Origin of the sequence: New Jersey aster yellows phytoplasma (assembly GCF_002554195.1) — a bacterium.
Classification (GTDB): Bacteria; Bacillota_I; Bacilli_A; order Acholeplasmatales; family Acholeplasmataceae; genus Phytoplasma.
On record NZ_MAPF01000054.1, the window covers coordinates 1 to 57671 of the forward strand.

Here is a 57671-nt window from a genome sequence, read left to right on the forward strand (position 1 = left end):
ATAAAAGGTGTTTTTTATTATATAAACTTGAAAATTTTATTCTGTAATCAATTCATTGTAATTTACAACTTTAACAGAAACATTTTCATCAGCGCTAATTAAACGAGAAATAGGGCATCGTTTATGAGTTGCATTTGCAATTATTTCAGTTTGTTCCAACGTCATATCTTGGATTCCTAAAATAGCAGTAGGTTTGAAATAAAAACCTTTATCATCTTTTTGCATTTCTAAAGTTACTTTTACTTTTAAATCTTTATTTGTGTAATCTTGTTCTGCTAAAATCTTTTTGGAAGTTTTATAAAAACAAATTGCCCAACAAAGACAAAATAAATCAACAGGCCCTGATTGTTTGTTGCTTGGTTCTAAAGCTGAAACTAGTTTTTTAGTGATTCCTTCTTTTTCTTCAAAAAAACATAAATCATCTAAATGGGGATTAAAATAAGCAATTGTTTTAAAAATAATCATATTATAAACCTTTCTTTATTAAAAAAATATTTCTTTTTTATGCATTTCTTTAAGCATCTATTTTATTATAACACCAAAATAAGTTAAAATATAATTATTTTAATTAAAACTAGAGTTAATAATATTTTGCACATCAATAGCTAATTGATGCATATTTGTATTGCAATAATTATCGTATTTTAAAGGAGGGTGAATAATTATTTCCACTACTTTTTTTTGCCAAAAGCGCTTATTTTTGATTTGACTGGCTCCTTTGATAGTTAAAGGCAAAATGGAAGCTTGACTTTTGCAAGCAATTTTGAAAGCCCCTCCTAAAAGTGGCATTGCTTGTTCATTATTTCTATCTTTAATACCTCCCTCAGGAAAAACTACCATCACCATACCATTTTTAACTTTGGGAACTGCATTTATTAAATTTTGGGCAGTTTTTCTGATTTCATCCCTTGAAATTACCATACAATCCAAAGACAAAAAAGCTAATTTTAAAAACCATGCAGTTCCAAAAAAACAATTAAAATTTTGTTTGGGAGAAAACGACAAAGTTCTCGGAATAACACTTGCAATAACAAAAGGATCAGTGTACGACTTGTGATTGGCATAAATAACAACGTTTTCTTTTGAAGGAATCAAATGGGGATTTTGAACTACTACTTTAATTCTTAAAAAACGGTTAACAAAACGCGACAAATTAAGAGAAACAAACCCTTTAAAATAATGGTTAGGAGGTAAAAAGGTCATCAAAACGAGACAAAAAACCAAAATTATAAACGTTATAAAAAAAGACAACAACAAACCAAAAATTAAATTAACTGGCAGTTTGTAGCAAAAAGAAAAATCAACTGGCATAGTTTTGGGAATTTGAAAAAAAACAAATGTAAACCAAATGGCAAAAAAAATAAAAGTCAACATTTGGGCGTATCTAATTTCTTTTGATAAATGGCAAAAATTAATTGTGGATGAATTTCTTTTTGGATTAATTGGTATTGTGATAAATCAATTTTGGGGAAAAAAACGTTTCCTTGATGTCTTTGTAAAATGTGTGTGATGTATAAAGTTGTTACCCAAGGTAAGGTTTGTTGATAGATTTTTCCTCCACCAATAATAAAAATTTCTTGGGCAACATCACTTTCCAAAAAAGATTGCAAATCAGAAACTACAGTAAAATTAGGCAATTCTAAATCATGCTTTAAAGAAGCTACATAAGTGTTTTTAAAATTAAAAGGCTTGTTTTTGAAATAACTTTTTAAAGATTTATAAGTTTCATACCCCATTAAAACATTTTTATTGAGGGTAATTTTTTTAAAATATTGTAAATCTTGGGGATAATGCCAAGGTAATTTGTTGTATTTGCCAATCAAATAATTGCCATCAAAGGCAGTAATTAAATTAATCATACAGCAATATCACCTTTCAAAATGCCATCACATTGATAATTTTTTAAAATAAAATCAATAAATTTAAAATCATCAATATTTTTAATGTCAGGATTTAAAATCATTTGAGGTAGTTTTTTAGGGGTTCTTTGAATTTGGGTCTGAACTTGTGTTATGTGATTGGAATAAATGTGGGCATCTCCTAAAGTGTGGATAAATTCGTAAGGTTGTAAGTTAGTTACTTGTGCTACCATCATAAGCAATAAAGAATAAGAAGCAATATTAAAAGGTATTCCCAAAAAAACATCTCCACTACGTTGATATAGTTGCAAGGAGAGTTTGCCTTGGTGAACGTAGAATTGAATTAAGACATGACAAGGCGGCAATGCCATTTGATTTAATAAGGAGGGATTCCAAGAATTAAGAATCAAACGCCTCGAATTGGGATTGGCTTTGATTTCAGAAATTAAAAATTTAATTTGATCAACGCCATTAAAATCGCGCCATTGTTTACCATAAACAGGACCTAAATTACCGTGTTTGGTGGCAAAAAGGGGATCATTTTTGATTTTTTTCACAAATTCTTTCAATGTTTCATTTTGAAAAAAATCTGATTGTTGATATTTTTGATAAGGCCATTCATTCCAAATATTAACATTATTTTGTACCAAATAAAAAATATTAGTATCCCCTTTTAAAAACCATAAAAGTTCGTGGATAATTGATCTAAGATTCATTTTTTTAGTAGTTAACAAAGGAAAACCTTCTTCAAGATTAAAACGCATTTGGTAACCAAAAACACTTTTGGTACCTGTATTAGTGCGGTCTTTTCTGAAACTGCCTTTTTGAAAAATAAAACGACATAAATCTAAATAAGTATTCATAATTTAAAACTCCTTGTTTTTTAATTGAACAAATGTTTGTTGTTTACAGGGACAAAAGATATAAAGCTTCTGTGTAAATGGCAGTTAAAGCAATTAATTGGTCAATTGAAATAGATTCATTTTTTTGATGAATTAAGGAAACTTCATCGACAAAAGTGGGTCCAAAAGGTACTAAATTAGGAGCACATTTAGCAAAAGAACCACCACCAACACACATAGGTTTGGAAAATAAATCATTAGTGTGTTTTTGATAAACTTTCAATAACGTTTGCATCAATTCACTTTTAGGATCAATATACATAATGGGATGATGAAGAGTAGTTTTGAGGCAAAAATGTTGATTATTGGCTGCTTTTCCTAATTGAAAAAGGATTTTTTCAAATGTAATTCCTTTAGGATATCTTAAATTAAGAGTGAAGAAGGTTTGATTATTTTCTAATTTTAAAACTCCAGAAAAACAAACTAAATTATAAGTTTCTTCATCAAAGTGATTAATGCCTAATTTTTTTCCATCCAGACTATCTAACAAATATTGGTCAAAAAAATCAACCAAATTATTTTTAATTCCCAATGATTTAAGGACTTTCATCAAATCATAAAGGGCATTTTCCCCTGTTTCAGGAGTCGAACCATGAGCAGAAATGCCATGCACTTCGATTTTTAACAAATCTCCTTGGGTTTCTAATGTGGCTTTGATATTTGTAGTTTGAACAAAATTATGGAATAAATCTAGGTAATTAGGATCAAATTTTAGAACTGCTTGTGCCAAATCAGGAACTACATTAGAGGCTTGTCCGCTTTGAATGCTTACAATTCTATTATCTAAAACTTCACCTTCAAAAGTCAAATCCCCAATTCCTTTTTCGCAATAAATAGCAGGAAAATGGCTGTCCGGAACAAAACCAGATACAGGTAATTCAGGAATTTGTTTAAAATAGTGTTTCATACAACGAAATCCAGTTTCTTCATCGACACGCAAAATTAATTTAATTCTTTTGGAAAGCGGTAAATTTAGTTCGTGCAATATTTTCAAAGCCCAGAAAGCTGCCATTGTAGGACCTTTATCGTCTTGTGTTCCTCTGCCATAAAGTGTGCCATCAACAATTAAAGCCTCATAAGGCGGATAGTACCAGCCGGTTCCTGCAGGAACAACATCCAAATGACCAATCATACCAACCCATTCTTTTTGGTCTCCGTATTCAATATGACCAGCGTATCCTTCCAAATTAAGGGTTTTAAAGCCGCTTTGGGATCCCAAATCAAGCATAAAATTAAGGGCTTGTTGGTTGCCTTTTCCAAAAGGAGCGCCTGTTCTATTAGGGTCAAAAGTAGTAAGTTCGGTGTTAATTTTTAATAATGTTTGCAAAGCCTCAATTAAGGCGTCTTTTCTTTTTAAAACCTCTTTTTTAAAATCAATCATTTTATAACCTCTTTTTTATTATTTTATTTTTTTGGTAATTTTGTTAATTTTAATTTTTTGTTCGTTTTTTGTGTTGTTTTTTTGTTTGTATATTTTATTGGAGGCACTTGCAAAATATAAAAACCAAAAATGTAAGCATAGATAAAGACATTTTTTATTAATAATTCTTTCATAACATCAATAATTTATCCACATAATAATCATATTTTTGCACGAAAATAAGGGAAAAAGGCATAAAGCAGAAAAACAAAAAATATTAATTCTACATTTATTTTTATATTTTATCTACACCCTAATACTTAAATTTTAACATTATTTTTAGCATTTAAAAAAAAGAAAAATATTTTTTTATAAAAAAAAAGTGTTTCTTTTTCGTTTTGATTAAGTTATAATATTAGTGGATTTTAAAGGAATTCAAGAAATTTTAAAAAACCGCTAGTAATAAATTCGTTTAAAATTCTTTAGTTCATCTTAAAATTTTTGCATTTTACAAATTTGTGTATTTTGCAAAGATTAAGATATTAGAAAGAAAAATATAAAATCATTGAAAAATATTTACCAAAAACAACCTTGTTTAAAACAAAGGTTTATTTATTGTTTAAGTGCATTATTACTTTTGATCTTATTTGTAATAAGTTTTAATTGCACTTTAAAGCTATTACAACAGAACCAATAGATATCAATACTATTGAAAAACATATAGGATCTTTTGAAAATACACCAAATGAAAAAAAATAATTGAAAAATTTGCAAAAAATTACAAAAATAAAAGTGGTATTTCTATTGGAGAAGATTTAGAAGTTATTTCGATAATCAATAACAAAGCAATTATCAAAGCACAAGAAAATTCTAAAAAAATTAAAGGTCAAGTGGAAGTTATTTTTAATGTCAAAGAAGACCTAAATGATTTAATTAAAAATAAAGCTTTAGGGGAAATAGAATTAAGTAAAATGCACAGTGAGGCATTAGTTTCTAATGAGGATTTATTAAATGCAATCAAAGATAAAAATGATGGTTTAATAATTACAAAAGAAGATATTGATTTCCCTAAAAAAGATCGCGTAAAAGGTGTTATAACCATTCAAGCATTGGAAAAATCTCCTAAATATAAAGGAAAAGCTAAATTAAGTTATCAAATTAAAAAAATAAATAAAGAAGAGTTCATTGAAGAAATTAAAAAAAGTTATAATATTCCAATTGATTCATCCATAACAAAAAGTCAATTAGATGAAACAATTGAAAATGTAATTGCAGAAGAAATAGGAAGCCCAGATTCAACTAAAGAATTAGTTGTAAAAAGAGTTAAAGAAGCAGTAACGCTTTTATTAAGTGATAGCAATACTTTATCTGAAAAAATAACAACTTCTATGTCAAATGAAGAAGAGTTGCCAAATAACTCACAAACAATATTAACTCCTAAAATAACAAACGAAAAAACAGATAATAACGAAAATAAAAATTATGGATTTTATATTGTTATTGCTTCCATTATATTCATTTCAATCACTTTTTTAAGTTTGCTTTTTGTTATTTTTAAAAAAAGAAATATTCAATCATAATTAAAAAATATCAAAGAGGTTTATAACCTCTTTTTTATTTTATATTTATAAAAATATAAAAAATAAAATAGAAATGTTGGAAAAAAAGATAAGTGAAAATACCATCTTTTAAAAAAAACATAATTATTGCAATAATAATCTTTTCTATACTTTTAATAATGTTTGGTTGGTTAGGATGGCAAAATAACTTTTTTGCTTTAGAAGCTTCACAAAATTCTAATAAAAATACTTCTTTATCCTCCAAAAATTTTAATTATAATGATTTACAAGTTTTACCAAAAAAACAAAATGAAAAAATTGAAGAACAAGTTCCAGAAGCCAAAGAAAACAATTTAGATAATCCCAATCAAAAATCCCCAAAAACATTGTATCCACAAATAAAAGAAATTGAAGAAATAAAAGAACCACACAAATACAGACCAAAATCAACTCCCAAACCAAACCAAAACAACAGATCACAAACTATCAAAAAAAATCCTCATTTACAAAAAGCCAAAAATAAAAGAAAAATGATGCAAAAAAAACTAGTTTACCAAAATCAAAAAATTATAGATTTAAAAGAAAAAATCTTAATTTTGGAAAATGAAAAAAACAAACCCAAGGAACTAGAAAAACAATTTAGTGAACAAATTAAACCTCAATTAGAATCTCAAATCCAAGGAATGAATATTTATAATGTATATTTAGGAAAAAAAAGCGATAAAGATATGGCGTTAGGATGGTTACGAAAAAACTTTTCTAATCAACATTATCAAATTAACTTTTCTTATGGTTTGTATAATTCTCAAATTATCCAATCCACAGTTTTTTTTGATTCTCGCATCAAAGAACCACCACCCAAAAACCTTTTATTAGTTTATTTTGATGGAGGCACAAGAGATAAAGCTAATAATTGCTATTCTTTGGAGGCATTAAAAACTTTAGGTAATGGCGCTCAAAATATGTATATTCTTTGGCAAGATGAAAACCCTTTTAATGACAAAAACTTTATTCAAAACAACTTTTGCACTGACCTTATTTATGAAAAAGGCTCTTTTTTAGGTGGACCTTCTTATTTGAATGTCAAACATATTTCTTTAAAAAAAATTAATACTAATGAAATTATTGCCACTTTTCCTGTTGAATGTCAAATTGAAGTACCTTGTTCACTTGATGGACTAAATTTAGAGTTAAAATTTCCTTTTTATAATTACAAAACAGAAGGTTTGTTTTCGAATACTCATATCAAAAGTCTTAGAAAAATTAATGTATATTCTAAACACACAGGACAATCAAAAACACTTTATTACAAAATTTAAAAAAACCAGTAGATTGTAAATTCAATCTACTGTTTTTTAATATTTATTTAATTTGTTATTATTTAAAATAAATCTTCCCATCTTTAATAACAATACAATTACTAATTTGCTTTTGGGTAAGTTCTTCCAATTTGGTTTGTAATTTATTTTCAGAAACAAAAGGAAAAACACCAAAATTTAATAATAAACGACGAGCTTCTTGTTCAGTTTTAACTAAAGCCAAAACAGGGACGGATGGATGAAATTTAGAAACATTATAAGCATCTTCTAAATCATAAACAACAATTGCTTTAACAAAAGTGCGAAAAGCCAATTCAACAGCACTTAATAAAAGATTTTCTTTGAAGTTTTTAGGTTGATATACTTGTGATAAAGCTTGATAATTAACTACTTTTTCAGCTTGATAGTTAATTTTTTTCATATAAGTTACAGCTTCTACAGGATATTCACCTGAAGCACTTTCGCCTGATAACATAGTAAAGGTTGTACCTTCTTTAACTGCATTAAAAACATCAGAAGTTTCGGCTTTGGTTGGGCGTGGGTTTCTTTGCATGGATTCTAACATTTGAGTAGCTACTACAACTGGTTTACCGTATTCTAAACATTTATTAATAATACGCGTTTGGTAAAGCGGTACTAATTCACCATCAACTTCTATTCCTAAATCACCTCTTGCAACCATAATGCCGTCTGATTCTTGAATGATTTCTTCTAAATTATCAACACCTTCTTGATTTTCTATTTTAGAAATAATTTGGATGTTTGAATTTCCTTGTTCTTGTAAAATTTTTCTAATATCTTGGACATCTTGAGACTTTCTAACAAATGAAGCAGCAATATAATCAAAATCTTGTTGGGCAGCAAAAACAATATCTTGATAATCTTTAGGAGAAATAAAGTCCATTTCTAAATTAACTTTAGGAACATTTACACCTCTGCGAGATTTGATGGAGTGAGTATTTTTGGCTTTAGTAACTAATTGTTGTTTGGATTCATCTTTGCCTACAACTTCCAAAGATAAATATCCATCATCAATATTAATCATATCGCCAACTTTTAATTCATTGTATAAATTAGTATAACTAACTGAAAAAAGTTTAGCATTACCTAAAACTTCTGTCATAGATATTCTTACTTCAGAATCTTTTTGAATTGTTACTAAACCATCCAATTTGTGAGTTCTAATTTCAGGCCCTTTGGTATCTAACATAAGTCCTGTATGTTTGTCTAATTTATCGCTAATAGTTTTAATAGTTTTCATTAAAAGTTTAGTTTGTTCGTATTGAGCGTGAGAAAAATTAAATCTTGCTACATTCAAACCTGTTTGAATTAAAGCTTGTAAAATGTTTTTTTCATAAGAAGCAGGTCCTAAGGTACAAATTATTTTAGTTTTGTTCATGAATAGCTACATCCTTTTTTGGTTTTAAAAATATATAAAAATAATTGTCAAAATTAGTTAAATTAAAACATTATGACATATAAAAAAACTTAAATAAGAAATAAGCCAAAGTATAAATAATAGGTCCAATAATTCTAGTAGCAATCATAATGAAAGGTAATAAATTGTCTCTTTTACTTATTGACATTATTCCTAAATGTCCGGTTCCTCCTACACTTAAAGCACCTAAACCAGCTGTAAGAGATGTTTCAAAAGGATAAAAACCAAAAGCTTTAGAAAGAACAAAGGATATTAAAACAACTACCAATAAAGCAGTTAAAACCATAGTTAAAACAGGTATTTGTTTTATTCCTCCCATTAATTGTTGCCATTTAACTGTCATCCCTAAACCTGCTAAAATAGGAGTAGTGAAATTTTTAGATATTACTTGTCCTGCTTGAGAAATATGACTTTGATTTTCTTGTGATAATAAATTAAAAATTCTAATCAAAATTAAGAAAAGAATAAAATAAACTAACGATTCTAAATAAGCCCATAATAATTTATTTAAAAGACCACTTAAACTAAATAATACAAAAATCATTGTTAAACCCATGCCGATATTTTTATATTCTAAAGGAATTTTTTTCTCTGTTGGTTTGGGTGTAAGTTTATTATTTTTATATTCTAATTTTCCTTTGCCACTAAATTTAGTTTTATCAAAAACAACATACATTAAGCCAGCAAATAAAATACTTAAACATCTAGCCATAATTAAAGGCACTATAATTGCTGTTCTAATAGTTTTTTGATCTAATTGAGGAAAAGCTTCTTTATAAATGCCATTTGCAAAACCATTAATACCTAAATTGGTTCCCCCATTTGTTAACGGAACAGCTACATAAAAAATAGAGTCTAAAAACGAACCTTGAGTGCTAAATCCTTCTGGTTTTTGATAATTAAATAAATACCCCACAAAACCAACATTTAAAATAGCTATTAAACAAATGATTAATGTTAAAGGAAGAAACTTAGAAAGTGATCTTTTTAATAAATTTCTATCAACACTTAAAATACTTCCAGCAATAACACAAGTTATAAAAAAGTTAGCAAAATCAGATCCTAAATGATTATTTGGTGTTTTGGTACTGAAAAAATTTTCATTACATTTATCTGCTAAATCTTTCGGTATCCACCCTCTATAAACCAAATAAGAAGGAACAAAAATACAAAGCAAAAATCCTAATCCTATTTTATTTAAATAAGGGACACTATCACCAATAAAGTTAAGCCCGTATCCTAAGATAAAAATAATAAATAAAGGGGTTAAAAGAGGGTGATATAATTTTTTTATTCCCCATTCTTTAACTGCAAAAAGATGTAAAGCATAAACAACTACAAAAAAAGAAACATTAAAGGGTGAAAACCAAAAATCTTTATTTGCTTGTCTTTTTTCATTATAAATTACTCCGATTCTTCACAAAAAATAAAATAACTAATAAATTCATAAATATGATGTAATATAAATAATTAATTTTATAAATGATTGATAAATTATTTTTTGTGATTTTTTTATTTTCAAAATTATTACCTAAATAATTAATTATGCATTCTTAAATAATAAAGTTAACAATCAAACTAGTTTTTTAATTAAACTATTTCCTGTCATTTCTTGAGGTTTTTTAATTTCCAATAAATCTAGCATTGTGGGCGCAACATCACATAAAGACCCTGGTTTTAAGACAACATTTTTATCTGTAACAATGAAAGGAACTAAATTAGTAGTATGAGCTGTGTGTGGATTCCCTTGGTTATCTTTCATTTTTTCGGCATTTCCATGATCTGCTACAATACAAGCTTTGCCTTTAACTGCAAAAATAGCGTTTAGAACTTCTTTAAGACAACTGTCTACTGTTTGAACCGCTTTAATAGTAGCATCTAAAAAACCAGTATGTCCTACCATATCAGGATTTGCAAAATTAAGAATTAAAGTATCGTATTTACGAGAAAAAATAGCAGTTTTAGCAGCGTTGGTAATTTCTAAAGCACTCATTTCGGGTTTAAGATCATAAGTTTTTACTTTGGGAGAAGGAATTAAGATTCTATCTGCATTTTTTAATTGTAGTTCCTTGCCACCATCAAAGAAAAAAGTTACATGAGGATATTTTTCAGTTTCCGAAATTCTTAGTTGGTGCATTCCTAAATTGGCAATTACTTCACCATAAATATTTTTTAAAGTTTTTTTTCAAAAGCAACTACACTTTTAACTTGAACGTTGTATTGAGTCATTGTTACCAAAAAAAGATTATTTACTAATTTATTACCGCAAAAATTGGTTTTGCCCTCAGAACAAAAAGCATTAGTGGCACAAGGATTAGATAGAGCAGTTGCAAGACGCATAGCGCGGTCAGGACGAAAATTAACAAAAATAACTGCATCATTATCATCAATTAAACCATTTGGATCAGTAATGAAAGGAGTAATAAATTCATCTGTAATTCCTTGATTATAAAAATTTTGCATAGTTTTTTCTAATGACAAGGTAATAACAGGGGCTTGTTTGGATGTAAGCATATTATAGACTAAATTGATGCGGTCCCAATTATTATCACGGTCAAGAGCATAATATCTACCAGCAACAGAAGCAATATTAAAGCCGTAATCAAGAAGGTTTTTAATGTAATTAATGCCTGAATGAGTGCCTGTGTCTCTTCCATCAGTAAAAGCGTGTAAAAAGGTGTTGTTTGCTAAGTTATTTTCTTTTAATAAATCAAATAAAGCTTTAAAATGATCTAAATGAGAATGAATTCCTCCATCAGAGATAAGCCCTAAAAGATGAATTTTACTGTTATTTTTTTTAACATGTTCGATGGCTTGGAGAAATTGTTTGTTAGTAAAAAAAGTTTTATCACGAATAGCTTTATTAATTTGAGTAAGTGATTGATAAACAACTCTTCCTGCTCCTAAATTAAGGTGTCCTACTTCACTATTTCCCATTTGACCCTGGGGAAGGCCCACTTCTTCACCTGAGGCTTTAAGAGTGGTGTTGGGAAAGTTTTTTAAAAGATAATCTAGATAGGGAGTTTTTGCCAAATGAAAAGCGTTATTTTCTTTTTGGTCGGTTAAGCCTAAGCCATCTAAAATAATTAATCCTACAAATTTTTTAGTCATATTCCCAAACTCCTTACATCAAAAGACCATCTTAAACGATGGTCTTGTCAACAATAATGTTATTTTGTTTTTAGTTGGGATTTATTTTTTCAAATTATAAAAAGTTTTTAATCCTAAAAAGGGAGCTTCTACTAATTGGTCTTCAATTCTTAATAATTGATTGTATTTTGCAATACGATCAGTACGCGAACAAGAACCAGTTTTAATTTGACCCGAATTAGTAGCAACAGCTAAATCAGCAATAGTTGTGTCTTCAGTTTCGCCACTACGGTGAGAAATAACAGCGGTGTAAGAAGCTTTTTTTGCCATTTCAATTGTTTCTAGGGTTTCTGTTAGAGTTCCTATTTGATTTAATTTAATTAAAATAGAGTTTCCTATTTTGTTTTCAATTCCTTTAGCTAATTTTTGGGTGTTAGTAACAAATAGGTCGTCTCCTACTAATTGAATTTGGTTACCTAATTTTTGGGTTAAGTATTTCCATCCATCCCAATCATTTTCATCAAGTCCGTCTTCGATTGAAATAATTGGATATTTAGCAACTAAAGTTTCGTAATAATGAACTAATTCTTTGCTACTAAAAGATTTATTATTTTCAGATGCAAGAACGTATTTTTGAATTTTTTTATCATAAAACTCGGAAGCTGCAACGTCCATTCCTAAAAAAATATCTTTTCCTGGCTCGTATCCTGCACTTTTGATAGCTTCCAAAATGATTTGTAAGGCTTCTTCGTTAGAATTAAGGTCAGGTGCATATCCACCTTCGTCTCCTACTGTAGTTGGAAGCCCTTTTTGTTTTAAGATTTTTCCTAAATGGTGAAAAACTTCAGCCCCGTAACGTAAAGCTTCTTTAAAAGATGGTGCTCCAATTGGTAAAATCATAAACTCTTGAAAATCAACACTGTTAGAAGCGTGAGCTCCGCCGTTGATAACATTCATCATAGGAACTGGCATTTGTTTAGGCCAAACGCCTCCTACATATTGATAAAACTCAAGATTTAAGTAGTTAGCTGCAGCTTTAGCACAAGCCAAAGAAACACCTAAAATAGCGTTAGCACCTAAATTAGATTTGTTGGGAGTTCCGTCAACTTTAATTAATAATTTATCAATTAAAGTTTGTTCTAAGACAGAATAACCTTCTAATTCTGGTTGAATAACTTCAGTAACGTTTTTAACAGCTTGCAAAACACCTTTACCTAAAAATCTTTTGGCATCACAGTCTCTTAGTTCAACTGATTCGTGTTGTCCGGTAGAAGCTCCTGAAGGAACAATAGCTTTTCCAAACGCTCCTGATTCTGTATAAACTTCCACTTCTACTGTAGGGTTTCCTCTTGAATCTAGCACTTCGCGTGCTAAAATGCTTTCAATATATGGCATAATTAATACTCCTTTTTTAAATTAGTTTTTAATTATAAAATGAAAAATAAAATAAATTTTGTTTGTGGGACAAATATTTAAATTTACTAACCATAAATATTATAATGGTTTTTTGCTAAAAAATGTATTTTAATGTGTAATAAATGAATATTTTTGTAATAATTGCAATTATGGTTTTAATAAAGCAAACATTTTTTGTTTGTATATTTCTACTCCGTGTTGATTAAAAGGGTTAATTCCTAACAACAAACCTGACATTGCACAAGCTTTTTGGAAAAAATACGCTAAATATCCAAAATGATAGGCATCCAAAGTAGGAATGACAATTTCTAAATTAGGAACTTTTCCTTCAATGTGGGCTTGTCTAGTGGCTTGAAGAATTTTTTGATTAATTTGAGAATAAGTTTTTCCAGCTACATAATTAAGATTGTCAAGTTCATTTAGAATATGAGGAACAACACAATCATCTTTTATTGATGAAACATTTAAAACTGTTTCAAAAAGCATTTTGGTGCCTTCTTGGATAAATTGCCCTAAGGAATGCAGATCAGTAGAATTATTGGTGGCTCCTACAAAAAGCCCTTTTTCTTCTTTGCCCTCAGATTCAGCAAATAATTGTTTCCACCATTCAGAAAAAGAAAGGAGATTTGGTTCGTAACTTACCAATATTTCCATTTTTTTGTTTTGTTGGGTATGGAATAAATACCTTGCTAAAGCGTACTTATAGGCTTGATTTTGCAAAAGGTCTTCTTGAAAAGTATCGTGATAAGATTGCAAAGCACCTTTCATCATTGAGGCAACATCTAAATTAGCAAAAACAAAAGGAAGGATGCCTACGCTTGTAAAAACACTAAATCTTCCGCCCACAGAATCAGGAATAACAAATGTTTGATAACCTTCTTTAAGAGCTAAATTTAACAAAACGCCTTTTTGGCTGTCGGTAGTTACAAAAATACGATTTTTGGCAAGTTGTTTGCCATATTTTTCTTCTATTTCTTTTTTCAAGATTCTAAAAGCAAGTGCTGGTTCCAAAGTGGTGCCTGATTTTGAAATAACATTAATTGCCCAATTTTTGTTTTTAAGAAAATGGAGCAAATTAGTTAAGTAATTGCCTGATACTTGATGACCTGCAAAAAGAATTTCTGGCTTAGTTTTTTTAAAGGGTGTTTGCAAAAATTCAATTCCTGCTTTAGCTCCTAAATAAGAACCTCCAATTCCAATTACTACTAAAACATCTAAATTGGGGTGGAAATTTTTTAGTTGTTTCATTTTTTCAATTTCTTTAAAATCAAAATGTAAAGGTAGTTCTAACCAACCCAAATATTTTTCTTTTAGTTGTTTGTCTTGATGTAATTTTTGGTGTATGGACTTAATTTGAGGGGCATAAGTTTGGGTATGTTTGCGCCAATCTAAAAAATTATAAATCCCTTCAAGGTTTAATTTCAACATTGTGTAATTTTACTCCTTTTATTTTTTTATTTGGTGCTTTATTCTATTTTTATTAAATATTTTATTCTCATTTTATTTAAATATTTTAACATTTTTTAATATTGTATTAGTTTTTAATTAATAGTTTTGGTTTGTAAAGCATTATTTTTATTTTTCTTAAAACGTGGGATTTGGTTGGTTTTGTTTTGGCGCAAAAAAGAGTAAAATAAATAAGTGGTTGTAAAAAAGACAATAATATTGCTTCCAAAAGTACTTAAACCACATTGAGTAGCATCAGAAATTGAAACATCTAAATTTAATTGGGGTAATATATCATGCAAAAACCATAAAATAGTTATCCTTAAAACAACTCTTAAAAGATTAATTACAAAAATAAGATTAGCATTTTTTTTATAAGATACGACATAACCCATCATTAAAGAAGTCCATACAGAAAAAAACAAAGAAGTTTGTTCCCAATTGAGGATTTCTTTAAAGGATGTTATTTCTTTTTTGGTAAAATCTTTTTCGGGTTTTAAGACGCGCAATAATTGTTCACCACAAAATTGATTTATAAATACTCCAATAATTCCTATAATAAAAGTAATTACAACAATATTTTTAAAGATTTTAAAAGTTTTGCTATTACTTTGAAAAGTAACACTTTGAGATACTATAGCAGATTGACTATCTTCAAAAGAATTAGAAATAGCATAAAAAATACCATTAACCGCCATAACAAATCCAAAAATATCTACTAAGTTTTCTTGAGCTTTGGTAAAATAATTGTCCATCATATCAAGAATAATGAGTTTTCCAATTTCATAAGTAGATTTGGCAATAATTAATGTTCCTGCTAATTTAAGGATAGTTTTTACTGTGCGTTTAGAAAAGACTAGGTTTTTTAATTGCAACTTAAAAATATTTTTAGAACTAAACATACAATAAAAAGTTACCAAAGTAAGTAATAAATTAGCAATTAAATCAGATAGGGCTAAATCAATTAAATTAACTTGGTTTTGTTTGATTGCTTTAAAAGCAAAAGAAATACTAATTCTTGTAATGATAAGGCAAATATTAAGGATTAAAACAAATCTAGTTTTTTCCTTGGCGCGTTCCAATCCAATAAAAACTGCATTGATAGTAATAGCTACAAAAGTAATTAAAATAAGATAATAATATGTAAGTCCGTTTTGGCTACGATAACTTTTATTTAAAAATATATCTCCAAATGGAGCTGGCAAAAGGACACCTAAACCCAAAACCAATAAAAAGAATAAGGAAGAAATAATTGCCAATAAAAAAGCTAGGGTAGCATATTGTTTGGCTTTGGTAAAATTCTTTTTTTTATATTCTCTAGCTACTAAAATAACACCCGCTCCACCCAAAGCTATAGCAACACTTTGCAAAATTTTTTTAATTTGTGCCATATAAGAAATGGTTTTATCTAAATTGGTGCTGGAATTGGGTTCGTTTCCGATAATATAAAAATCAATAGATACAGATAATTGTTGAAATAACAAATAAATAGCAATGGGAAAAGTAAGAATAATTAAATTGATCCAAATAGGTCTTTTAAATGATTTAGGGGTTTGGTTGGTGGGTTTGGAAAAGTGTGGCACATGATTTTTTTCAGCAGACATAAATATACTCCGTTTTATTTTTTTAGTATTTATATCAAAATCAATTGTGATTTATTTGGGGTTTCGAATTTGGAAGTACAAAAGTTAATTTTGATAAATAAAATATTTTATTCTACAATCATTTTACAACAATTTAGATACCACATTAAATAATTCATTTTTTTCATAAGTTTTTTCAAAAAGATCACCAAAAGTAGTGTAATGCAAATTAAGTCCACAAGTGCCAACAGCACAATTAAAAATGTTTTTTTGCAATAAAGAAACGGCATAACTTCCCATTCTAAAAGCAAGTAATAAGTCTTCTGCAGTTGGTTTACCACCTCTTTGAATGTGTCCTAAAACTTGGGCTCTAGTTTCAAAACCACTGTAATTTTCTACCTCTTTGGCTAAACTTAAAACATCAAAAATGTGTTCAGTGACAACTACAATAGCATGTCTTTTGTTTGCTTGGCGCAAATCTTTAATTTTTTGGCAAATAGTTTGTTGGGATAAAAGATTTTCGCGAGTAACAATAACGTCTACTCCTGCAGCAAGCCCACCAAATAAAGCCAAATCTCCTTTGTTGCGACCCATAACTTCAATAATACTGCATCGTTTGTGAGAAACAGAAGTATCGCGCAATTTTTCGATGGCATCTACAATATTATTGAGGGCAGTGCTAAATCCAATAGTAAAATCAGTGGTGTAAATATCATTGTCAATAGTTGCTGGCAGTCCTACGCATTTGATGCCAAGTTCGTTCAATTTGGATGCTCCTTTATAAGAGCCATCACCACCAATTACAACTAATTTATCAATTCCTAAAGTTTTTAAATTTTTTGCACATTGTTTGCGCACATCTAAATTATTTTGAAAATCTAAAAAACGCGCAGTTCCCAAAAAAGTACCTGATACGTTAAGAACGCGAGGAAATGTTTGAGGATTTAGGAGTTCAATTTGGTTATTAAAAAGCCCTAAATAACCATCTTTCACGCCGAAAACTTCAAATCCTTGTTTTGAACTTTCAAAAACTAAAGCACGAATAGCTGCATTCATTCCAGGAGCATCGCCACCTGAAGTTAACACAGCAATTTTTTTGTTTTCTTTTGTTTTTTGGTTTTTATTTTTCATTTTAAAATTAAGTCTCCTTTATTTTTTTAAATATTGTTTTATCATTTTTTTGGTAATTGTTTTTTAACAAAACCGCGTACGCGAGTTAAAATGAAAATAAATGAAATAAATAGGTTGTTAAATGTTAATAAGTAAAAAAATAGTATACTTGAAAAATTTCCAAAGTGTTTTAAAAAATAATAAAATATAATATGATTGGTTTGGTTTGGTTTTAAAATGGCTTTCTTTTATCTTTATCCAAAATATAAATTATTATTTTAAGTAAATTTTTGGGCATTTCAAAAACTAACTAATATTTTTTTATGAAAAAAACTTTTTATGCTAGTCTTAGGATTTTTTGATTTATTAACAGCTACATTTAAATTGTATACGAATTAATCAAATATTGCAATTAAAACGTATTATTTTTATGCTTTTTGTAAAAATTTTGTGATATTTGGGTCTTTTTCGAAAAATAAAACTAAAATATTGCAAAAAATATTTATTGTCTAAAAAAGTTTGCAAAAAATAATGAAGTTGATTTTTGGAATAATTTTATTAGCTTTTTGGGTTGGGGTTTCATTTTTTTAGTTGTTTTTTATCTTTAGGAGTAGCAAAAATATTAACACTTATTTTTTTATATGTTATACTTAAAGAGTAGTTAAGAAAACAATTTGCAGTTATTTTAGATTTAATAAGTATTTTTTTGTTATGTTTTTTCATTAAAGATGCTTGATAAAAGAAAACAAAAAAATTTAAACTAAATAATCCTAAAAATTTTTTTGAAAATCTTTAAAAATCCTTAAATAACTGCCATTTGTTTTTTAAATTTATACTTTTTTTGCACAATAAATGCAATAAAAAATAAATATAATAATTTATCAATTTATTTCAATTAATTTTAAATCAAAAGGAAGGTTTTTTAAATAAATGACGAAAAACAAATTAATTAATAAAAAAGATAAAATAAGTAGGTTTGTTTTGGAGGGAAACTTATTAAAAGCTTTATGGATTATTTCTTTTCCTATTGTTGTTTTTAATGTTTTTAAAGCTTGTTTCGGTAGTGTTGATACTTTTTTTGCAGCTGGTCTACCAGAAGGAGTTCAAAGCTACATTCAATTTTCCAAATCTGCTCAAAGCATTGTAGAAGCAGTAGGGGTTTGTTTAGGGATTACAGGAGTTGCATTAATTTCACGCGAAGTGGGCAAAAACAAAAATATCAAATCTTTAAAAGCTCGTAAAATAGCATCTAGCGTTTTTGTTTTATTATTCGTAGTAAGTTTGATTGTAGCTTGTGTTATGATTGGTTTCTCAAGTCCTATTTGTGGTCTTTTTTTAAAAGAAAAATTAATTAACGGAGTGTCAATGCCAATCACAACAGAGGAAAAAAACCTTTGCATTAACGCTTTTAGATTACAAATGTTGGGAACTATTTTAGCCGCTATTAATGTTTTCTTTTTAGGAACTGAAAGAATTTTGGGAAAACTTAAAAAAATTTTGGTTCTAAACTGTATTATGATGGGTTTAAAAATTGGATTAAGCACTTTATGTTTTGGCATTAAAGGAATTGGTTTAGAAGCATTGTGTCCCAACGTTTTGGGGTTGCAAACAGCTTCATGTCTTGCTTATTTATCTATTACAATGGTTGCTTTTTTCACTCTTTTTAACAAAAAAATCCTTTATTTTTAAGTTTAGGTGATTTTTCTTTTAAAACTTTTTTACAAGACAAAAAATTACTTAAAACTATTTTGAAATTAAGTATTACTTTAACATTAGGAAAATTTATTTATGAAGGCGGAAGAATGTTTACCTTATTTATGGTAGATAGCACATATGATAAACCATTTTTAGCTGGAACGCCTTTCGAATTTAAAGGTTTGGGCGGCTTAGGTGCAATTGGAGTTGCTGATAGCATCATTACTTTATTTGCTCAAATATCTTTTTCGTTAAAAGAAGGGCAATTAATGATTGTTTCTGAAAACTTAGGAAACAAAAATAACAAAAGAGCGATTAAAACTTTAATTCTTACCTCATTGTGTTGTTTTTTAGTATTTGCAGTTATGTATTTAATTTGTGCTCCTAAAGAATATTGGGGACTTGGTTTTGGTGATGATTTATGCTTATTTTTTAAAAATTTAGGTAAAGCAGAAAAAGACCAAATGACATTAAATATGTTGCATGAAAAAAACCCAGGATTTAAATCTTTTTTGTTAGGTGCTCTTTTAACAACTGGTCTATTAACTACACAATTAGAAGTTTTTTCTACTTTTTTAATTGCAGCTAAACAACCTAAATATGATTTATTTTAAGTTTTGGTCGTGTTTTTCTTTTTAGAATACCTGCCCTTTATTTCTTTAGAAATGTTTGGCTTGGAAATGAAGAAAAAACAAGCATTAAAATAAATAATGCATATGGATTTGCCAATTTCAGTGCTAATTGCATTATGTTGATGTTTATGGTTTTTGTATGTGTTCGTTTTGTGTATAAATTAAAAAAAGAAAAGAAACCAAAAAATTTCAAATAAATTCATAAATCAAAAAAGACTATCAATTGATAGTCTTTTTTTGTTATATAAATGACTTGAAAATATTGCAAATAGTAAAATAAATTTTTATTTTTTAATGAAAAAAACTTTAATTTTTTTGAATTTTAACAATATTTTTGCATTCAGGAAAACGACTGCAACCTAAAAAATTACCATAGCGTCCTTTTTTAATGAGCAAAGGGGCGTTGCATAAATTACATTTTTGATCGGTTTTCATATCGGGATTTGTTTCCAAAGAGCTTGTTTTTTCTTTTAAAGAAACAATATTTTTGCATTCAGGAAAACGACTGCAACCTAAAAAATTACCATAGCGTCCTTTTTTAATGAGCAAAGGGGCGTTGCATAAATTACATTTTTGATCGGTTTCGATATCTTTTGTTTTTTCTAATTTTTGATCGGCTATTTGATAAAGTTGCTTAAAAGCATCATAAAATTCTTGCAATAATTCTTTTTTATTGACTAATCCTGAAGAGATTTTATCTAAATTTTCTTCCATTTTGGCAGTATATTTGACATCAATAATTTGTTTAAAAAACAATTCTAGGTTTTTAGTGGTCAAAATTCCTTGTTCTGTAGGAACAAAACGTTTTTCTACTAAATCAACATAGATTCTTTTTTTGAGAGTAAAAATGATTTGAGAATAAGTAGAAGGTCTTCCGATATTTAGTTTTTCTAAAGTTTTAATCAAAGTGGCTTCAGAAAAGCGTGATGGAGGATTAGTAAATTTTTGTAAATTTTGGATTTCTTGAGGCAAGTAAGTTTCATTTGATTTAAAAGAAGGAATAATTTTATCTTTGTCACCATCTTGCAAAAGTTTTTGATAGCCATCAAAAGTTTTTATCAAACTTTCAGTTAAAAAAAGATGGTTTGCAACTTCAAAAAAAACTTGAGTTTTTTGAAATATAGCAGGCGTCATTAAAGAAGCCAAAGTTCTTTGATAAATAAGTTTATAAAGTTTATTTTCGTATTTATCAAGATGAGGGGCTAAACTTTCGGGCGTTTTAGATAAATCAGTAGGTCTTATAGCTTCATGAGCATCTTGCGACTGGGGTGTTTTAGAATTTTTGTAAGTACCTAAATATTCTTCACCATATTGCTTTTTAATTAATTTTTGAGCATCTTTAACAAAAATGTCTGCAAGTCTTTGCGAATCTGTTCTCATATAAGTAATTAACCCTTTAGATTCGCCTAAAATATCAACTCCTTCATAAAGTTTTTGAGCAACTCTCATAACTTGATTAGAAGTCATATTTAGACTTTTAATGGCTTCTTGTTGAAGTGTAGATGTAATAAAGGGCGGTTTAGGGAATTTTTTGGTTTCTTGTTGTTTTAATTCTTTAACTAAAAAAGATTTGTCTTTGATTTGTTGGACAATTGTAAAAGCTTCTTGGGCTTTGATTTTTCCTTTGTAAGGATTTTGGTATTCCGCTTGAAAATCTTTAAAAAAAGCAGTAATAATATAGTATTCTTCAGGGACAAAAGCTTTTATTTTTTCTTCTAAATCAACAATTAATTTAAGGGCAACTGATTGCACCCTTCCTGCTGATTGCGATTTAAGTCTTCTTACCAAACGCGACAGTTTAAAACCAATGATGCGATCTAACATTCTACGAGTTTCTTGTGAAAAAACTAATAGTTCATTAATTTTGCGAGGTTGTTGCAAAGCTTTTAAGACTGCTTCTTTGGTAATTTCTCGAAAAACAATTCTATTGGTTTTTTGGGAATCTAAATTAAGAATTTGTGATAAATGCCAAGCAATTGCTTCTCCCTCGCGGTCAGGATCGGTTGCTAATAGAACCTCTTTGCCTTTAGTTTTTTGGATAAGAGTTTCTACAATGTTATCTTTTTCTTTAATAATGCTGTATTTAGGAATAAAGCCTTTTTCGATGTCAATTCCCATTCTGTCTTTGCCTTTTAGCGACAAATCTCTAATATGACCTTTGGAAGATAAAATTAAAAAATCATCATTTAAAAAACGGCTTAAAGTTTTGGTTTTAGTAGGAGATTCTACTATAATAACTTTTGATTTCATTTTTTGGGCTCCCTCTCAATAATAAAGATATGTTTGGTTTGGTAATTAATTGTTTTTCGTTTCTATTTTTTGGTTTGGTAGTTTGTTGGTTTTTTATAAAAGTTTTTCAAAGAGGGATAAAACATCTAAGTCAAAATTTAATTTTCCTAAGTTACCTTGCCTTATTTCTTGCAATAACATTTGATAAACTCTAGATTGATCAACTTTTTGATTTTTATTACAAATATTTCTTTTTTGTCCGATAATATCAACTAAATTAGTGTTTGATAAGTCATTTTGGTTTAAATTGAAGCGTTTTTGTAAATTGCTGCCATAATGTTTTGTAAGATAGCAAAGTGCGTGAATGCCTAATTTTTCTAAAGGAAAAATGGAATCTTTAAAACAGCCTGCAAGCGCTAATGCCAAACTTATGCGAGGATCAGAAAAATTGTGCCATAAAACTCCTGGAGTATCCAAAAACTGGATATTGGGTTTAGCAATATCAATCCATTGAATGCGTTTGGTAGTGCCTGCTAAATTAGCTGTTTTTAAAACTTTTTTTGTGCAAAGCTGTTAATTAAAGTTGATTTCCCAACATTGGGAGTTCCTACAATCATAGCTTTAATGTTAGGAGTTTGGGTTGCTATTCTTCTAGATTTAAAAAGGGAGTTCTTGGCTTTGATTGTTGTTAAAGCTTTTTGATATATTTCTTGAATTTTAGGGGATTTAATAGCATCAATTGTTAAAACAGGAATTTGTTTTTTGTTATAATTAGCGATAAAATTATTGATTTTGCAAGGATCAGTTAAAGAAAATTTATTTAGCAAAATAAGGATTGGTTTTTGGCGTTGGTTAATTAAAGAAAAAATTTGAGAATTGAGACTTGACAGAGGAATTCTTGCATCCAAAATTACTAAAACAATATCAACCAAAGATAAATTATTTTTAATTTGGTCAAAAGTTTTTTTCATATGACCAGGAAACCAATTAAATGTTTTCATTGTTAAACCTATTTCTTTTGTTAAGTAAATTACTCTTTTGCACTTTGATCTGAGTTTAATTTATAAATAGTATCAAAAACTTTTTGTAGATCTTTTTCAAGGTCTTCTTCAGTTTCAAAAATCTTTTTACTGTAAATTTTATAAACTTCTTCGCCTGTAATTGCAATCAAAGAAACTCCTATTTGATGATAAATTAGTTCTAAGGGTTTGTCAAAAATTATTTTTTTAAACCAATGAAAAGGATTTAAAAAATTTCTGATATTATTAAAAGTATTAGTTACTTTGGCAACTTTTTGATACTTTTGAATCATGTTTTTTTTAACAACCATTTCTCTAATTACAAAGATTCTTTTTAAAGTCATTTTGCGAAACATTCTCAAAATTTTGTTTTGGAATACTTTGTCAACTCTTTGATTTATGTAAAACATCAAAATAAGACTTTCATCAATGGTAAGTTCCAAATAGGGATATTTGGAGCTGGGATAAAATTGGCTTGAGATTTCTAAAATTAATTCTCGGATAGAAGTTATCAAAAAAATCCCAAAATTTCCTTTATCCTTTTTAATTTTAACTTTGAAATCTTTTTTCTTAGCTTCAATTAATTTAATTATTTCTTGTTGACTAACATCTGTTTTTTCTAGTCTATGAGCTGATAAAGTTTTTTTCACACTACGCAAAGAAAGAAGACAATAAGTAAAAGAGCTTAAAATAACACCAGAAAGAATGCCAATAAAGAAAGTGTTAAAAAAAGCAAATTGTTTTGTTATGTTGAAAAATTTTTCCCAAAAAGACACACTATCATTATCCTTTTTTCATTTTTTTTATAATTTTTATAAATGGATTCAAACATAAAACACTATATAAAGGCAAAATGTAGAAGGCATGAACTACCTATAATTATATAACAAACAAAGAAATTAAAAAACATAATTTATAAAAAATATAAGAAAAGGGTTCAAATGTTGTTGATAAAACAAAAAAGCAGTTTAAAAATGCAAAAAAATAAGGTTTTTTATTTATTGTTGTCTCTTGATAAATAAAGTCCTGTTTCAGTATTGATAATAATTTTTTCTCCAATATTGATAAAAAGAGGAACTTTAATTACTAAACCTGTTTCTAAAGTGGCATCTTTTAAAGAATTAGTTTTGGTATCTCCTTTGGCTCCAGGTTCGGTGTAAGCTACTTTAATAGAAATTTTTTCAGGTAAACTGATGCCTACAATTTCATCATTTTCATAAAAAATAATATCTACTAAAAGTCCTTCATAAAGATATTTAAGAAAATCTTTTAATTGATATTTGTTAATTTCTAATTGTTCGTAATTTTGAGTATTCATAAAGATATAATTATCTTCCAAAACATAAATCAATTGCATCTTAATTTTAGTAATTAAGGCAGGTTGCACTTTGATACCGGCGTTAAAAGTGTAGTCAATGACACTACCTGTTCTTAGGTTTCTTAATTTGGTTCTTACAAATGCAGAACCTTTACCAGGTTTAACATGTAAAAATTCTAGAATTTGATAAATTTGGTTGTTGAATTTAATAGTTTTTCCAGTTTTAAAATCGTTTGTATTAATCATATTTCTAATTACTTTCTTATTTTTTGGAATTGTTTTTTGTTGGTTTAATTAATTAATCGGTTTTTAAAAAATTATTAATAAGGCCAATAGTGGTTTTTTCTAAATCAGGGGATAAGGCGTCTAGAATCATGGGCTTAATTTGATTTTTAAACCAAGTTTTTTGGCGTTTGGCATATTGCATAGTTTTTTGAATAATTAAGGTTTTGGCTTGGTCTAAAGTTATTTTTCCTTCTAACAAAACTTTAATTTCGCGATAACCAATAATATTAAAATTGGCGTTTGGAAAAAAAGTTTGAATTTGGTTAACTTCTTCTATAAAACCTTTTTTTAACATTTGTTCCAATCTTAAAATAACTCTTTTTTTAAAATTTGTCTATCAATATCAAGATAAAAAATTAGAGAAGAATATAGAGGATTGTGTTTTTTATTTTTTTGTGATCTTAAAGTGCCTGAAAGTAAATCTTGATAAGCGCTTAGGATGCGACGAGGATTTTTCAAATCTAGGTTCGCAATTAATTGAGGATCTTTTTTTTTAATAAAATCAACCATATTTTCTATTGCAGTCAAAGAAATAGGTGGCAAAAACAAAGATTTAGGAGTTAATTCATAATCAAAAAGAACTGATTTAAGATAAAGCCCGCTACCGCCCACAAATAAAGGAAGGGGCATTTCTTCGATTTTTTTGCGTGCATCTTTTTGAAAATAATAAATATTATAATTTGTTCCAGGGGTAAGAAAATCTAAAAGATGATGTTTAATTCCTTGGGCTTCTTCGATAGTTATTTTGGCAGTTCCAATATCGTATTTTTGATACATTTGAAGAGAATCGCAATTAATTATTTCTAAATTAAATTTTTTAGCTATTTTAATAGAAAGGCTTGTTTTTCCTGAAGCAGTAGGACCTGTAATAGCGATTACTTTTTTCATAATTTTCCTTTATAAGGGTAGAAGTGTTTTTAGGGGGGGTTATTAAATAATTAAAAAACCAGAATAAAATAAAAAAATGCAAAGTGTTGAAAAACAAAAAAAGTTTAAAGAAATACAGAAAATAATTTTGATTCTTTATCGCTTAGTTTTAATAAAACAAATTTTATTTCATTCTGATAAATTAATTTTTTCAATAGTTTTATTAGGTTTAAGAGTGACAAGTAAACCGTTTAATTGTCTTTTTCCTTCGGCATTAGGCCTTGAAACAACGCGATTCCCTAAAAAAGATTCAATTATAGGTTGTTTTTCTTTACCAATAACACCATCTTTGGCTCCTGTCATTCCTGCATCAGAAATATAAAGAGTGTTGTGAGGGAAAAGGCGTTCATCATTAGTTTGGACGTGGGTATGAGTGCCTACAATAGCATCAATTCTACCATCAAAATAATGAGTTAAAGCAATTTTTTCACTAGTAGCTTCGGCGTGAAAATCCAAAAAAGAAAAATCATATTTAGCTTTATTCTGTTCCAAAACATTATCAATAGTTTTGAAAGGGCAATACAATTTGGGGTTAATAAAAACACGCCCTAAAGCATTCATAACTAAAATTTTTTTATCTTCGCAATCAATAATTTTATAACCTTGTCCTAATTGTTGAGTGTCATTGATGGGACGAATTACATTTGATTTGTCAATAAAATTTTTGATTTGTTTATTTTTCCAAACATGGTTTCCCATAGTCATCAAATCAACACCTAATTTTTGTAATTTTTTATAAATTTTAAAACTTAAACCTTTACCATTATCAGCGTTTTCAGCATTAGCAATAATGAGATTAGGTTTATAAATTTCTTTTAAAAAACCCACTTTTTCGGCAAAATAACTAATTCCTGGGTTTCCGTAAATATCTCCAATAAACATTATTTTCATGAATTAATTATCTCCTTTGGTGGATTATAATTTAGCCATTTCCACAGCTCTGGTTTCTCTTAAAACAGTAACTTTGATAACACCATTGTAAATAATTTCTTTTTCAATTTGTTCTTTAATGGTGCGGGCAGTTTGGAAAATAAAATTGTCTGCGATTTTGTCTGGTTCAACGATAACACGAATTTCGCGGCCAGCTTGAATAGCATAAGATTTGGCAACTCCTTTTGTTGAATTGGCAATAGTTTCTAATTTGGTTAGTCTTTGAATGTAGTTTTCTACTGATTCTTTTCTGGCTCCTGGTCTAGCGGAAGATAAAGTGTCTGCTATTGCAACTAAAGCAGCGATAATTGATTGGGGTTCTTGATCTTCGTGATGAGAAGCAATAGCATCGATAACTTCTTTTTTTCTTTGTATTTGGAAGCAATAGAAACACCAATTTCTACGTGGCTTCCTTCCATTTCGTGGTCTAGAGCTTTACCGATGTCATGAAAAAGCCCTGCTCTTCTTGCAAGAATTTCATTTTCGCCAATTTCAGAGGCAAGTTTACCAGCTAAAAAAGCTACTTCCAAAGAGTGTTTTAAAACATTTTGACTGTAACTAATGCGGAAGTGCAGTTTTCCCAAAATTTTAATTAAGTCAGGGTGAACTTCGCCTATTTTAGTAATAAAAGTAGCTTCTTCGCCCATTTCTTTAATAAAATTGTCTACTTCTATGGTTGAAGTTTCTAAGGCTTTTTCGATGCGAGAAGGGTGAATTCGTCCATCAGAGACCAAAAATTCTAAAGTTTTTTTGGCAATTTCTCTTCTAATGGGGTCAAAACTACTTAAAATAACGGTGCAAGGCGACTCATCAATAATTAAGTCTACTCCAGTTAAAACTTCCAAAGACTTAATATTTCTGCCTTGGCGTCCAATAATCCGTCCTTTCATATCTTCGTTAGGAATGTTGACAACGCTAATATTTTTTTCTCCTGTAATATCACCAGAATATTTTTGCATGGCTAAAACTAAAAGAGTTTTGGCTTTTTTGGATGCTTCGCTTTTGGCTTTTTCTTCTTCTTGTTTAATATATGACATCATTTCATAAGTGGTTTGGTCTCTTGTTTCTTTCATTATGATTTGTCTGGCTTGATCTTGTGTTAAGGAAGCTATTTTTTCTAATTGTTGTTTTTGGGTGTTTAAAATTGTTTCTTGTTCTTTGATTTGTTGTTCTAGGTTTTTTTTAGTGTGGCTAATTATTTGTTTTTCAGAATCTAAATGTTCTTCTCTTTTATTTAGACTCTCAGTTCTATTGTTAAGCAATTCTTCACGACGATTATTTTTGGATTCTAAATCAACAATTGTATTAGTTCTTTGTTCTAAATCCAGTTCTAATTTTTGTCTTAAAGAAGCTATTTCTATTTTGGCATTACGCATCATTTCTTGTTCGCGTTTTTGCAAATCTTTTTCTTTTTCTTTTAGTTTGTTATCAAATGCTTGTTTTTTTCTTCTAATTTCTTTTGATTAAAAAAAGAATACAAAAAATAGCCGATAATTGATCCACAAATTAAAGCCAAGAAAAAAAGAGAACAACCCATTGTACAATGGTCTCGCCAAGAAGCATCTTTCATATCCTTGATACCTTTCTTTTCAGGAGGTTAACAAATATAAAATAATTGTTTTGCCTCTTTTTCTTTTTGAATTTAGTTTAATGATTTTTAATACAAAACAAAAAAATAGTGAAAATAGATGTTTTGATGCAATTTTATCATTAAAACGATAAATAAGTTTGGTTTTTTAAATATTGATAATTAATTTATAATTAATTTTGAATGGGGTGGGTTGAAAGTTTTATTATTTTTTTTAATTTTTTTCAGTACAAAATTTCATCACTAAATGAAAAAAATAAAAATGTATAAATTGGAGTTTTAAAAAAAATAATAAAGTTTGGTTTTGCAAAAAAATTCATCAAAAACCATGAAAAAAATCAATGGTTTAGTGATGAATAGTGGTAAAAATAAAAAAACTTAAAAGCTAACCTTAAAAAGGTTAGCTTTTGTAATAAAAAATATTGAATTATTATATATTAGAAAAATATTTGAATTTTTTAATGTAATTAATAATCAAACTTTTTTTGGTAATTTTTTTTAGTTTCCGTAAAGCTTTTGCTAAAAGCGCTTGATAATTTATCAGAAAAAGATTCTATTGATTTAGATACTTTCGGAGAATTAATAACTTTTTCAGCTATTTCTCCTGATTTTTCAATAAATAAATCTTTCCAAGTTTTTTTTCTAAAATAGAAGGGGCTGAGTTTGGGTTTTGTGTTTCATCAGAAGATGATCCTTGAGGCGTTTCTTCTTCTAAAGAAAAAAATATAATAATAGGAATGGCAAGTAATATCAAAATAAAAACGCTAGTAATAATGATTTGCTTGGAAGTAAATTTAATAATAAAATGATATCCTTTGATTGTTTAATAAAAATTATGCAAAAAATTCAAATAAAGAATAATAATAAATAATACAAATTTGAATGCATAATTTTTTGAATTTTAATTTGAAAAATATAAATAATTTTAATAATTTAATTAATAAAATATATAAGATCCTAAAAAAAAATTAGTATCCGTAGATATTATATAATAAATCAAAAAAATATTTGCAAAATAATGTTAAAAAGTGGTTAAAAATGATTTAAAAATCTATCTTTTCGTTTTTGGTGTTATTTTTGGAATTTTTATTTTCTTTTTTGCGAACTTCTAACAATTTTTGATAACGTTGGTCTAAGGTTTTTTCTTTTTTTTGAATATCTTCAATTACTTTGAGAACTTTTTCCAAAGCAGCTTTCAAATCACAAATAAAGACTTTGTCAAAATTTTTCATCGCTTGTAGCACATTTTCAATGCATTCAAGTTTTTCTTCGTTGTTTTGAACACTTTCAAAAATTTGAAAATAATAATCAACTGAATTAAGAATAGCAAGCAAAATAGAAGGGCTCGTAATGATAACATTGTGTTTAAAAGCATATGATATTATTTCAGGATCGCAATTAATTTGGGCAAAAATACTTTCAGAAGGAATAAACATAATGGCATAAGGGCAGTTGTCTTCTTTGCTGACGTATTTTTGAACTTCTTTAATTCTTTCTTTAACGTGAAATAAAAAACGATTCTTTAATTCTATTTGGTTGAAAGTAGCGTTAATATAGGATAGAAAGTCTGTGGTTGGGAACTTCGAATCAATAGGAATTTGAATAAATTTACCATATCCCTTACACATCACATCAACTTTAAGACGGTTACCGTTATTGTTTGTTTTTTTCATTAAATATTGTTTTTCAAAAACTAATTTATCTTTAAAATGAGAAATATTTTCCAAAATGCGTGCCAACAAAAATTCTCCGGCTTGTCCTGTTTTATCGTTTTGACACAATAATTTATGAATATTTTGCACTTCTTGAAAACCACTTGCATTTTGTTCTCTTAAAACTTTTAAAGAATTTTCCAGATTACTTGTTAAATGTTGACGAGTATCTTTAATTTCTTTAGTTAAAATGTCTTGACTTTGATGATTTAAATTGTTAATTTTGTCATCCAAACGACAAATAACCCTAGATTCTGACTCTAAAAAAGCTTGTTTAAAAAAATCTTTGATATTGACTTGCGTTTTTTTCGGTTTGGCAACAAAAAAATAAATAATGAAAGTTGCACCACCCAAAATAAGAATCAAAATAACGGATAAAATTAAGATTAATAAAATAATAATTTGATCTTGAGACATTTATTTTGTTATTCCTTTTTCTTTTTTTCTTTTTTAGTGTCTTTTAGTTTTTGAGTGCGTTAAAGTTGATATAAAAAATAAAAAAACAAAACAAAAATAAAAAAAGGATCATTATTGAGATTTGTTTTTTAAATATTTTTAATATTTATTTCTTATTTAGAAAAACAAATAACATAAATAAAATAAAAATGTTTGAAAATGTTTGTGGATAAGAAATAAATATTAAAAATAAATATAAATATCTAAGTGCTAAAAATTACTAAATTAAGGGAAATGATACAAAAAATAAAAGATAAAAACTGGCGTTTGAGAAGGGATTCGAACCCCCGACCGACGGCTTAGAAGGCCGTTGCTCTATCCAACTGAGCTACTCAAACAAACATACAACAAATATTATACTATAAAATCATTGTTTTTGACAAAAAAACAATTAAAGTAGTGAAAATAGTTTATTTATTTAAATTATAAAAGAAAAAACGATCCAAAGTCATTTAAATATCTATTAAATAAAAAAGTTTGCACAAACACAGAAAAAAAGTATATAATAATAATGTTGATTTTTAATTTCTAAATTAAAATAAAAAAATACAAAAGTTTTTTAAAATGTTTTCAATCAAAAAAATAATTAACGAAAGACAAGTATTTTTATCAAACAAAACTAAGGTAACCTTTTCAAACCTTATCATTCAACAATAAGATACGAATTTGGTCAGGTCTTGATTGAAGCAGCCATAAGTTATTTTTATTGTGTGGAAGATAGGGTTTGAAAAGGTTATTTTTTATAAAGACCCCAAAAAAGCAATTTTCAAAACAATAATTCAATGCATAAAATTAAAAAAAACAAAGGAAAAGAAACAAGCATATGAATTTTTCATTTTTTCAAAAAGAAAAAGATTTTAAATTATTAACTAATATTTACAACTCTTTACAAGGAAAACCATTTTTAAACCAAGAAACAACATTAAGAGGAAAAGAAATCAAAGTAGAATTTTATTATTTAGATCAAAGCAAATATTATAGTACTCTTTTTCAATCACGCCAATTTGCTGTTTGGACAGTTGATAAAGGAGTATGCCGACTTTTGGTTGAAAGAAAATATTACAAAAAATTTGGAGCTTTTTATCAAAAAGATATAAACGATATGTGGTTAGATTTTATATGGCAGATTTTCCAAAAAGAAGCTACTTTAATCAAAACAATAAAATTATTATTTGTGGCAGTTTTATTACCTATTTTATTAAATGTTTTTTTACTTAACGGACATTTTTCAGGTTGGGTAAGGGTTCCTGCTTTTTTTGTATTAATATCTTCTTGTTTTTCTATGAATTATTGGATGAAAAAACAACAAAAAAAATTACACATCTTTAGAGATCAAAAATTACAAGAAACATTAGAAAAAATCAAACAAAAATTAGGAAAAGAGCTTTACGAATCATTAAAAGAAAACAAAAACAATTCAATCCTACTTTTGTTGAACCCAAATCCGATCAAAACCCCAATGAAGACAATACCGGAAGCAAAGACAACACAATAGATAAAATAAATGAATTAAATTAAACAAATGATAAATAAATGATTATAAAACCTAAAAAAAAAAAACAATCAAGAAAGGTAATCAAATGATCTACGATAGCATTGTTATTGGAGCAGGACATGCAGGTATTGAATCTGCTTTAATATTGGCAAAAAAACATAATACTTTACTCATTACAGGCTCCTTAAAACAAGTTGCTTCCTTACCTTGCAATCCTTCTATCGGAGGTCCTGCCAAAGGTGTTGTAGTGCGTGAAATAGATGCTTTAGGCGGTATCATGGCAAAAGCTACAGATCTTGCACAAATTCAGATCAAAATGCTTAACTCTTCAAAAGGTCCTGCAGTAAGAGCTTTAAGAGCACAAATTGATAAATTAGAGTATCCTCAAATTATTTTAGAAATATTGCAAAACACTCCCAATTTAACTTTATTGGAAGGACTAGTAAACAACCTAATTATCCAAAAAAACCAAGTTCAAGGAGTCTGTCTTATTGACGGAAGAAAAATTAATGCCAAAACTGTCATTATCACTACAGGAACTTATTTAGCCAGCCAAATTTTAATTGGAGATACCAAAAAAGCCTCAGGACCTAATGGTGTTCCTACAACTTACGGTATCAGCACTCAATTAAAAGAAATAGGCTTCGAAGTCATTCGTTTAAAAACAGGAACCCCACCAAGAGTTAAAAAAACAGCATTGATTATAGTCAAACCAAAATACAAATGGGAGACAATTTAGAACAAACATTTGGTTTTTTAACGCCCCAAACAACCAAAAGACCACAAGAACCTTGTTTTTTAACTCACACCAACCAAACCACCCACCAAGTTATCCGAAAACATTTAAACCAATCGGCTATGTATGGCGGTTATGTTGAAGGCATAGGGCCTCGTTATTGCCCTTCTATTGAAGATAAAGTAGTAAGATTTTGCGATAAAAACAGTCATCAAATTTTTATTGAACCAGAAAGTCTATATTTGAATGAAATGTATCTACAAGGACTTTCCACCAGCATGCCTCAACACGTTCAACATGAAATCCTTAAAACTATTCCAGGATTACAAAACGCCAAAATCACTAAATATGCTTATGCTATCGAATACGATGCTTTTAATCCCAACCAACTCAAACACAGTTTAGAGACTAAAAAAATACAAAATCTCTTTTTAGCAGGCCAAATGAACGGCACCAGCGGCTATGAAGAAGCTGCTTGTCAAGGGCTTATGGCAGGAATTAATGCATCTTTAAAACTCCAAAATAAACCTCCTTTTGTGTTAAAAAGAAACGAAGCCTATATTGGTGTTTTGATCGATGATTTGATTACTAAGGGTGCAAAAGAACCTTACCGTCTTTTGACATCACGCGCGGAATTTCGTTTGTTATTAAGACACGACAACGCCGATTTACGCCTCAAAGATTACGGATATCAACTAGGTTTAATTGATAAAAAAGATTATAACAGTTTTCAAAACAAAAAAGCCAAAATCAACCTTTTATTGGAAAAAAGTAAAAATTATGAAATTTTAGTCAATTCAGATAATCTATCTTATTTAAAACAACAAAACTCAGCTAGTCTCGGAGAAAAAACCACATTAGCGCAACTAATAAAAAGACCAGAATTAAATTTTTGCACTTTACAACATTTTTTACAAGAAAAAGCAGATAAAACCATTTATGAACAAGTAGAAATACAAATTAAGTACGAAGGTTATATTGCTAAAGCCCAAAAAGAAGCTCAAAAATTAGCAAGATTAGAACAAAAAAAATTCCTAGCAAAATAAATTACGCAGATATTAAAAATTTATCAAAAGAAGCTAAAGAAAAACTTGATTTAATTAAACCCCAAACTTTAGGACAAGCCACAAGAATATTAGGAGTCAATCAAGTTGATATTTCGATTTTATTAGTTTATTTGGAAAAACATCATGCTTTACTTTGAATCATTAAAAGACAAATTTAAACTCAACAAAAAGCAATTAAACAAGTTTGTTTTTTACTATGAATTTTTAAAAAAAGAAAACCAAAAAATGAACCTTACTTCCCTGATATCTTTATCTGATGTTTGCTATAAACATTTTTATGATTCTTTAATTTTAAAAGAAATATTTGACTTTAATAATGTAACTAATCTTTGTGATGTTGGCTCGGGAGCTGGCTTTCCTAGCTTTCCTTTAAAAATTCTTTATCCTCATTTAAAAATTATAATCATAGAATCATCTTTAAAAAAAATCAATTTCTTGAAACAATTAGCAAGCCATTTGGAATTAGATAATGTATGTTTTTTTCACAAAAGAGTAGAACAACATGACATAGCCAAAAATGGAAGTTATGATTTTGTTGTTGCTCGCGCTTTGGCTAGATTAGAAATTATCTTAAAATGGTGTGTTCCTTTAGTAAAAAAAGGGGTTATTTTATTGCTATGAAAGGCAAAAACTTTCAACAAGAATTAGAAGCTAGCAAAAAGATAATTAAGCAGATGAAAGTTAAATTAGTTAGCGCAAAAGTATTTGAATTACCAATGCAATTAGGAACAAGAACTAATTTATTATTCCAAACCGAATAAAAAAAGGTAATATAATAAAAAAAGATCACGAATATTCGTGATCTTTTTTATTTTCTTTCTTGGCCAAATAACCTTAACAAAATTAACATTATTCTTAAAAAAATTTCAATTAAAATTGTTGCAAAAGCCAAAGAAACTTGCCATTCATATTTTTTAGGCATTCCTTGTTTAATCATTTGTTCGGCGTAATCAAAATGAAATGCCAAAAACATAGACACAAATCCTAACATAATTAAACTAATAGGGAAGGTTAAAAAGCTATTGTAAATAATATTTTCAATTGTCCAAATGCCACATAAAGACAACACTAAACGAACTATATAAGAAACTATCAAAGCAAAAGAGCAATATAACATAATTTGTCTAAATCTATTTGTTACTTTTATAAATCCCTTATAATAAGCTTGGGACATCGCAACAAAAAGGATAAAGGTTGCAAAAATAGCCATAAAGGCAATTTCAACTAAATTGGCATAAACTAAATTTAGAAAAACAAAAAAAATTGATAAGATTATTCCTTCTATAAAAGAATAAATTAATCCACAAGCCTTAGAAATTTCAACTTTTTTTAACCCTGCAAAATAAATACCATAATTTAAAAATCCTAGCGTAATCATGGAAAAATAAATTGTATGAATATTTAGTTTTTTTAATATCACAGGTTTTAGAATTGGATAAAAAAACATTGAAGTGATTGCTGTAACACATAAAAGCAAAATTGTTTTTAAAGAAATTCCTTTACGAGTAGCAATGTTGTTATAAGTATTTTTTTCAAATAAAGAAAGAAAGTTATTTTTAATTTGGGTAAACGAATTATTTACTTTATTGGATTCCATTTAAACCACCTTTTTAAATTTTATTTATTATTAAAAATTAAATTTATTTTATTATTCTTATTATTTAAAAAAATATTTTCATCTTTTTTAAATTGCTTAATAAACAAGCACATATATATTTTACCTTTTTTTAAAATTAATTGGAAGGTATTTTGCTTTTTTATTGAAAAAAATAGTGTGTTTTTTGTTGGTGTTGCGAAATTTAATAATAAATAGCGTTTTTTTTGGCGCATAACTAATTTTTTTATGAATGTTTAAAAAATATCACATCATTAGGATAAAAAAGGGGGAAATACAAAAAAAGATAAAAAACCCACATTATGTGGGTTTTTATTTATTAATAAGGTTTCAGTATAGTGAATTTTTAGTTAAGAAGTTTGGAAACTGATCCTGCACCAACTGTTTTTCCACCTTCACGAATAGAAAATTTAGTTCCTTCTTCTATGGCAATTGGGTTGTTCAGGGTAACTACTAATTCAGCGTTGTCTCCTGGCATTACCATTTTTACATCACCTTGTAATTCAACTACTCCTGTAATATCTGTAGTACGGAAATAGAATTGAGGACGGTATTGAGAGAAAAAGGCAGTGTGACGTCCTCCTTCTTCTTTAGTTAAAACATAAACTTGAGCAATAAATTTAGAATGAGGTTTGACAGAACCTGGTTTAGCTAAAACTTGTCCACGTTGTACATCTTCACGGTTAATTCCGCGTAATAAAGCTCCAACGTTGTCACCTGCTTGAGCAAATTCTAGATCTTTTTTAAACATTTCTACTGCAGTTACAATAGTTTTTCTAGTTTCTTTAAGTCCTACGATTTCTACTTCATCACCAGCTTTTACTTGGCCTCTTTCTACTCTACCAGTAACAACAGTTCCTCTACCAGTAATAGTGAAAACATCTTCTACAGGCATTAAGAAAGGTTTGTCAACTTCACGCACTGGGTCTTCAATGTAGGTGTCTAGAGTTTCGATTAATTTATTTACTTGAGCAACGTAATGAGCATCACCTTCTAAAGCTTTTAATGCAGATCCTCTAATGACAGGGATGTCATCTCCTGGGAAATCGTATTGAGATAATAATTCGCGAACTTCCATTTCTACTAATTCTAAAATTTGTTCGTCTGGGGAAAGATCACATTTATTTAAGAAAACAACAATTTTTGGAACACCAACTTGGCGTGCTAATAAAATGTGTTCTCTAGTTTGAGGCATAACACTATCTGCACCAGAAACAACTAAAATAGCAGCATCCATTTGAGCAGCTCCAGTAATCATGTTTTTAACATAATCGGCGTGTCCAGGACAGTCAACATGAGCATAATGACGTTTTTCTGTTTCATATTCTACATGTGAAGTTTTAATAGTAATTCCACGTTCTCTTTCTTCAGGAGCATTATCAATTTGGTCATAAGCTCTACTTTTAGCCAAGCCACGAGCAGACAAAACTTGGGTAATAGCTGCTGTAAGAGTAGTTTTGCCGTGGTCTACATGTCCAATAGTACCCACATTTAAATGTGTTTTATTTCGTATAAATTTTTCATTAGCCATTTTTCAAAGGCCTCCTTTTTATTATGTTTTAAGGTTTGTTTTAATAAATAATATTTACCATTTAAATTTTAACTTATTTTTTGGCTTTTCACAACTATTTTGTAAAAAAAATGTTTTTTTGGTTTAAAGGTTGTCTAAGCGCGTTTTTTAATAATTTCTTCAGTAATACTTTTAGGAGCTTTTTCATATTTAGCAAATTGCATAATAAAAGTAGCTCTTCCTTGGGTATTGGATCGCAAAACAGTAGCATATCCAAACATTTCAGAAAGGGGCACAAACGCTCTAATAGCAACAGCGTTGGTGCGTGATTCTTGGTTTTCTAATCTACCTCTTCTAGAAGTTAAATCGCCAATAACATTTCCTACATAATCATTGGGAGTAACTACTTCCACGTCCATAATAGGTTCTAAAATAACTGGGTTACCTTTAGTTTTGGTTTCTTTTAATGCCATGGAAGCAGCAATTTTAAAAGCTATTTCGGAAGAATCGACATCATGGTAAGAACCATCAAATAAAGTTGCTTTAACATCAATAATTTGATATCCAGCTAAAATACCACCAGCAAGAGCTTCTTGAATTCCTTTTTGAACTGCAGGAACGTATTCACGAGGAACCACACCACCTACAATTTTATTAACGAATTCAAAACCTTTTCCTGGATTTGGTTCAAAACGCATCCACACGTGTCCGTATTGTCCGCGACCACCTGATTGACGAATGAATTTTCCTTCTGTCTCGGTTTCTTGGGTGATTGTTTCGCGGTATGCTACTTGAGGTTCTGTAACATTTGCTTGCACTTTGAATTCTCTTTTAAGGCGTTCAATAATGATATCTAAATGAAGTTCACCCATCCCAGCAATAATAGTTTGCCCGGTTTCATGATTGGAAAAAACCTTAAATGTAGGGTCTTCTTCAGCTAATTTTGCAAGGGCAATTCCCATTTTATCTTGATCAGCTTTAGTTTTTGGTTCTACTGCAATTTCAATTACTGGTTCTGGGAAATTCATTGATTCTAAGATGATGGTTTGTCCTTCTGATGCTAAAGTGTCTCCTGTAGTAGTTGCTTTTAATCCTACAACTGCTAAAATATCGCCTGTGTAGGCTTCTTTTACTTCTTCACGAGAATTAGCATGCATTTGTAATAAGCGTCCAAAACGTTCTTTGGTTCCTTTAGTGGTATTAGTTACGTAAGAGCCAGCTTTAACTGAACCTGAATAGATACGGAAAAAGGTTAATTTTCCTACATAAGGATCAGTCATCACTTTAAAAGCTAAAGCTGTGAAAGGTTCTTCATCTAATCCGGTGCGCACAATTTCTTGGTTGTCAGAATCAAATCCAACAATAGCTGCAACATCACAAGGAGCAGGAAGGTAGTCAACAACAGCGTCTAACATTTTAACAACACCCTTATTTTTGAAAGAAGAACCACAAAGAACTGGGAAAAAGGAAGCTTGTAAGGTTGCTTTTCTAATGGAATTTTTCAACATTTCAGAAGATATTGGTTTTTCTTCTAAATAATAAATCATTAATTCTTCGTCTAGGGTAGATAAAGTTTCTATTAATTCTTTTCTTTTAGTTTGGGTAATTGATTCTAAATCGCTAGGAATAGAAACAACTTTTCCTGTTTCTTGGGAAGTGTTATCATATTCAAAAGCATTCATTTCTACTAGATCAATGATTCCATTAAAGTCATTTTCTGATCCAATTGGCCATTGAATAGCGCTTGCATGAACTCCTAAGCGTTGTTTAAGAGTTTCAATTGCATAAGCAAAATCAGCGCCTACTTTATCCATTTTGTTAACAAAAATAACTCTTGGAACTTTATATTCACTAGCTTGACGCCAAACAGTTTCAGTTTGTGGTTCTACTCCTGCTTGAGCATCAATAACTGTTACTGCGCCATCCAAAACTCTAAGAGAGCGCGAAACTTCCACCGTAAAATCAACATGTCCGGGAGTGTCAATAATATTGATACGGTGGTTTTTCCAAAAAGCAGTAGTAGCAGCAGAGGTAATAGTGATTCCTCTTTCTTGTTCTTGTTCCATCCAATCCATCTGAGAGGCGCCATCATGGGTTTCTCCGATTTTATGAATTTTTCCGGTGTGGAACAAAATTCTTTCTGTAGTGGTGGTTTTCCCTGCATCAATATGAGCAATAATGCCAATATTACGAGTTTTTTCTAATGAAAACTGACGTGCCATCTTTTTTATTCTCCTATAAGTTGCAATCACCAACGATAATGAGCAAAGGCTTTATTAGCTTCTGCCATGCGATGCGTTTCTTCTCTTTTTTTAACTGATACTCCGTTACCTAAAGAAGCGTCTACTATTTCTTTGGCAAGTCTTTCTTCCATTGTTTTTTCGTTGCGTTCTTTAGTGTATTTAACAAGCCATCTTAATCCTAAAGAATGGCGTCTTTCGGGACGAACTTCGGAAGGCACTTGGTAATTTTGACCACCCACACGACGCGTGCGTACTTCCAGAACAGGCATAATGTTGTTTAGGGCTTCATGAAAAACTTCAATAGGATCGCGGTTAGTAATTGTTTTGACTTGTTTTAAAGCTTGATAAAAAATAGTTTGAGCTTTGCCTTTTTTGCCATCTTCCATAATTGTGTTAATGGTTTTAGTAACTAATTTAGAATTGTAAATAGGATCTGGCTGTACATCTCTTTTTTTAATATGACCTTTGCGGGACACAAAAATTCACCTACTTTCTTTATTTTATTTATTTTTTTGGGTATTTTTGATTTATTCTTTTTAATTGTAATTATTTTTTTCTTTAGGTAATTTAGAGCCGTACTTAGAACGACCCTGTTTGCGGTTAGCAACACCAGTAGCATCTAGAGCACCACGAACGATATGATAACGCACACCAGGAAGATCTTTTACGCGTCCACCGCGAACTAAAACAGAGCTATGTTCTTGTAATGAGTGTCCCACGCCTGGAATATAGGCAGTTACTTCAGAACCGTTACTTAGACGTACTCTTGCAAATTTACGTAAAGCTGAGTTAGGTTTTTTTGGGGTCATAGTAGTTACACGGAGACAAACTCCCATTTTTTGAGGAGAACTGTAATGTTTATTTTTTTGCAAAACATTAAAACCGTAACTTAATGCAGGTGCTTTAGTTTTGGAAGTTTTACTGCTACGACGTTTTTTGATTAATTGAGAAACAGTAGACATTTTTTATTTCCTTTCTTTTTTTAATTTTGGTTGGTTTTTTTAGTAAGCTCAGAAGTGGTTGCAGGTTCTTTTGGATATTTAAATAAAGTAGTTTCTAAAATTCCTGTTCCTGCAGGAATTAAGCCACCAATAATAACATTTTCTTTAAGTCCGTAAAGATGGTCAGTTTTCCCTTTGATGGCAGCATCGATTAGAATTTTGGTAGTTTCTTGAAAAGATGCAGCTGAAAGTAAAGAATCACTTCTTAAAGAAGAACGCGTAATTCCTAAAATAATAGGGCGTCCCACCGCTAAACGTTTTTTTCTTCTAACATTTTTAAATTAGCTTTTTTAAATTTATTAATAGTAATTTCTGTGCCAGGTAAAAGATGAGTATCACCTTCATCAATAATTAAAATTTGTTTAAACATTTGGTGAATAATAATTTCGATATGTTTGTCGCTGATATAAACATTTTGGGCGCGATAAACTTTTTGTACTTCTTCTAAGATGTATTTTTGAACCTCTGTTGTTCCTGCCACTCTTAAAAGTTCTTTTAGATCAACCGAACCAGAAGTTAGTTTTTGACCAGGATAAACAATGTTGTTTTTGCTTACTAAAATATCAACATTAGGTTCCAAAATATAACGGTGTTCTGTGTCAGGGTCATTTTCTTCTGTAATTACAATTTCTGGATTTTGGGAACGGATTTTATCAATTTTTTTGATTTTTCCTTTTAATTCACTAATTAGCGCTTTTCCTTTAGGTTTGCGTACTTCAAATAATTCTTCGATCCTTGGAAGACCTTGAGTAATATCTGAGGCAGAAGCAACTCCACCAGTATGGAAAGTTCTCATAGTTAATTGAGTTCCTGGTTCACCGATGGATTGAGCAGCAATAACACCAACAGCTTCGCCAATTTCTACTAATTTGTTAGTAGCTAGATTTACGCCATAGTCTTTGGCACAAATACCATATTCACAATTACAAGTTAAAATACTTCTAATAGGAACTTTTTTAATTTTGGCAGTAATAATTTCTTGTGCTTTAGACTCGATAATTAATTCATTACGCGCTACAATAAGGGTGTTGGTTTTGGGGTGACAAATGTCGCAACTAGCAAAGCGTCCCATAATGCGTTTTTTGAGAGATACAATTTCTTTGCCATCACTCATCATAGCTTCCACAATAAACCCGCGGTCACTATTACAGTCTTCTTTAATAACGACAATATCTTGAGTTACGTCAACTAAACGACGTGTTAGATAACCTGACTCAGCTGTTTTGAGGGCAGTATCAGTTGAACCTTTACGGGCGCCGTGAGTAGAGATAAAAAACTCAGAAACTTTCAGACCTTCTCGGAAAGAAGCTTTAACAGGGACTTCAATAATTTCACCTTTAGGGTTATTCATTAATCCTCTCATCCCTGCTAATTGAGTAAAGTTAGAAACACTACCACGCGCTCCACTTTCGCTCATCATAAAAATGTGGTTGTCTTGTTTGAATTCTTTCATCAAACCTTCTTGAATTTCATCACGAATAGTTTTCCATTCGTTAATTACTAAACGACGACGTTCGGCATCTGTTAAAAAACCATCTTTATGCCAAGTCTCAATTTGAATATTGCGGGTTTCTACTTCTTGTAACAATTCTTGTTTATTGGAGTAAGTATTGATGTCTGCAAATGAAACTGTAATTCCTGCAATGGTGGAATACTTGAAACCTAAGTTTTTGATATGATCTAGCATTTTAGAAGTTTCTGTAATTTTCATTTGTTTGAAAAAACATGCAATAATCATAGATAGGAATTTTTTGTTGAAAGGTTTGGGGTGGGAAGTTTTTTAAGAATTGTTTGGGGTTGGTTCCTGGGGGTAAAAAATAAGCATCAGGGGTTTTAACATCCAAATTAAACTGGGTTGGTTCATTAATGTAGGGGAAGCTTGGAGGCAAAATGTCATTAAAAATTAATTTTCCTAAAGTAGTCATTAAATATTTTTGACGTTGTTCTTCGGTAAATGATAAATTAATTGTTTGTGGTTTGATAAAAATTCTTGTATGAAGATGGATTTCTTTATTTTGATAAGCAGTTTTGGCTTCGTTGATATCAGCAAAAAAGGTTCCTTCATTACGATGTTTGAATTGGTGTTCTGCAGTTCTTTGGGCAGAATCATAACTGTTTATAGTACGATCTTTTTTTCTTCAATCGTTAAATAGTAATTCCCTAAAACCATATCTTGTGAAGGAGTTACTACTGGATTACCATTTTTAGGGTCTAAAATATTGTTCGAAACAAGCATCAATAAGCGTGCTTCAGCCTGCGCTTCTAAAGAAAGAGGAACATAAATTGCCATCTGGTCGCCATCGAAATCGGCATTAAAGGCAGGCGTAACTAAAGGATGTAAGCGAATGGCTTTGCCGTCAATTAATTTAGGATCAAAAGCTTGAATTCCTAAACGGTGTAGCGTTGGGGCGCGGTTTAAAAGAACTGGGTGTTCTTTGACTACTTCTTCTAAGGCGTTCCAAACCTCTTCATTCATTTTTTCATAAATGGTGTTAGCGTTTTTTTTATCGATACCTTTGGTTTCTTGTAATTTTTTCAAAATGAAAGGTTTGAACAAAATAATTGCCATTTCACGAGGCACGCCGCATTGGTGCATTTCTAAATCAGGACCTACAATAATTACGGAGCGTCCCGAATAATCAACTCTTTTGCCTAAAAGATTTTGACGGAAACGCCCTTGTTTGCCACGTAGCATTTCGGATAAAGATTTAAGTGGACGGTTTTTTTCGACATTGTTAACGTTTTTTTGCTAGTTTTGGTATTATCAAACAAAGCATCAACTGCTTCTTGTAGCATTCTTTTTTCGTTTTTAATGATTAAACGAGGAGCTTTTTGGAGCATTTGTTTTTTTAAACGATTGTTGCGATTAAGGATACGGCGGTAAAGATCGTTAACTTCAGTAGTGGCAAAACGACCACCATCTAAAGGAACCATCGGTCTTAATCCTGGAGGCAATACAGGAATAACATCCATTACCATCCATTCAGGTTTGTTGTCTGATTGATGAAAAGATTCGATGATTTCTAGTCTTTTAATGATGCTTTCTCTTTTTTGTTTGGAATTTTCCGATAAAGATTTGCGAAGGACTTTGATAGTTTTTTCTAAGTTGAGATTTTCTAGTAATTTTTTAACCGCTTCGGCACCTGTTAAAGCTACAAAAGTGTTTCCAAATTCATAAAGAGCTTCACTGTATTGGGTTTCTGTAATAATTTCTTTAGGTTTGAATTCAGTTTTTCCAGGATCAATTACAACGTAAGAAACATAATAAACTATTTCTTCTAATTGTTTAGTTTTGATATTTAAAAGAATAGCTAAACGGCTGGGAGAAGAATTAAGGTACCAAGTGTGAACGATTGGAGTTTGTAATTCAATGTGCCCCATTCTTTCACGACGCACTTTGGTTTCGGTAAATTCAACTCCACATTTGTTACAAAATTGACTTTTGATACTGACTTGTTTTTTAGAACAAGCACATTGGAAATCAACTACTGGGCCAAAAATCTTTTGACAAAATAATCCTGATATCTCTGGTTTATAGGTCCGATAGTTAATTGTTTCGTAGCTGGTAACCTCACCATAAGACCACTGTCTGATTTCTTCAGGAGCAGCTAAACGGATTTTAAAATAATCATAATCTCTACTACCGTATTCTTTATCAGATGAAATAGAAGGAAAATGATTATATAACTTAAATAGGTCGTTTAGTTTTTGAAAAGCAAGGGGATTGGTTTCAAATGATTTTGTAAGGACAGCCATTTTAGTTTGCAAAAGATCTTGAAAATCTTCCATTCCTAGTTCAGTAAGGATGTTAATAACAGCCTCACTCAAATCTAGATTTTGTAAATTGCGAGGTAAGGCAAAGTTTTTGAGGATAGGCAAAACCTCTAAAAAAGCTTCTTGCAGTAAAAGCCTCAACTCTTCTAAAGTAAAAGTGTTAAAATCCTCCAAAGTATTGATTCCAGAAAGTTTTAATTTTTCTAAAACTGGAGACGAAAGATTTAAAGTTTCTACTGAAGTAAATAATCTATTATCACTCATCTTTTAATTATAACCTTCCTTTTTGTAATCAATTAAGGATTTATTAACTTCATTTTCTTTAGTATCGGTTTTAATTAATTCTACGTACAATCCTAAAGATTGCAATTCTTTAATAAAAACTCGAAAACTTTCAGGAATACTTGGTTTAGGTAGTTGAGTTCCTTGAACGATGGCGCTATAAGTTTTATTTCTACCTACAATATCATCGCTTTTGACTGTTAAAATTTCTTGTAAGGTGTGAGCAGCTCCATAAGCATAAAGTGCCCATACTTCCATTTCACCGAAGCGTTGTCCACCGTTTTGAACTTTTCCTCCCATAGGTTGTTGGGTAACTAAAGTGTATGGTCCTACGTTTCTGGCGTGGAGTTTGTCATCTACCATGTGAGATAATTTAACCATATACATAACTCCTACAGAAATACGACTGTCATAAGGTTCGCCGGTGCGTCCGTCATATAAAACCATTTTGCCATCAGGTTCTAAATTGGCTTCTTTCATGATTTCTTTAAGGTCGTAGTCATTAACGCCATCAAAAACAGGAGTTGCCACTTTGATGCCTAATTTTTTGGCAGCCATTCCTAAATGGATTTCTAAAATTTGTCCAATGTTCATCCTACTAGGAACCCCTAAAGGATTTAACATGATGTCAATTGGAGTTCCGTCTGCCATATAAGGAAGATCTTCTTTAGGTAAAATACGAGAAATTACACCTTTGTTCCCGTGACGTCCTGCCATTTTATCGCCTTCGTTGATTTTACGTTTTTTAGCGATGAAAACACGGATGTTTTCGTTGACACCAGCAGGAAGAACATCACCATTTTTTCTGGAGAAATAATGAACACTTTGGACGATGCCTCCTTCACCAAAAGGAACTCTTAAAGAAGAGTCTTTATATTCGCGGGCTTTTTCACCGATTACGATTTGAATTAATTTTTCAGAAGGAGAAGGCTCGATATTTCCTTGAGGAGTGATTTTACCTACTAAAATATCGCCTTCTTTAACTTCAGAACCAGGAATAATAATTCCTCTTTCGTCAAGGTTTTTAATAGCATCAGCGCCCACGTTAGGGACTTCTCTAGTGATTTCTTCTTGACCGCTACCTTTTTTTAATTCTCTAGTTTGGACTTCATATTTATCAATGTGGATGGAAGTGTAGACATCGTGTTTGACTAATTCTTCTGACATAATGATGGCATCTTCATAGTTATAACCTTCCCAAGTCATAAAAGCCACTGTAACATTTCTGCCAAGTGCTAATTCGCCTTGAGATGTAGAAGGTCCACTTACTAAAATATCGCCTTCATTGATATGTTCTCCCAAAACTACAATCGGTTTTTGCAACACTAAAGTATCTTGATTGGATTTGGCAAAGTTGATGAGGGTGTATTCAGCTTGGTATTCTTTATGGTTGTTTTCGTATAAAACCTTGGCTTGGGTATAGGTAAATTCTTGGGTGGTATCGTAAAGGGTTTTACCATTTAATGAAACAGTTTGGTTGGGTTTTTTGGTGATAATTATTTTTTGAGCATCAACATAAGTAACAAACCCTGATTCACGGGCAATAATTAAACAACCTGAGTCTTTGGCAGCGCGATATTCAACACCTGTTCCTACAATAGGCGATTCAGGAATTAATAAAGGGACTGCTTGACGTTGCATATTAGCTCCCATTAAAGCTCTGGAAGCATCGTTGTGTTCTAAAAAGGGAATCGAAGAAGTTGCAACAGAGACAATTTGTTTAGGGGAAACGTCAGCATATGTTATTTGGTTTCTTTCGAAAATGCCTGTTTCGCCGTTGCTACGAGCAATTATTTTTTTATCTTGAAAAGAATTATTGGCATCCAAAACAAACCCAGCTGAGGCAATAATTTCTTCTTTTTCTTGGTCAGCTGTTAAATAGTCTATGTCCCGCGAAAGGGTAGTTTTTCCGTCTTGTTGCAAAACCTTAAAAAAAGGAGTTTGGATAAAACCGTACTTATTGACTTTGGCATAAGTGGAAAGGGATGTTATAAGTCCAATGGAAGGTCCTTCGGGAGTTTCGATGGGACATAATCTGCCGTAGTGGGAATTGTGCACGTCGCGAACTTCAATGCCTGCGCGGTCACGATTAATTCCTCCGATACCTAGAGCTGATACCCTTCTTTTTTGCGTCAATTCTGCTAAAGGATTGATTTGATCCATGAATTGTGATAAACGTGAGTTTGTGAAAAAAGTTTTGATTACACTCATTAAAAAAGTAAAATTAACTAGGTCACCTGGACCGTTAACTTCACCGAATTTGCTAGTAGAAATCATATCTTTGATATTTTTTTCAGCTCTGGTAAGACCAATTCGAAATTGGTTTTTTAACAATTCTCCAATTAATCTTAAACGACGATTACCTAAATGATCGATATCATCAACAGTGCCTACGTTTTCATAAAGATTCAAATAATAATTAATGCTTGCAATAACATCTGATAAAGTAATGTGTTTTTTGGTTTCTCTTTGGTCGTTTCCAATAAGTTTGACTTTGTTATATAACTTGCCTGATTCGTCTTTTGAAGTATAGACTTCTAAAATTTCGTTAAAAACTCCTTGACGGTCTGCTTCTTTTTGATAAATATCTTTAGTTCCTAAGAAAAATTTAGATACTTTTTCGTCAAGAGTGTGAATATTGTGTCTTAAATGATTGATAATATCGTCGTTAACTAAAGTATCTTTAGCTACTAAAACTTCACCAGTACGAGAGTTGATGATGTTAGTTTTGGTGAATAATTCATTTTTTTGAGGATATTTTTTATATGCTAAAATCTCTTCATCAGTTTCGTTTTCTAAATTGTGTTTAGCATCAAAGATTTCTTGAAGCAAAAAATGACGATTTTGTTTCAGGATTGCAATTTTTTCTTTGGTTAAAAGTTCATCTTGTGCAATCATTATTTCTTGGTTTTCAGGATTGACAAAATCACAAGCTAAATAAGTGTTTTCAGCTCGAGTAAGAACGTCTAGTTTTTTGTTAAATTTATATCTTCCAACTTTAGCCAGGTCGTATTTTTTTTGATCAAAAAGTCTTGTTCTGATGAAATCTCTGGCAGTGTCGACAGGAACTTTTTCGCCTTGACGGATTTTAGAATACAACTCTACCAAGGCGTTATCTGAGTCCATATCAGTTTCTTTATCAAAAACAGAATCAAGAATAGCACTTTTACCAAAAACATTTTCGATTGCTTCTTTGCTGTCAAATCCTAGAGCATAAATAAAATTAGACAAAGGGATTTTTTTGGAACGATCTAGTTTGGCATACAAAATTTCTTTAGAACCTTCTTCGTATTCGATCCAAGCACCACGTGAAGGAATTACTTGTCCAGAATAAATGGTTCTATTGAGTTTGATGTCAAAATTGCCTGCAAAATAAACACTAGCGGAACGTACAATTTGAGAAACTACTACTCTTTCAGTACCATTGATGATAAAAGTGCCAGTAGAAGTCATTAGAGGCAATTCAGTAAGCAAAATATTGCTTTGTTTAGTTTCGCCAGTTAAAACATTTTCTAAAGTAGTTTTGACAAATAATTGGGCAACATAACTTATATCTTTAATTTTAGTTTCTTCAATGCTATATTTTGGAGGCGTTAAAAAATAATCATCAAAGTGAATTTTTAAATCCCCATTGTAACTTTCAATAGGACAAAAATCCTGCAATAATTCTTTAATACCGTGTTTTAAAAACCAATCAAAAGATTGGTTTTGAATTTCAATTAAATTGGGCAAATCAACATCATAAATTGTTTTAGAATAATTACGACGTTGTGCTTTTTTGCCATATTTGACATTATGATAACCCATCTTATGCTCCTATAAATTATTAATTGGTAGTTTATTTTGCCAAAATTTTTATTTTTAATTGTGTCTTTGCAATTTTTTTTGGGGTTGAGGTATAAAAATAAAAACAATGCAAGACTAAAAAACCTGAGAAAACTCAGGTTTTTATATTACTTACAAGATAATAATTTATTGAAGTTCAACAACAGCTCCAGCTTGTTCTAACTTGTTTTTAATATCTTCTGCTAAAACTTTAGAGACATTTTCTTTTACTTTGGAACCAGGAACTTTAACAAAATTAGCAGCATCTAGCAAACCTAATCCCGTTACTTCGCGTACTGTTTTGATAACAGCAAGTTTCTTTTTTTCATCAAAACTTTTCATAACTACTGTGAATTCGGTTTTTTCTTCTACTTCAGCTGCATTATTTGCTCCAGGAGCTGCAACTGCTAAAGCAGTTGGGTCAATTCCAAAATCTTCTTTTAAACCATCTAATAATTCTTTAATCTCTAATAAAGACATTTCTTTTAAAGCTGATACAAAAGCTTCTTTCGTTAACTTAGCCATGTCAATCTCCTTTGTTATAATCTTTTCACTCATAAATTATTTGTTTATTGTTCGGGGTTTTCTTGTTCTTTTGTTTTTGCTAACATATTTAGGCCAATTGCTAAATATTGCAAAGGCGCAAACATTGAAATAGCTAAAAGCGTTAACATTTGTTCTTTTGAAGGCAAAGTAGCTAAGGTGTTTATTTCTTGCAAGGAGACAATTTTTTGTTCCACGACGCCAGAAACTATTTTAACTGCTTTGGTTTTTTTAGCAAAATTATAAATTGTTTTGATTGGTTCTAATAATTCTTGAGGACTAATAATTAAAGCTTTTGTTCCTTTTAAAAAGTTAACTAAATCAGCTTGTTTGGCATTAGCAACAGCTCTTTGCATGATGTTTTTGGGATATACTTTTACTTCGCAAGTAGATTTTTTTAACTCACGACGCAGTTGCATAAAAGAGCTTACCGGCAAACTTGAATATTCAAAAATAATAACTGTTTTAGCAGTGCTAATTTTTTCTTGCAAAACAGCAACTGAATCTATTTTTTTGGCTAACTGAGGTTTTATCATGATTATGCCCTTTCCTTCCTTCAAAATTTTTATCTTGATTATTGTGAAATTGTAACAGGGTCAATTTTAATACCTGGTGCCATAGTTGTTGAAATAGTAACACTTTTAATGTAAGTGCCTTTCACTGTACGAGGTTTAACAGCCATCAATTGAAGATATAAAGTTTTTAAGTTTTCTAGTAATTTTGCCTCATCAAAAGAAACCTTACCTAATATGGTATGAATATTACCACTTTTGTCTAGGCGGTATTCAATTTTACCATTTTTAATTTCTTTGACTGCTTGTAAAACATCATTTGTTACAGTGCCTGTTTTAGGGTTAGGCATTAGCCCTTTGGGTCCTAAAAGACGCCCTAATTTACTTAATTGTGGCATCATTTCAGGAGTAGCAACTAAGACATCAAAATCAAACCAGTTTTTGGCAATTTTATCAATTAAATCTTGATCGCCTACGTAATCGGCTTGAGCCTCTTGTGCTTGTTTTGCTTGTTCTCCTTTAGCAAGAACTGCTACTTTTAAGACTTTACCAGTGCCATGTGGCAAAACCAAGGCTCCTCTTAAATTTTGATCAACTTTTTTAAGATCTAAATTTAGATGAAAAGCGCATTCTACCGTAGCATCAAATTTAGCAACTTGAGTTTGTTTAGCTAAGCTAATAGCTTCTTGAAGCGGATATGTTTTTTTAACATCAAAAATTCGTAATGATGTTAAATATTTTTTGCCTCGTTTCATTGCAGTAATTCCTTTCACAAAACAACTTGATATTTTTTAGAAATTTTTTTAATTTGAAATTTGAATAATTGGGGGTAAAAAATTATTTTAATCTTTTACTAAAATTCCCATATTGCGAGCTGTGCCTTCAATGATTTTGCAAGCTTTTTCAACGCAATAAGCATTTAGATCTGAAAGCTTTAAATTAGCAATTTCTTCTACTTGTTTGTGTGTTATAGTAGCTACTTTAGTTTGGCTTGCATTGGCAGAACCAGATTCAATTTTAGCAGCTTTTTTTAAAAGATCGCTTGCTGGAGGAGTTTTAGTTACAAAAGTAAATGTTCTGTCCTCATAAACAGAAATGATAACAGGGATAACGAAACCCATTTGATCTTTAGTTGTTTCGTTAAATTGGGAACAAAAAGAAGGAATATTAACTTGGGCTTGTCCTAAAGCAGGTCCTACTGGAGGAGCCGGATTAGCTTTTCCTGCAGGAATTTGTAATTTTACCGTTTTAACAACTTTTTTAGCCATAAAAAACCTTTCTTTGGAACGAGGACTTTAAATAAAAAACTTAATAATTTGAGTCGTTTATTCTTTGTTTGCGTTTCATTAAATTTAGAATATTGTTGATATTGTCACATAAAAAAATATGATAAAAATTTTTAGACAACTTATTTTAACATAAATTTTAAATATTTGTTAAAAAAATGTTAGAAATTGTGAAAAAAGTTAAAATATTTCTTTGAAGTCGTTGAAAGAAATTTCTACTGGAGTTGCTCTACCAAACAAATCTACTTCCAATATCATTTTTTCACGGTCTGCATCAATACTTGATACTTGCCCTATTTGACCCACAAAAGAACCAGAAATGATTTCTACTTTTTTGCCGATGAATTTTTTATAATCGGGTTTGTTGATGATACCCATTTTTAATAAAACGGGATTGATTTCGTTTTCAGATAAAGGAACTGGTTTAGAACCCATCCCGCTTGAACCTAAAAAACCAGTAATTCTCGGAGTGTTTCTGACAACAAACCAAGATCGGTCAGTAATCATCATTTGAATAAAAACGTATCCAGGATACATTTTACGCTCTTTTTTAACCTTTTTTCCATCCAAACGAGTTTCATAATATTCTTCTTTAGGAGACAAAACATTAGATACTAAATCACCTATGCCAATGCTTTCGACTCTTCTTAACAAATCATCTTTTACAACGTTTTCATAACCTGAATAAGTTTGGGCAATATACCATTTAAGGTGGCATGTGTTTTGGAATTCTTTTTCTTGCGCTTGTGTCTCTTTTATTTGTTTTTCCGCTTTATTCATTTTATTTGCTCAACAAATTTTTGATTTCGACACAAAATTTGGTTAATTTGCCAATAACATAAGAATCTATGGTATGAACAAAAAGGATTAAGAACAATGTGAAAAAAATAACTTGTAATGTGTTAAACAAAATTTGTTTTAAGGAAGGCCAGATAATGTTACAAATTTGCAAAAATGCATCTTTGAAAAAAGAAAATGAACCTATCGCGAAAATAAAAAAACTCAAAAGAACTAAAGCACAAGGAAATGTCCAATGCATAGTTTCAAAATGTTTTGTTTGCCATAATTGTCCACAAAGAGCAAGAGACAAAATAGAAGTGATAATTAGTAAAATATTGAGCCAACTATATTCTCTTTTGATTACTTCTAATAACTGATTTTTTTTGTTTTCGCTTACTATTTTAATTCCCATAAAGTTAAAAAACTCCTTTACTTGGTTTCTTGATGCAAAGTGTGTTTGTCGCAATAAGAGCAATATTTTTTTAAAGTTAAACGTTTTGAGTTTTGATTTGCTCGTGGTTTGGTGTTGTAATTTCGGTTTAAACACAAAACACAAACTAAAATATTTTTTTTCAAAAAAATAGCTCCTTTTATGTTAGAAAGTTTAAAAAAATTAATTTAATTTTCAAAACATCTTTTTTTATTATATCATAAATCAGTGTTTTTATGAAAAAAATAAAATACAAAAATTGCTTTGTGCAAAAAATTATACCGCAAAAAGAAAATATTTGGAATATTGGATGAAAGATGTTAAGAAAACTAAAAGCAAACCCAAATTAGATTAATGATTAACTGCTTAAAAAAATAAGTTATTGATTGGTTTGCTTTTTGGAGAGGGGCTAAGGGTTAATTATCACCAAAAATAAAAGTGGAGTAGATCATTAGTGCAGCAGCAACACTTACATTTAAAGAATTGATTTTTCCATACATAGGAATTTTAACCAACAAATCACATTGCTTTTTTAATAAATGTCTAATGCCCGTTCCTTCGTTACCAACAATAATGCCCAAGGAACTGTTTTTAGGGATTTGGTGAAAGGATTGGGAAGAATTGCTATCGGTGCCAACGATTAAGACTTGATTTTTTTTCAGTTTTAAAATGGTTTGATGCAAATTGGTAACTAAAAAAACTTTAGTGTATTCCAAAGCACCACAAGAAATTTTGGCAACTGTAGAATTGAGTGGGACTTGATTTTTTTACTCATAATAACACCATCCAAAGCACAAGCTTCAACAGTTCTTAAAATCGCTCCTAAGTTATGAGGGTCATTAATTGCGTCTAAAATTAAGAATTTTTGGAATTTAGTAGAATCTAGATAAGTGTCTAGATCGTAAAAAGTGTAATCACAAACATTGGCAGCGATTCCTTGATGGGTTTTTTGTTTGGTTAGATCATATAAAAACTTTTTGTCAACTAATTGATAAGCGATATTGTGCTTTTGCAAAAACATTATAAAAAGATGGTCTTTAATTTTTTCATCTAAATATAGTTGATAAATTTTTCTCTGAGCTTTAATTGCTTCTTTGATGGGGTTTTTTCCGTAAATAATCATATTAATTATTTGTTTTCTTTCGATTTTGTAGTTTTTGTTGGGCGTGTCTTTTGAGAGATTTGGGTTATGATAAGGGATAAAATGATGATTAAAACTAATAAAAATTTTTCAAGATTACCAAATTGCGACATTTCTTCAAAAACATCCAAAATAAATGAAGCTGTAGTAAATCCCGTTAACATTGCTAAAAATAAAAGTAATTTAGTTAGATTCAAAGGTTTAGAAATTCTAAATAAAACAATAAATAAAATGAAAGTGGAGAGTAAAATTACAAAATTAGAAACTATTTCTAATTGTTTGAAATCGGGAGAGTGGGTTGATGTAAAACCAATTTGCAAACCAAAAGTTAAGACATAACTAATAAAAGCTAGACTTGCATAAGGAAAGGCTTTTTTGAGATTGTTAAGTAAAAAGTTTTCACTGATAATTTCGTTATTTTTTTCAAAAGATAAAAAAAGCGAAGGAATGCCAATTGACCAATAGTCCATGACAAATTGCAATTTCAAAGGGGATAACGGATAGTAGCAAGGAAGCCTTAAAAAATTAAAGAAAATAACAGCAATTGCAAGCATAAAAGCAATAATAGTTTTGGTAAAAAACAAAATAGAGATTTTATCTAAATTGTTAATAATTCTTCTACCTTCAAAAACTACTTTAGGCATGGAAGAAAAATTAGAATCCATCAAAACTAAATTAGCAATATTACAAGTAGCTTGGCTACCTGATGCCATTGCAATGGAAAGATCGGCTTCTTTTAGGGCTAAAATATCATTTACACCATCGCCTGTCATGGCAACTTTTTGTCCTGTTTGTTTAAAAGTTTGAATTAAGATTTTTTTTGTTGGGGTGAAGTTCTTCCAAAAACATTGTATTGAGTAGCTATTTGGATGACTTCTTGATCAGAAAGCCCTTCTAAACTGATGGTTTTATAAGCATCAATAATACCTACTCTTTGAGCTATTTGAGAAACTGCAACATGATTATCACCAGAAATTACTTTAACACAAACGCCATTTTTCTGAAAAAAATCAATGGTAGTGACTGCGTCTTTTTTAATGGTATCTTCAATGATAATTAAAGCTAAAGGGATGCATGGTATGTCATGTAATTTTTGGTGTTTACAAGTTATTTGAGAAATACAAGGCTCAGCGCTTTTAGCTAATAAAAGTACTCGATAACCTAATTGGGTATGAGTTTCAAAATCTTTTTTAATAAGATGAAAATTGTTTTTTAAAATAAATTCAGGTGCGCCCAAAAAAATGGTTCCTAAATTTTTAAACTCAACTGCACTATATTTTCTTGCGCTGGAAAAAGGAAGGCTTTGGGAGATTTGATAAAGGGTTGAAGGAGCAAAAGTGTTGGGGCTAAATTTGTTTATTAAAGCATTATAAGTGCTATTAGAAGTGGGACAAGCAGATAAAAAAGAGTTCATTAATTTAGCAAAATCAAATTCTTTAGGGTGATAAGGAATAACTTTTTTAACTTGCATAGTACCATCAGTAATAGTTCCTGTTTTGTCGAGGCATAAAGTGTTTATTTGAGCTAACATTTCGATTCCAAATAGATTTTGGGCATAAGTTTTTTGTTTTGCTAAACGTACAAAACCTACTGCCAAAGAAATGTTGGTCAGCAAAAAAAGCCCCAAAGGAAGCATTGCTATCATCATGCCACACAAACCTAGTAAGGAATTTTGCCTGAAATCTGATATTTTATTATTTTCTTTATTAAAAGCAAAAAAGGCTAAAATAATAGCAAAAAGTGTGACAAAAATAATGATTGTTTTGATTAACGAAGATAAACTTTGCATCAAAGGAGTGATCGGTTTTTTGTATTTTTTAGCTTCTTGAGAAACTTTCTCAATATACATATCACTTCCTACGGCTACAATTTCGGCATAACTTTGACCTGATACCACGTAGCTACCAGAATATAAAAAATCGTTTTCTTTTTTAACAACTAATTTAGATTCACCAGTTAGAAGCGATTCGTTAACTTCTAAAACACCCGATTTTACCTTGGCATCAGCTACAATTTGTTCGCCTGCTTCCAAAAATAAAAGATCTTCTAAAACCAAATCAGAAGAAAAAACTTTTTCTTTTTGGCTATTTCTTATTACTTGGGAATAGCTTTTCATCAACAAAGATACTTTGTCAAGAGTTATTTTAGCTTTAATTTCTTGAATAACGCTAATAAAAAAATTGGTTAAAGAAACTACTAAAAAAATAAATGTTCATATTGTTCTATGAAAATAATGATTAATGCTACAATTAAAATCAACAAATTAAGATAATTTAAGAAATTACTAAATAAGATATCTTTAATGCTTTTAGAATTTTTATAGTTAGAAGCATTAACTTGACCCGCATTTTTTTTTGTTCTACTTGCTTGTTAGTTAGCCCTTTAAGGTTTTTTTTGTTGCGATATTGGGATTATTTAAAGATTCATTCATGCACAAACCACCACACTTTTCTTAAATAATATCGGCATTTTTAATAAATTAATGCGTATTGGTAATAATTTTTGAAAGCAAAACTAAGAGTTTTTTTCTTTTGTTTTTTTGGGCAAAAGCAAAAAATCAATTCTTCCGCGTTCGTTGATTTTGGTGCATTTAACCAAAACTGTTTCACCTATTTTTAAAACATCGGTGATTTTTTGAAATTTCATTTTATTAACGTGGATAAGCCCTTCGATTCCTGGACAAACTTGTGCCACAGCTCCAATCATTTTTCCTTGTTTATCACTTAAAAAACGTAAAATAGAGGCTTGATAGCAAGTGCCTACTTGAATTTCTTGGATTAAACTTTCAATAAAAGCGACTGTTTTTTTAACTGTTTCTAAGTTGGAATGCATTACAAAAACGCGTCCGTCTTGTTCAATATCAATTTTTACACCATCATGAGATTCAATAATTTGATTGATGATTTTGCCACCACTTCCGATAATATCACGAATTTTTTCTGGTTTTATTTGCATCATACAAACTTTAGGGGCGTACTTTGAAACTTCTAAACGAGGTTGAGAAATTGTTTGGTTCATTTGTTCTAAAATATGAAGGCGTCCTTTTTTGGCTTGTAAAAAAGCTTCTTGCAAAATTTTAAAAGGGATCCCTTGGATTTTAAGATCCATTTGTAAAGCAGTAATTCCTTTGTTGGTACCTGCTATTTTTAAATCCATGTCTCCAACGTGGTCTTCTAAACCTTGGATATCACTTAAAATAACGTATTTATTGGTTTCTTGGTCAAAAACTAATCCTACTGAAATTCCTGCAACGGCTTTTTTTAAAGGAACCCCTGATGCCATTAATGCCAAAGAAGAAGAGCAAACAGTGGCTTGAGAAGAAGAACCGTTAGATTCTAGAATTTCAGAAACTACTCTAATAGTGTAGGGAAAATCTTTTTCTTCGGGCAAAACTTGAGATATGGCTTTTTCGGCAAGAGTGCCGTGTCCGATTTCTCGTCTGCTAGGAGCAGTATAACGACCAACTGCACCAACTGAAAAAGGAGGAAAGTTATAATGAAGCATAAAACGTTTATTTTGTTCGTCACTTAGACCGTCAATAATTTTGCTTTCTGATAAACAGCCCAAGGTCACTGCAGCAAGGCTTTGAGTTTTTCCTCTGGTAAACAAAGCAGAACCATGAGCGCGGGGCAACAAATCAATTTGGGATTCGAGGGTTCTTATTTCTTCTAATTCTCTTTTATCTGGTCGTATTTTTTCTTGTAAAATTAAAGAACGCATTTCTTGTTTGGATAATTTTTGAAATAAGTTTTCTGTTATTTGTAAATGTTTTTTGTGGGCTTCGTAATCAAAAACAGTAATAGCGTCAATAGTTTTGAAAAAAGGAGTTTGTTTGGCTTGGTCTAGGATTTGTTCTTTTAATTGTTGTAAATCATTTTTGCTATTGCAACTTAAAATAGCTTGTTTAACTTGGGAATGGTTTTTAGCAAAAAAGGATTGTTGTTGAATTTGTTCAGTTTGATGCAAGGTTTTTGTCATTTTGACAGGTGCAAATTGTTGCTTGATATTTTCTTGAAATAAGCACAGTTTTTTAATGTATTGGTGTGCAAAATTAATGGCTTCTAAAAAGTCTTGTTCGCTAACTTCATTGGCGTGTGCTTCTATCATAGTAACGTTGTGTTTGGTGCCTGCAACAATCAAATGTAGAGTAGAATTGGCAAGTTGTTGCAAAGTGGGATTGATGATAAATTCATTGTTGATTTTTCCTACATAAACTCCAGAAATGGCTTCAAAAAAGGGTATTTCAGAAATCAATAAAGAAAGAGAGCTTCCAAGCATAGAGGCAAGTTCGCTTTTAAAATCAGGGTCTAAGCTTAAAACTGTATTAATTACTTGAACTTCTTGTTGAAAATAATCAGGGAATAATGGGCGTAATGAACGGTCAATGAGGCGTGAAGTGAGGATTTCGTGGTCGTTGGAACGCCCTTCGCGGCGTAAAAAACTGCCAGGAATTTTTCCAGCAGCGTATAATTTTTCTTGATAAATAACAGTAAGAGGTAAAAAATCAAGATTATTGGGTTTACGACTAAAAACCATAGTTGTAAGAACCACTGTATCTTGGTAGCGCACTAAAATAGAAGAATCAACGTTTCTGGCGTAAGTTCCTATTTCAACTTGAAAAGAATCTTTTAAATTAGTAGTTTCAAAAACTTTTTTTAACACTTGAGATACTCCTTTAAGTAACTTGGTTGGGGTGACAATTTTGGATGTGATAAAAAAATATATAAAAATAAAAAGCTAGAGTTTGAATTGATTTCAACAAACTAGCTTAATAATTAGATAATTATTTTAATTTTAAGTGATATTTATAAAAAATCAATTTAAAATTATTTTCTTAAAAAAAGAGAATTTTGTTAAAAAAATAAGTCAATTATTGATTGTAAAATTGACTTAATAAATTAGAAAATACTAATTTAAAAAATGGGTTTCAAGGACAAAAGAAAAAACACAACAAAAGATGGCGCCCACGCTAGGACTCGAACCTAGGACCCTCTGATTAACAGTCAGATGCTCTAACCAACTGAGCTACGTAGGCAAATTTTTGGTAGAGGATGAGGGACTTGAACCCCCGACATTCTGCTTGTAAGGCAGACGCTCTCCCAACTGAGCTAATCCTCTTTTTTATTCTTTTTTATAAAGCAAACCTTGGCACTCCCTATCTTCGCTCAATAAAGAACTATTGTCAGTACTAAGGACTTAACTGCTGTGTTCGGGATGGGAACAGGTGTTGCCCCTTAGTTTTATGCACCAAGGATCTTTCAAAACTAGATAAACGTTGGTATTTAAAAAATCAAAGTCAATGGGTCTATTAGTACTAGTCAGCTGAAAAGATCACTCTTCTTACACCTCTAGCCTATCAACCTGATAGTCTTTCAGGGACCTCATAGGGAAATCTCATCTTAAGGGGGGCTTCACACTTAGATGCTTTCAGTGTTTATCCCTTCTATACATAGCTACTCAGCTGTGGCTCTGGCGAACCAACTGAAACACCAGCGGTATATCCATCCCGGTCTTCTCATACTAGGGACAGTTCCTTTCAAATTTCCAACGCCCACGAC

The 57671-nt window shown here is 30.1% G+C and carries 40 protein-coding genes, 3 tRNA genes, 2 rRNA genes, 1 other RNA gene and 7 pseudogenes (1 of these 53 running past the window's edge); 8 read left to right on the forward strand and 45 right to left on the reverse strand.

The features are described 5' to 3' along the window. Positions 1–36: 36 nt before the first annotated feature. From BBA70_RS02195 to pepV, 5 genes are all read right to left on the reverse strand, one after another. Positions 37–465: an OsmC family protein gene (locus BBA70_RS02195; protein ID WP_011412708.1), complete on the reverse strand. Its 429-nt coding sequence runs from the start codon at positions 463–465 to the stop codon at positions 37–39. Positions 466–564: 99 nt separating this feature from the next. Then, positions 565–1374 (reverse strand): lysophospholipid acyltransferase family protein, encoded by an 810-nt coding sequence (locus tag BBA70_RS02200; RefSeq protein ID WP_011412709.1) that lies wholly within the window; start codon positions 1372–1374, stop codon positions 565–567. Then, positions 1368–1859, reverse strand: coding sequence for a dihydrofolate reductase (locus BBA70_RS02205; protein WP_011412710.1), 492 nt, complete (start codon positions 1857–1859; stop codon positions 1368–1370). Before BBA70_RS02205 ends, BBA70_RS02200 begins: the two co-directional genes overlap by 7 nt. Beyond that, positions 1856–2722 carry a thymidylate synthase gene (locus BBA70_RS02210; protein WP_011412711.1) on the reverse strand — a complete coding sequence of 289 codons (867 nt, stop codon included), beginning with the start codon at positions 2720–2722 and terminating at the stop codon, positions 1856–1858. Before BBA70_RS02210 ends, BBA70_RS02205 begins: the two co-directional genes overlap by 4 nt. Before the next feature lie 43 nt (positions 2723–2765). Next, positions 2766–4142 (reverse strand): dipeptidase PepV, encoded by a 1377-nt coding sequence (gene pepV, locus BBA70_RS02215; protein WP_252861580.1) that lies wholly within the window; start codon positions 4140–4142, stop codon positions 2766–2768. Positions 4143–5011: 869 nt separating this feature from the next. On the opposite strand from pepV, the gene BBA70_RS02220 reads away from it, so the two are divergent. Both BBA70_RS02220 and BBA70_RS02225 read left to right on the forward strand, forming a co-directional pair. Further along, positions 5012–5701: a hypothetical protein gene (locus BBA70_RS02220; RefSeq protein ID WP_252861581.1), complete on the forward strand. Its 690-nt coding sequence runs from the start codon at positions 5012–5014 to the stop codon at positions 5699–5701. 158 nt (positions 5702–5859) lie between these two features. Next, on the forward strand, positions 5860–6999 hold the full coding sequence (locus BBA70_RS02225; protein ID WP_252861582.1) for a hypothetical protein: 1140 nt from the start codon (positions 5860–5862) through the stop codon (positions 6997–6999). Positions 7000–7057: 58 nt separating this feature from the next. Here BBA70_RS02225 and pyk read toward each other — a convergent pair whose 3' ends face one another. The 7 genes and pseudogenes from pyk to BBA70_RS02260 form a co-directional block, all read right to left on the reverse strand. Next, positions 7058–8398: a pyruvate kinase gene (pyk, locus tag BBA70_RS02230; protein ID WP_011412715.1), complete on the reverse strand. Its 1341-nt coding sequence runs from the start codon at positions 8396–8398 to the stop codon at positions 7058–7060. A 70-nt stretch (positions 8399–8468) separates the two neighbouring features. Then, positions 8469–9851: a 2-hydroxycarboxylate transporter family protein gene (locus tag BBA70_RS02235; RefSeq protein WP_308495567.1), complete on the reverse strand. Its 1383-nt coding sequence runs from the start codon at positions 9849–9851 to the stop codon at positions 8469–8471. A gap of 159 nt (positions 9852–10010) precedes the next feature. Further along, positions 10011–11548: pseudogene (gene gpmI, locus BBA70_RS02240) on the reverse strand (2,3-bisphosphoglycerate-independent phosphoglycerate mutase). Between the two features lie 81 nt (positions 11549–11629). Further along, positions 11630–12922: a phosphopyruvate hydratase gene (gene eno / locus BBA70_RS02245; RefSeq protein ID WP_011412718.1), complete on the reverse strand. Its 1293-nt coding sequence runs from the start codon at positions 12920–12922 to the stop codon at positions 11630–11632. A 168-nt stretch (positions 12923–13090) separates the two neighbouring features. Beyond that, entirely contained in the window at positions 13091–14371 is a 1281-nt protein-coding gene (locus BBA70_RS02250) for a glucose-6-phosphate isomerase (protein ID WP_011412719.1), read from the reverse strand. Between the two features lie 113 nt (positions 14372–14484). Beyond that, positions 14485–15993 carry an MATE family efflux transporter gene (locus BBA70_RS02255; protein WP_011412720.1) on the reverse strand — a complete coding sequence of 503 codons (1509 nt, stop codon included), beginning with the start codon at positions 15991–15993 and terminating at the stop codon, positions 14485–14487. Between the two features lie 123 nt (positions 15994–16116). Beyond that, positions 16117–17103, reverse strand: coding sequence for an ATP-dependent 6-phosphofructokinase (locus BBA70_RS02260; RefSeq protein ID WP_252861583.1), 987 nt, complete (start codon positions 17101–17103; stop codon positions 16117–16119). Positions 17104–18012: 909 nt separating this feature from the next. On the opposite strand from BBA70_RS02260, the gene BBA70_RS02265 reads away from it, so the two are divergent. Next, the gene (locus tag BBA70_RS02265; protein ID WP_252861584.1) at positions 18013–18771 is read left to right on the forward strand and encodes a hypothetical protein; all 759 of its coding nucleotides are present in this window, start codon (positions 18013–18015) and stop codon (positions 18769–18771) included. 113 nt (positions 18772–18884) lie between these two features. After that, entirely contained in the window at positions 18885–19391 is a 507-nt protein-coding gene (locus BBA70_RS02270; protein WP_252861585.1) for a hypothetical protein, read from the forward strand. A gap of 324 nt (positions 19392–19715) precedes the next feature. Here BBA70_RS02270 and topA read toward each other — a convergent pair whose 3' ends face one another. From topA to BBA70_RS02325, 10 genes and pseudogenes are all read right to left on the reverse strand, one after another. Beyond that, positions 19716–21659, reverse strand: coding sequence for a type I DNA topoisomerase (gene topA, locus BBA70_RS02275; RefSeq protein ID WP_011412723.1), 1944 nt, complete (start codon positions 21657–21659; stop codon positions 19716–19718). 93 nt (positions 21660–21752) lie between these two features. Next, the gene (locus BBA70_RS02280) at positions 21753–22115 is read right to left on the reverse strand and encodes a hypothetical protein (protein ID WP_252861586.1); all 363 of its coding nucleotides are present in this window, start codon (positions 22113–22115) and stop codon (positions 21753–21755) included. 36 nt (positions 22116–22151) lie between these two features. Then, positions 22152–22639, reverse strand: a pseudogene (locus BBA70_RS02285) (GTPase); the annotation flags it as partial. A gap of 29 nt (positions 22640–22668) precedes the next feature. Beyond that, a complete protein-coding gene (locus BBA70_RS02290; protein WP_011412725.1) occupies positions 22669–23433 on the reverse strand; it encodes a hypothetical protein in 765 nt (254 codons plus the stop codon). Positions 23434–23651: 218 nt separating this feature from the next. Further along, the gene (efp, locus tag BBA70_RS02295) at positions 23652–24221 is read right to left on the reverse strand and encodes an elongation factor P (RefSeq protein WP_011412726.1); all 570 of its coding nucleotides are present in this window, start codon (positions 24219–24221) and stop codon (positions 23652–23654) included. Between the two features lie 52 nt (positions 24222–24273). Then, positions 24274–25148 (reverse strand): annotated as a pseudogene (gene miaA / locus BBA70_RS02300) (tRNA (adenosine(37)-N6)-dimethylallyltransferase MiaA). A gap of 168 nt (positions 25149–25316) precedes the next feature. After that, the gene (locus BBA70_RS02305; protein ID WP_011412728.1) at positions 25317–26078 is read right to left on the reverse strand and encodes a TIGR00282 family metallophosphoesterase; all 762 of its coding nucleotides are present in this window, start codon (positions 26076–26078) and stop codon (positions 25317–25319) included. A 24-nt stretch (positions 26079–26102) separates the two neighbouring features. After that, positions 26103–27687 (reverse strand): annotated as a pseudogene (gene rny / locus BBA70_RS02310) (ribonuclease Y). A gap of 1061 nt (positions 27688–28748) precedes the next feature. Further along, on the reverse strand, positions 28749–29834 hold the full coding sequence (locus tag BBA70_RS02320; RefSeq protein WP_011412731.1) for a DNA recombination protein RmuC: 1086 nt from the start codon (positions 29832–29834) through the stop codon (positions 28749–28751). Between the two features lie 300 nt (positions 29835–30134). After that, positions 30135–30211: transfer RNA gene (locus tag BBA70_RS02325), tRNA-Arg, on the reverse strand. Positions 30212–30509: 298 nt separating this feature from the next. On the opposite strand from BBA70_RS02325, the gene ffs reads away from it, so the two are divergent. From ffs to rsmG, 4 genes and pseudogenes are all read left to right on the forward strand, one after another. After that, positions 30510–30601, forward strand: an RNA gene (ffs, locus tag BBA70_RS02330) — signal recognition particle sRNA small type. Positions 30602–30696: 95 nt separating this feature from the next. Next, entirely contained in the window at positions 30697–31368 is a 672-nt protein-coding gene (locus BBA70_RS02335) for a hypothetical protein (protein ID WP_252861590.1), read from the forward strand. Positions 31369–31453: 85 nt separating this feature from the next. Beyond that, a pseudogene (mnmG, locus tag BBA70_RS02340) lies at positions 31454–33308 on the forward strand (tRNA uridine-5-carboxymethylaminomethyl(34) synthesis enzyme MnmG). Continuing rightward, positions 33295–33932, forward strand: a pseudogene (rsmG, locus tag BBA70_RS02345) (16S rRNA (guanine(527)-N(7))-methyltransferase RsmG). Before mnmG ends, rsmG begins: the two co-directional pseudogenes overlap by 14 nt. A gap of 47 nt (positions 33933–33979) precedes the next feature. Here the strand turns inward: rsmG and BBA70_RS02350 are convergent. The 23 genes and pseudogenes from BBA70_RS02350 to BBA70_RS02460 all read right to left on the reverse strand — a co-directional run. Next, complete coding sequence (locus BBA70_RS02350) at positions 33980–34768, reverse strand: Bax inhibitor-1/YccA family membrane protein (RefSeq protein ID WP_011412736.1); 789 nt, start codon at positions 34766–34768, stop codon at positions 33980–33982. A 364-nt stretch (positions 34769–35132) separates the two neighbouring features. Continuing rightward, the gene (gene tuf, locus BBA70_RS02355) at positions 35133–36317 is read right to left on the reverse strand and encodes an elongation factor Tu (RefSeq protein ID WP_011412737.1); all 1185 of its coding nucleotides are present in this window, start codon (positions 36315–36317) and stop codon (positions 35133–35135) included. 134 nt (positions 36318–36451) lie between these two features. After that, positions 36452–38518: an elongation factor G gene (gene fusA / locus BBA70_RS02360; protein WP_041639868.1), complete on the reverse strand. Its 2067-nt coding sequence runs from the start codon at positions 38516–38518 to the stop codon at positions 36452–36454. 26 nt (positions 38519–38544) lie between these two features. Continuing rightward, a complete protein-coding gene (gene rpsG, locus BBA70_RS02365; protein WP_011412739.1) occupies positions 38545–39015 on the reverse strand; it encodes a 30S ribosomal protein S7 in 471 nt (156 codons plus the stop codon). A 60-nt stretch (positions 39016–39075) separates the two neighbouring features. Continuing rightward, positions 39076–39501 (reverse strand): 30S ribosomal protein S12, encoded by a 426-nt coding sequence (gene rpsL, locus BBA70_RS02370; RefSeq protein WP_252861591.1) that lies wholly within the window; start codon positions 39499–39501, stop codon positions 39076–39078. 20 nt (positions 39502–39521) lie between these two features. Further along, positions 39522–43578 (reverse strand): annotated as a pseudogene (gene rpoC / locus BBA70_RS02375) (DNA-directed RNA polymerase subunit beta'). Positions 43579–43581: 3 nt separating this feature from the next. Next, entirely contained in the window at positions 43582–47403 is a 3822-nt protein-coding gene (locus BBA70_RS02380) for a DNA-directed RNA polymerase subunit beta (RefSeq protein ID WP_011412742.1), read from the reverse strand. A gap of 165 nt (positions 47404–47568) precedes the next feature. After that, positions 47569–47946 (reverse strand): 50S ribosomal protein L7/L12, encoded by a 378-nt coding sequence (rplL, locus tag BBA70_RS02385; RefSeq protein WP_041639870.1) that lies wholly within the window; start codon positions 47944–47946, stop codon positions 47569–47571. 44 nt (positions 47947–47990) lie between these two features. Beyond that, a complete protein-coding gene (gene rplJ, locus BBA70_RS02390; protein ID WP_041639872.1) occupies positions 47991–48500 on the reverse strand; it encodes a 50S ribosomal protein L10 in 510 nt (169 codons plus the stop codon). Between the two features lie 38 nt (positions 48501–48538). Continuing rightward, entirely contained in the window at positions 48539–49231 is a 693-nt protein-coding gene (gene rplA / locus BBA70_RS02395) for a 50S ribosomal protein L1 (RefSeq protein WP_011412745.1), read from the reverse strand. 87 nt (positions 49232–49318) lie between these two features. Beyond that, positions 49319–49744: a 50S ribosomal protein L11 gene (rplK, locus tag BBA70_RS02400; protein WP_011412746.1), complete on the reverse strand. Its 426-nt coding sequence runs from the start codon at positions 49742–49744 to the stop codon at positions 49319–49321. A 198-nt stretch (positions 49745–49942) separates the two neighbouring features. Beyond that, on the reverse strand, positions 49943–50542 hold the full coding sequence (nusG, locus tag BBA70_RS02405; RefSeq protein WP_011412747.1) for a transcription termination/antitermination protein NusG: 600 nt from the start codon (positions 50540–50542) through the stop codon (positions 49943–49945). A 1-nt stretch (position 50543) separates the two neighbouring features. Further along, positions 50544–50954, reverse strand: coding sequence for a preprotein translocase subunit SecE (gene secE / locus BBA70_RS02410; RefSeq protein WP_041639874.1), 411 nt, complete (start codon positions 50952–50954; stop codon positions 50544–50546). A 17-nt stretch (positions 50955–50971) separates the two neighbouring features. Next, positions 50972–51118 (reverse strand): 50S ribosomal protein L33, encoded by a 147-nt coding sequence (gene rpmG, locus BBA70_RS02415; protein ID WP_041639877.1) that lies wholly within the window; start codon positions 51116–51118, stop codon positions 50972–50974. Positions 51119–51388: 270 nt separating this feature from the next. Further along, positions 51389–51688 carry a TrmH family RNA methyltransferase gene (locus BBA70_RS02420; protein ID WP_252861592.1) on the reverse strand — a complete coding sequence of 100 codons (300 nt, stop codon included), beginning with the start codon at positions 51686–51688 and terminating at the stop codon, positions 51389–51391. Further along, complete coding sequence (locus BBA70_RS02425; protein WP_252861593.1) at positions 51664–52095, reverse strand: TrmH family RNA methyltransferase; 432 nt, start codon at positions 52093–52095, stop codon at positions 51664–51666. Before BBA70_RS02425 ends, BBA70_RS02420 begins: the two co-directional genes overlap by 25 nt. Before the next feature lie 5 nt (positions 52096–52100). Continuing rightward, complete coding sequence (locus BBA70_RS02430) at positions 52101–52886, reverse strand: hypothetical protein (protein ID WP_252861594.1); 786 nt, start codon at positions 52884–52886, stop codon at positions 52101–52103. Between the two features lie 35 nt (positions 52887–52921). Beyond that, the gene (locus BBA70_RS02435; protein ID WP_308495568.1) at positions 52922–54319 is read right to left on the reverse strand and encodes an HAD-IC family P-type ATPase; all 1398 of its coding nucleotides are present in this window, start codon (positions 54317–54319) and stop codon (positions 52922–52924) included. 308 nt (positions 54320–54627) lie between these two features. After that, positions 54628–56775: a polyribonucleotide nucleotidyltransferase gene (locus BBA70_RS02440; RefSeq protein WP_252861595.1), complete on the reverse strand. Its 2148-nt coding sequence runs from the start codon at positions 56773–56775 to the stop codon at positions 54628–54630. 296 nt (positions 56776–57071) lie between these two features. Beyond that, a tRNA-Asn gene (locus tag BBA70_RS02445) sits at positions 57072–57148 on the reverse strand. Positions 57149–57155: 7 nt separating this feature from the next. Continuing rightward, positions 57156–57231: transfer RNA gene (locus BBA70_RS02450), tRNA-Val, on the reverse strand. Positions 57232–57256: 25 nt separating this feature from the next. Next, positions 57257–57365, reverse strand: a 5S ribosomal RNA gene (gene rrf / locus BBA70_RS02455). 35 nt (positions 57366–57400) lie between these two features. Continuing rightward, a 23S ribosomal RNA gene (locus BBA70_RS02460) occupies positions 57401–57671 on the reverse strand; its annotated part runs 16 nt beyond the window's last position; the annotation flags it as partial.

Bases quoted from the DNA above. Each gene is read 5' to 3' on its own strand.
- rplL (WP_041639870.1), bottom strand. From the start codon at position 47,946: ATGGCTAAGTTAACGAAAGAAGCTTTTGTATCAGCTTTAAAAGAAATG.
- pyk (WP_011412715.1), bottom strand. From the start codon at position 8,398: ATGAACAAAACTAAAATAATTTGTACCTTAGGACCTGCTTCTTATGAA.
- BBA70_RS02305 (WP_011412728.1), bottom strand. From the start codon at position 26,078: ATGAAAATAATGTTTATTGGAGATATTTACGGAAACCCAGGAATTAGT.
- BBA70_RS02425 (WP_252861593.1), bottom strand. From the start codon at position 52,095: ATGATTATTTACGGAAAAAACCCCATCAAAGAAGCAATTAAAGCTCAG.
- BBA70_RS02320 (WP_011412731.1), bottom strand. From the start codon at position 29,834: ATGTCTCAAGATCAAATTATTATTTTATTAATCTTAATTTTATCCGTT.
- fusA (WP_041639868.1), bottom strand. From the start codon at position 38,518: ATGGCACGTCAGTTTTCATTAGAAAAAACTCGTAATATTGGCATTATT.
- BBA70_RS02380 (WP_011412742.1), bottom strand. From the start codon at position 47,403: ATGGGTTATCATAATGTCAAATATGGCAAAAAAGCACAACGTCGTAAT.
- BBA70_RS02210 (WP_011412711.1), bottom strand. From the start codon at position 2,722: ATGAATACTTATTTAGATTTATGTCGTTTTATTTTTCAAAAAGGCAGT.
- BBA70_RS02255 (WP_011412720.1), bottom strand. From the start codon at position 15,993: ATGTCTGCTGAAAAAAATCATGTGCCACACTTTTCCAAACCCACCAAC.
- nusG (WP_011412747.1), bottom strand. From the start codon at position 50,542: ATGAATAAAGCGGAAAAACAAATAAAAGAGACACAAGCGCAAGAAAAA.
- BBA70_RS02225 (WP_252861582.1), top strand. From the start codon at position 5,860: ATGTTTGGTTGGTTAGGATGGCAAAATAACTTTTTTGCTTTAGAAGCT.
- eno (WP_011412718.1), bottom strand. From the start codon at position 12,922: ATGCCATATATTGAAAGCATTTTAGCACGCGAAGTGCTAGATTCAAGA.
- rplA (WP_011412745.1), bottom strand. From the start codon at position 49,231: ATGAAACGAGGCAAAAAATATTTAACATCATTACGAATTTTTGATGTT.
- BBA70_RS02195 (WP_011412708.1), bottom strand. From the start codon at position 465: ATGATTATTTTTAAAACAATTGCTTATTTTAATCCCCATTTAGATGAT.
- BBA70_RS02260 (WP_252861583.1), bottom strand. From the start codon at position 17,103: ATGAAAAATAAAAACCAAAAAACAAAAGAAAACAAAAAAATTGCTGTG.
- rplJ (WP_041639872.1), bottom strand. From the start codon at position 48,500: ATGATAAAACCTCAGTTAGCCAAAAAAATAGATTCAGTTGCTGTTTTG.
- BBA70_RS02250 (WP_011412719.1), bottom strand. From the start codon at position 14,371: ATGTTGAAATTAAACCTTGAAGGGATTTATAATTTTTTAGATTGGCGC.
- rpsL (WP_252861591.1), bottom strand. From the start codon at position 39,501: ATGTCTACTGTTTCTCAATTAATCAAAAAACGTCGTAGCAGTAAAACT.
- rplK (WP_011412746.1), bottom strand. From the start codon at position 49,744: ATGGCTAAAAAAGTTGTTAAAACGGTAAAATTACAAATTCCTGCAGGA.
- BBA70_RS02270 (WP_252861585.1), top strand. From the start codon at position 18,885: ATGTTTACCTTATTTATGGTAGATAGCACATATGATAAACCATTTTTA.
- secE (WP_041639874.1), bottom strand. From the start codon at position 50,954: ATGGGAATTAAAATAGTAAGCGAAAACAAAAAAAATCAGTTATTAGAA.
- tuf (WP_011412737.1), bottom strand. From the start codon at position 36,317: ATGGCTAATGAAAAATTTATACGAAATAAAACACATTTAAATGTGGGT.
- efp (WP_011412726.1), bottom strand. From the start codon at position 24,221: ATGATTAATACAAACGATTTTAAAACTGGAAAAACTATTAAATTCAAC.
- BBA70_RS02350 (WP_011412736.1), bottom strand. From the start codon at position 34,768: ATGGAATCCAATAAAGTAAATAATTCGTTTACCCAAATTAAAAATAAC.
- BBA70_RS02205 (WP_011412710.1), bottom strand. From the start codon at position 1,859: ATGATTAATTTAATTACTGCCTTTGATGGCAATTATTTGATTGGCAAA.
- topA (WP_011412723.1), bottom strand. From the start codon at position 21,659: ATGAAATCAAAAGTTATTATAGTAGAATCTCCTACTAAAACCAAAACT.
- BBA70_RS02265 (WP_252861584.1), top strand. From the start codon at position 18,013: ATGACGAAAAACAAATTAATTAATAAAAAAGATAAAATAAGTAGGTTT.
- BBA70_RS02335 (WP_252861590.1), top strand. From the start codon at position 30,697: ATGAATTTTTCATTTTTTCAAAAAGAAAAAGATTTTAAATTATTAACT.
- BBA70_RS02430 (WP_252861594.1), bottom strand. From the start codon at position 52,886: ATGACAGGCGATGGTGTAAATGATATTTTAGCCCTAAAAGAAGCCGAT.
- BBA70_RS02200 (WP_011412709.1), bottom strand. From the start codon at position 1,374: ATGTTGACTTTTATTTTTTTTGCCATTTGGTTTACATTTGTTTTTTTT.
- pepV (WP_252861580.1), bottom strand. From the start codon at position 4,142: ATGATTGATTTTAAAAAAGAGGTTTTAAAAAGAAAAGACGCCTTAATT.